Annotated in this window: 47 protein-coding genes, 11 tRNA genes, 6 rRNA genes and 2 other annotated features (2 of these 66 running past the window's edge); all 64 genes read left to right on the plus strand. The window is 47.0% G+C overall.

Annotation, left to right across the window (positions count from 1 at the left end):
• On the plus strand, window positions 1-5 hold the 3' portion of the coding sequence (gene divIC / locus NYE42_RS00375; RefSeq protein WP_004264632.1) for a cell division protein DivIC. The gene continues 373 nt to the left of window position 1, outside the view; 5 of the gene's 378 nt are visible here — the last part of the coding sequence; its start codon lies beyond the left edge, outside the window; its stop codon occupies window positions 3-5.
• 80 nt (window positions 6-85) lie between these two features.
• Entirely contained in the window at window positions 86-472 is a 387-nt protein-coding gene (locus NYE42_RS00380) for a S1 domain-containing RNA-binding protein (protein ID WP_004264630.1), read from the plus strand.
• Window positions 473-629: 157 nt separating this feature from the next.
• Window positions 630-706 (plus strand) — tRNA-Met (locus NYE42_RS00385).
• Between the two features lie 7 nt (window positions 707-713).
• A tRNA-Glu gene (locus NYE42_RS00390) sits at window positions 714-785 on the plus strand.
• Window positions 786-994: 209 nt separating this feature from the next.
• Window positions 995-3484 (plus strand): stage II sporulation protein E, encoded by a 2490-nt coding sequence (gene spoIIE / locus NYE42_RS00395; RefSeq protein ID WP_007409936.1) that lies wholly within the window; start codon window positions 995-997, stop codon window positions 3482-3484.
• A 67-nt stretch (window positions 3485-3551) separates the two neighbouring features.
• Window positions 3552-4289: a VWA domain-containing protein gene (locus NYE42_RS00400; protein ID WP_004264624.1), complete on the plus strand. Its 738-nt coding sequence runs from the start codon at window positions 3552-3554 to the stop codon at window positions 4287-4289.
• Window positions 4255-5256, plus strand: a complete 1002-nt coding sequence (locus tag NYE42_RS00405; RefSeq protein ID WP_352426692.1) for a serine/threonine-protein kinase — start codon at window positions 4255-4257, stop codon at window positions 5254-5256. The genes NYE42_RS00400 and NYE42_RS00405 overlap by 35 nt, the downstream gene beginning before the upstream one ends.
• Window positions 5257-5360: 104 nt before the next feature.
• Window positions 5361-6779, plus strand: a complete 1419-nt coding sequence (gene tilS / locus NYE42_RS00410; protein ID WP_144464958.1) for a tRNA lysidine(34) synthetase TilS — start codon at window positions 5361-5363, stop codon at window positions 6777-6779.
• Window positions 6776-7315 (plus strand): hypoxanthine phosphoribosyltransferase, encoded by a 540-nt coding sequence (hpt, locus tag NYE42_RS00415; RefSeq protein WP_004264611.1) that lies wholly within the window; start codon window positions 6776-6778, stop codon window positions 7313-7315. Before tilS ends, hpt begins: the two co-directional genes overlap by 4 nt.
• Before the next feature lie 97 nt (window positions 7316-7412).
• Window positions 7413-9332 carry an ATP-dependent zinc metalloprotease FtsH gene (gene ftsH, locus NYE42_RS00420; protein ID WP_004264608.1) on the plus strand — a complete coding sequence of 640 codons (1920 nt, stop codon included), beginning with the start codon at window positions 7413-7415 and terminating at the stop codon, window positions 9330-9332.
• A 148-nt stretch (window positions 9333-9480) separates the two neighbouring features.
• Complete coding sequence (locus NYE42_RS00425; RefSeq protein ID WP_352426693.1) at window positions 9481-10257, plus strand: type III pantothenate kinase; 777 nt, start codon at window positions 9481-9483, stop codon at window positions 10255-10257.
• Window positions 10258-10267: 10 nt separating this feature from the next.
• A complete protein-coding gene (hslO, locus tag NYE42_RS00430; protein WP_004264606.1) occupies window positions 10268-11143 on the plus strand; it encodes an Hsp33 family molecular chaperone HslO in 876 nt (291 codons plus the stop codon).
• A 45-nt stretch (window positions 11144-11188) separates the two neighbouring features.
• On the plus strand, window positions 11189-12079 hold the full coding sequence (locus NYE42_RS00435) for a peptidyl-prolyl cis-trans isomerase (protein WP_033575241.1): 891 nt from the start codon (window positions 11189-11191) through the stop codon (window positions 12077-12079).
• Window positions 12080-12154: 75 nt separating this feature from the next.
• Entirely contained in the window at window positions 12155-13081 is a 927-nt protein-coding gene (cysK, locus tag NYE42_RS00440; protein ID WP_007615206.1) for a cysteine synthase A, read from the plus strand.
• A gap of 168 nt (window positions 13082-13249) precedes the next feature.
• Window positions 13250-14671 carry an aminodeoxychorismate synthase, component I gene (gene pabB / locus NYE42_RS00445; protein ID WP_277507064.1) on the plus strand — a complete coding sequence of 474 codons (1422 nt, stop codon included), beginning with the start codon at window positions 13250-13252 and terminating at the stop codon, window positions 14669-14671.
• Between the two features lie 6 nt (window positions 14672-14677).
• A complete protein-coding gene (gene pabA, locus NYE42_RS00450) occupies window positions 14678-15265 on the plus strand; it encodes an aminodeoxychorismate/anthranilate synthase component II (protein WP_007409944.1) in 588 nt (195 codons plus the stop codon).
• A complete protein-coding gene (gene pabC / locus NYE42_RS00455) occupies window positions 15262-16146 on the plus strand; it encodes an aminodeoxychorismate lyase (RefSeq protein WP_277507063.1) in 885 nt (294 codons plus the stop codon). The genes pabA and pabC overlap by 4 nt, the downstream gene beginning before the upstream one ends.
• Complete coding sequence (gene folP, locus NYE42_RS00460) at window positions 16127-16984, plus strand: dihydropteroate synthase (RefSeq protein ID WP_007409946.1); 858 nt, start codon at window positions 16127-16129, stop codon at window positions 16982-16984. Before pabC ends, folP begins: the two co-directional genes overlap by 20 nt.
• The gene (folB, locus tag NYE42_RS00465) at window positions 16977-17339 is read left to right on the plus strand and encodes a dihydroneopterin aldolase (protein ID WP_003150671.1); all 363 of its coding nucleotides are present in this window, start codon (window positions 16977-16979) and stop codon (window positions 17337-17339) included. The genes folP and folB overlap by 8 nt, the downstream gene beginning before the upstream one ends.
• The gene (gene folK, locus NYE42_RS00470; RefSeq protein ID WP_007409947.1) at window positions 17336-17839 is read left to right on the plus strand and encodes a 2-amino-4-hydroxy-6-hydroxymethyldihydropteridine diphosphokinase; all 504 of its coding nucleotides are present in this window, start codon (window positions 17336-17338) and stop codon (window positions 17837-17839) included. Before folB ends, folK begins: the two co-directional genes overlap by 4 nt.
• Complete coding sequence (locus NYE42_RS00475; protein WP_003150668.1) at window positions 17791-18000, plus strand: helix-turn-helix transcriptional regulator; 210 nt, start codon at window positions 17791-17793, stop codon at window positions 17998-18000. The genes folK and NYE42_RS00475 overlap by 49 nt, the downstream gene beginning before the upstream one ends.
• 21 nt (window positions 18001-18021) lie before the next feature.
• Window positions 18022-19023 carry a tRNA dihydrouridine synthase DusB gene (dusB, locus tag NYE42_RS00480; protein ID WP_007409948.1) on the plus strand — a complete coding sequence of 334 codons (1002 nt, stop codon included), beginning with the start codon at window positions 18022-18024 and terminating at the stop codon, window positions 19021-19023.
• An 89-nt stretch (window positions 19024-19112) separates the two neighbouring features.
• Window positions 19113-20612 carry a lysine--tRNA ligase gene (gene lysS / locus NYE42_RS00485; protein ID WP_007615216.1) on the plus strand — a complete coding sequence of 500 codons (1500 nt, stop codon included), beginning with the start codon at window positions 19113-19115 and terminating at the stop codon, window positions 20610-20612.
• A gap of 327 nt (window positions 20613-20939) precedes the next feature.
• Window positions 20940-22489: ribosomal RNA gene (locus NYE42_RS00490) — 16S ribosomal RNA — on the plus strand.
• A gap of 175 nt (window positions 22490-22664) precedes the next feature.
• A 23S ribosomal RNA gene (locus tag NYE42_RS00495) occupies window positions 22665-25594 on the plus strand.
• A 50-nt stretch (window positions 25595-25644) separates the two neighbouring features.
• Window positions 25645-25760 (plus strand): 5S ribosomal RNA (gene rrf / locus NYE42_RS00500).
• 23 nt (window positions 25761-25783) lie between these two features.
• A tRNA-Val gene (locus tag NYE42_RS00505) sits at window positions 25784-25859 on the plus strand.
• 5 nt (window positions 25860-25864) lie between these two features.
• A tRNA-Thr gene (locus NYE42_RS00510) sits at window positions 25865-25940 on the plus strand.
• A 36-nt stretch (window positions 25941-25976) separates the two neighbouring features.
• Window positions 25977-26052 (plus strand) — tRNA-Lys (locus NYE42_RS00515).
• Window positions 26053-26058: 6 nt separating this feature from the next.
• A tRNA-Leu gene (locus NYE42_RS00520) sits at window positions 26059-26140 on the plus strand.
• A gap of 24 nt (window positions 26141-26164) precedes the next feature.
• Window positions 26165-26239 (plus strand) — tRNA-Gly (locus NYE42_RS00525).
• Between the two features lie 14 nt (window positions 26240-26253).
• Window positions 26254-26339 (plus strand) — tRNA-Leu (locus tag NYE42_RS00530).
• A gap of 10 nt (window positions 26340-26349) precedes the next feature.
• Window positions 26350-26426: transfer RNA gene (locus tag NYE42_RS00535), tRNA-Arg, on the plus strand.
• 16 nt (window positions 26427-26442) lie between these two features.
• Window positions 26443-26519 (plus strand) — tRNA-Pro (locus NYE42_RS00540).
• Window positions 26520-26523: 4 nt separating this feature from the next.
• Window positions 26524-26599: transfer RNA gene (locus NYE42_RS00545), tRNA-Ala, on the plus strand.
• 164 nt (window positions 26600-26763) lie between these two features.
• Window positions 26764-28313 (plus strand): 16S ribosomal RNA (locus NYE42_RS00550).
• Between the two features lie 175 nt (window positions 28314-28488).
• Window positions 28489-31418, plus strand: a 23S ribosomal RNA gene (locus tag NYE42_RS00555).
• A 50-nt stretch (window positions 31419-31468) separates the two neighbouring features.
• Window positions 31469-31584, plus strand: a 5S ribosomal RNA gene (rrf, locus tag NYE42_RS00560).
• The 16S, 23S and 5S rRNA genes sit together here with 9 tRNA genes alongside, the layout of an rRNA operon.
• Before the next feature lie 226 nt (window positions 31585-31810).
• Window positions 31811-32275, plus strand: a complete 465-nt coding sequence (ctsR, locus tag NYE42_RS00565; protein WP_003156396.1) for a transcriptional regulator CtsR — start codon at window positions 31811-31813, stop codon at window positions 32273-32275.
• Window positions 32276-32288: 13 nt separating this feature from the next.
• On the plus strand, window positions 32289-32846 hold the full coding sequence (locus NYE42_RS00570; RefSeq protein WP_007410387.1) for a UvrB/UvrC motif-containing protein: 558 nt from the start codon (window positions 32289-32291) through the stop codon (window positions 32844-32846).
• A complete protein-coding gene (locus NYE42_RS00575) occupies window positions 32846-33937 on the plus strand; it encodes a protein arginine kinase (protein ID WP_003156398.1) in 1092 nt (363 codons plus the stop codon). The genes NYE42_RS00570 and NYE42_RS00575 overlap by 1 nt, the downstream gene beginning before the upstream one ends.
• Window positions 33934-36366 (plus strand): ATP-dependent protease ATP-binding subunit ClpC, encoded by a 2433-nt coding sequence (gene clpC / locus NYE42_RS00580; protein ID WP_007410388.1) that lies wholly within the window; start codon window positions 33934-33936, stop codon window positions 36364-36366. The genes NYE42_RS00575 and clpC overlap by 4 nt, the downstream gene beginning before the upstream one ends.
• 93 nt (window positions 36367-36459) lie before the next feature.
• Window positions 36460-37839 carry a DNA repair protein RadA gene (gene radA, locus NYE42_RS00585; protein ID WP_095352457.1) on the plus strand — a complete coding sequence of 460 codons (1380 nt, stop codon included), beginning with the start codon at window positions 36460-36462 and terminating at the stop codon, window positions 37837-37839.
• 3 nt (window positions 37840-37842) lie between these two features.
• Window positions 37843-38925: a DNA integrity scanning diadenylate cyclase DisA gene (gene disA, locus NYE42_RS00590; protein WP_007410390.1), complete on the plus strand. Its 1083-nt coding sequence runs from the start codon at window positions 37843-37845 to the stop codon at window positions 38923-38925.
• Window positions 38926-39038: 113 nt separating this feature from the next.
• Window positions 39039-40139: a PIN/TRAM domain-containing protein gene (locus NYE42_RS00595; protein ID WP_003156403.1), complete on the plus strand. Its 1101-nt coding sequence runs from the start codon at window positions 39039-39041 to the stop codon at window positions 40137-40139.
• A 12-nt stretch (window positions 40140-40151) separates the two neighbouring features.
• Window positions 40152-40850 (plus strand): 2-C-methyl-D-erythritol 4-phosphate cytidylyltransferase, encoded by a 699-nt coding sequence (gene ispD / locus NYE42_RS00600; protein WP_342497179.1) that lies wholly within the window; start codon window positions 40152-40154, stop codon window positions 40848-40850.
• The gene (gene ispF / locus NYE42_RS00605) at window positions 40843-41319 is read left to right on the plus strand and encodes a 2-C-methyl-D-erythritol 2,4-cyclodiphosphate synthase (protein WP_003156407.1); all 477 of its coding nucleotides are present in this window, start codon (window positions 40843-40845) and stop codon (window positions 41317-41319) included. The genes ispD and ispF overlap by 8 nt, the downstream gene beginning before the upstream one ends.
• A gap of 91 nt (window positions 41320-41410) precedes the next feature.
• The gene (gene gltX, locus NYE42_RS00610) at window positions 41411-42862 is read left to right on the plus strand and encodes a glutamate--tRNA ligase (RefSeq protein WP_064115709.1); all 1452 of its coding nucleotides are present in this window, start codon (window positions 41411-41413) and stop codon (window positions 42860-42862) included.
• Window positions 42863-42864: 2 nt separating this feature from the next.
• Window positions 42865-43098: a binding site (T-box leader), on the plus strand.
• A 74-nt stretch (window positions 43099-43172) separates the two neighbouring features.
• Window positions 43173-43826, plus strand: a complete 654-nt coding sequence (cysE, locus tag NYE42_RS00615; RefSeq protein ID WP_007410393.1) for a serine O-acetyltransferase — start codon at window positions 43173-43175, stop codon at window positions 43824-43826.
• Window positions 43823-45223, plus strand: a complete 1401-nt coding sequence (gene cysS, locus NYE42_RS00620; protein WP_335390522.1) for a cysteine--tRNA ligase — start codon at window positions 43823-43825, stop codon at window positions 45221-45223. The genes cysE and cysS overlap by 4 nt, the downstream gene beginning before the upstream one ends.
• A gap of 4 nt (window positions 45224-45227) precedes the next feature.
• On the plus strand, window positions 45228-45659 hold the full coding sequence (locus NYE42_RS00625) for a Mini-ribonuclease 3 (RefSeq protein ID WP_003156412.1): 432 nt from the start codon (window positions 45228-45230) through the stop codon (window positions 45657-45659).
• Window positions 45643-46392, plus strand: coding sequence for a 23S rRNA (guanosine(2251)-2'-O)-methyltransferase RlmB (rlmB, locus tag NYE42_RS00630; protein ID WP_003156413.1), 750 nt, complete (start codon window positions 45643-45645; stop codon window positions 46390-46392). The genes NYE42_RS00625 and rlmB overlap by 17 nt, the downstream gene beginning before the upstream one ends.
• Before the next feature lie 6 nt (window positions 46393-46398).
• The gene (rae1, locus tag NYE42_RS00635) at window positions 46399-46911 is read left to right on the plus strand and encodes a ribosome-dependent mRNA decay endonuclease Rae1/YacP (protein WP_003156414.1); all 513 of its coding nucleotides are present in this window, start codon (window positions 46399-46401) and stop codon (window positions 46909-46911) included.
• 62 nt (window positions 46912-46973) lie between these two features.
• The gene (gene sigH, locus NYE42_RS00640) at window positions 46974-47630 is read left to right on the plus strand and encodes an RNA polymerase sporulation sigma factor SigH (RefSeq protein ID WP_003156415.1); all 657 of its coding nucleotides are present in this window, start codon (window positions 46974-46976) and stop codon (window positions 47628-47630) included.
• Between the two features lie 85 nt (window positions 47631-47715).
• On the plus strand, window positions 47716-47865 hold the full coding sequence (rpmG, locus tag NYE42_RS00645; RefSeq protein WP_003156421.1) for a 50S ribosomal protein L33: 150 nt from the start codon (window positions 47716-47718) through the stop codon (window positions 47863-47865).
• 32 nt (window positions 47866-47897) lie between these two features.
• On the plus strand, window positions 47898-48077 hold the full coding sequence (secE, locus tag NYE42_RS00650) for a preprotein translocase subunit SecE (protein ID WP_003156422.1): 180 nt from the start codon (window positions 47898-47900) through the stop codon (window positions 48075-48077).
• Window positions 48078-48244: 167 nt separating this feature from the next.
• Complete coding sequence (gene nusG / locus NYE42_RS00655; RefSeq protein WP_003156423.1) at window positions 48245-48778, plus strand: transcription termination/antitermination protein NusG; 534 nt, start codon at window positions 48245-48247, stop codon at window positions 48776-48778.
• 167 nt (window positions 48779-48945) lie between these two features.
• Window positions 48946-49371: a 50S ribosomal protein L11 gene (gene rplK, locus NYE42_RS00660; protein WP_003156430.1), complete on the plus strand. Its 426-nt coding sequence runs from the start codon at window positions 48946-48948 to the stop codon at window positions 49369-49371.
• A gap of 94 nt (window positions 49372-49465) precedes the next feature.
• Window positions 49466-50164 carry a 50S ribosomal protein L1 gene (gene rplA / locus NYE42_RS00665; protein WP_003156431.1) on the plus strand — a complete coding sequence of 233 codons (699 nt, stop codon included), beginning with the start codon at window positions 49466-49468 and terminating at the stop codon, window positions 50162-50164.
• Window positions 50165-50212: 48 nt separating this feature from the next.
• Window positions 50213-50355, plus strand: a sequence feature (ribosomal protein L10 leader region).
• A 63-nt stretch (window positions 50356-50418) separates the two neighbouring features.
• Window positions 50419-50919, plus strand: a complete 501-nt coding sequence (rplJ, locus tag NYE42_RS00670; protein ID WP_007410396.1) for a 50S ribosomal protein L10 — start codon at window positions 50419-50421, stop codon at window positions 50917-50919.
• Window positions 50920-50960: 41 nt separating this feature from the next.
• Window positions 50961-51332 (plus strand): 50S ribosomal protein L7/L12, encoded by a 372-nt coding sequence (gene rplL / locus NYE42_RS00675; protein ID WP_003156436.1) that lies wholly within the window; start codon window positions 50961-50963, stop codon window positions 51330-51332.
• A 91-nt stretch (window positions 51333-51423) separates the two neighbouring features.
• A complete protein-coding gene (locus NYE42_RS00680) occupies window positions 51424-52029 on the plus strand; it encodes a class I SAM-dependent methyltransferase (protein ID WP_007410397.1) in 606 nt (201 codons plus the stop codon).
• 244 nt (window positions 52030-52273) lie between these two features.
• On the plus strand, window positions 52274-55855 hold the full coding sequence (gene rpoB / locus NYE42_RS00685; RefSeq protein ID WP_003156440.1) for a DNA-directed RNA polymerase subunit beta: 3582 nt from the start codon (window positions 52274-52276) through the stop codon (window positions 55853-55855).
• A 62-nt stretch (window positions 55856-55917) separates the two neighbouring features.
• On the plus strand, window positions 55918-57671 hold the 5' end (the start) of the coding sequence (gene rpoC, locus NYE42_RS00690) for a DNA-directed RNA polymerase subunit beta' (RefSeq protein ID WP_352426694.1). 1846 nt of this gene lie beyond the right edge of the window; the window shows 1754 of its 3600 coding nt (coding positions 1-1754); its start codon is at window positions 55918-55920; its stop codon lies off the right edge, out of view.

The following is a 57671-nucleotide window of genomic DNA, read 5'->3' on the forward strand; positions in this document are numbered from 1 at the left end:
AGTAGCCTTGTTGACACTTAAATTTTTATTTAGGTATAATTAAACAAACGATCTTTTTATAAGCCTAAGGAGGAGCACTTTTTTTATGTCGATTGAAGTTGGCAGCAAGTTGCAAGGGAAAATAACAGGTATTACAAATTTCGGAGCATTTGTTGAATTGCCTGGAGGCTCAACCGGTCTCGTTCATATCAGTGAGGTAGCCGATAATTATGTTAAAGACATTAACGAGCATTTAAAAGTCGGCGATCAAGTTGAAGTGAAAGTCATCAACGTTGAAAAAGACGGGAAAATTGGTTTATCAATTAAAAAAGCTAAAGACCGTCCGCAAGCCAGACCTAGAAATGATTTCCGTCCGAAAGAATCTTTTGAACAGAAAATGAACAAGTTTCTTAAAGATAGCGAAGACCGCTTATCATCTTTAAAACGAAACACGGAATCAAAACGTGGAGGGCGCGGAGCAAGAAGAGGATAACTTGCTGCTTTCTATAAATACATGGAGCATCCGTCTATCCCAGCGGGTGCTTTTTTTGTATGCGCCATTATAGTCAGAAAATTAAAACTTCAAAGTTTCTGTTGACGGAATGAAGAAACCTTTGTATTATATAACTTGTGCTTATAAGCACCTATATGGCGGTGTAGCTCAGCTGGCTAGAGCGTACGGTTCATACCCGTGAGGTCGGGGGTTCGATCCCCTCCGCCGCTACCATATATATGGCCCGTTGGTCAAGCGGTTAAGACACCGCCCTTTCACGGCGGTAACACGGGTTCGAATCCCGTACGGGTCATCAAGCGAATCGGCTTCTGTTGCAGAAGCCGATTTTTTCATATTTAGACAACTTTTTGAGAAATGTCGGAGGAAATACGAAAGGAAAGGGGAACAAGGGAGAAAGCGTCGAAGAGTTCTTTGGAATTGTTACCTTCTTTTGACAAAATCCTATCTGGGCTTTCATTTATAATGACAAGCAACGAATAAAACAGGTGGGGGATGAGAGCAATGGAAAAAGCGGAAAGAAGAGTGAACGGGCCGATGGCGGGACAAGCTCTGGAAAAACTGCAATCGTTTTTTGAAAAGGCGGCAAAGCTTACAGTCCATCAAGCGCATTCACTTTTTTTCTATAAGGGTTTCATTTATGTCGTGATCGGTTTTTTACTTGGACGGGCTTTCATATTATCTGAGGTTCTTCCGTTTGCGCTGCCGTTTTTCGGAGCGATGCTTTTGATCAGAAGAGATAAAGCCTTCTATGCTTGTCTGTCTTTACTTGCGGGCGCTTTAACCATTTCGCCGAAACACTCTTTATTGATTCTCACAGCTTTGGCCGTCTTCACTCTATTTTCAAAAATCGGTACATATATCGTGCAGGACCGGGTGAAGATGCTGCCGATCGTGGTGTTTTTCTCTATGGCTGCGGCGAGAATCGGATTTGTTTATTTTGAGAGCGGCGCTTTTACCACCTATGATTATGTGATGGCTGTTGTCGAGGCGGGCCTGGCCTTTATTTTGACGCTGATCTTTTTGCAAAGCCTGCCGATCTTCACGATCAAAAAAGTGAAGCAATCGTTAAAAATAGAAGAAATCATCTGTTTTATGATCTTGATCGCATCCGTTTTAACCGGGCTTGCCGGTGTTTCATTTCAGGGAATGCAGGCTGAACATATCCTGGCCCGCTATGTCGTGCTGAGTTTTTCCTTTGTCGGCGGGGCAAGCATCGGCTGTACGGTCGGTGTGGTGACCGGACTGATCCTCGGGCTTGCGAATATCGGGAACCTCTATCAAATGAGTCTGCTTGCGTTTTCCGGGCTTCTTGGCGGGCTGCTGAAAGAAGGAAAGAAAGCCGGAGCCGCAGTCGGGTTAGTGATCGGCTCACTGCTGATTTCATTATATGGAGAAGGGTCTGCCGGATTAATGACCACCCTTTATGAATCTTTGATTGCCGTTGTTTTGTTTTTGATTACGCCCCAATCGATTACGAAAAAGGTGGCGCGATACATACCGGGAACTGCTGAGCACAGTCAGGAACAGCAGCAGTACGCGAGGAAAATCAGAGATGTCACCGCCCAGAAAGTAGACCAGTTCTCCAATGTGTTTCATGCCTTGTCGGAGAGCTTCGCCACCTTTCATCAGACGTCTTCTGATGAGCAGGCGGAAGAAGGGGAAGTGGATCTCTTTTTAAGCAAAATCACGGAGCATTCGTGCCAATCCTGCTATAAGAAAAGCAAATGCTGGGTTCAAAACTTTGATAAAACATATGACTTAATGAAACAAGTTATGCATGAAACAGAAGAAAAACAGTATGCTTCAAACCGCAGATTAAAAAAGGAGTTTCAACAGCACTGTTCCAAATCCAGACAGGTGGAAGAGCTGATTGAGGACGAACTTGCCCACCATCACGCCCATCTGACACTGAAGAGAAAAGTTCAGGACAGCAGAAGGCTTGTTGCCGAGCAGCTGTTGGGGGTTTCTGAGGTCATGGCGGACTTTTCTCGGGAAATAAAACGGGAGAGGGAGCAGCATTTTATTCAGGAAGAACAAATGATAGAGGCGCTTCAGCATTTCGGAATCGAGATTCAGCATGTCGAGATATACAGCTTGGAGCAGGGCAATATTGATATCGAAATGACAATCCCGTTCAGCGGAGGACACGGCGAGAGTGAGAAAATTATCGCCCCGATGCTGTCTGACATTCTTGAGGAGCAGATACTTGTCAAAAGCGAACAGCACTCGACTCATCCGAATGGCTACAGCCATGTCGCGTTCGGTTCGACCAAGTCGTACCGGGTATCGACAGGCGCGGCTCATGCGGCAAAAGGCGGCGGCCTTGTCTCCGGCGACAGCTACAGCATGATGGAACTGGGGGCGAGAAAGTATGCGGCCGCGATCAGTGACGGCATGGGCAATGGGGCGAGGGCCCATTATGAGAGCAACGAAACGATTAAGCTGCTCGAAAAAATTCTCGAATCAGGTATTGATGAAAAAATAGCGATCAAAACGATCAACAGTATTCTGTCTTTACGGACGACAGACGAAATTTACTCAACTCTCGATCTTTCTATCATTGATCTTCAGGATGCAAGCTGCAAATTCTTGAAGGTCGGTTCAACGCCGAGTTTTATCAAGCGGGGAGATCAAGTCATGAAAGTGCAGGCCAGTAATCTGCCGATCGGCATCATCAATGAATTTGATGTGGAGGTTGTAAGCGAACAGTTAAAAGCGGGAGATCTGCTCGTCATGATGAGTGACGGTATTTTTGAAGGACCGAAGCACGTTGAAAACCACGACCTGTGGATGAAACGGAAAATGAAAGGGCTGAAAACCGAAGATCCGCAGGAAATCGCTGATATATTAATGGAAGAGGTCATCAGAACGCGTTCCGGCCAAATCGAAGACGATATGACGGTGGTTGTTGTCCGGATTGACCACAACACGCCGAAATGGGCTTCCATACCTGTGCCGGCGGTTTTCCAAAATAAAAAGGAGATTTCTTAATCATTTCGTATAAATCACTTTCCTTCTGGCGAAGATGGGACTAATCGTATCACCGGGAGGAATGTATGTGAATAAGGGACATTTAAATCAAGTTCTGCTGATTACAGATGGCTGCTCCAATCATGGTGAAGACCCGATCGCAATGGCGGCTTTCGCCAAGGAGCAGGGGATTACGGTGAATGTTATAGGAATTATGGAAGAAAACGCGATTGACCAAGAGGCAATGAAGGAAGTTGAAGGCATCGCCATGGCCGGAGGCGGCGTCCATCAAGTTGTGTATGCGTCACAATTGTCTCAGACGGTTCAAATGGTGACGAAAAAAGCAATGACCCAGACGCTGCAAGGTGTCGTCAATCAAGAGCTTAAACAAATCTTAGGGAAAAACGTTGAAATGGAAGAGCTTTCTCCTGAAAAACGCGGCGAAGTGATGGAAGTGGTTGATGAACTCGGCGAAACGGTTCATCTGCAAGTGCTTGTGCTGGTTGATACGAGTGCGAGTATGGCGCCGAAACTGCCGACGGTGAAAGAAGCGCTGATCGATCTTTCCATCAGTTTAAATTCCCGGGCCGGGCAAAATGAATTTGCAATGTGTATATTTCCCGGGAAAAGCCAGGAAGTTGAGCTTGTGCTGAATTGGACGCCGAAGCTTGAATCCCTTTCTGCACTCTTTGCGAAGCTGTCGACCGGCGGTATCACCCCTACGGGCCCCGCTATCCGGGAAGCGACGCAGCAGTTTGAGAGAATCCGCTCAAGAAGGAGCATGTTGGCTGATGATGAACGACGCTTTAACGAGTTTGGCATGTAGTCTGGCACCGGGGACGGCAATTCAGGGCAAATGGAACGGCAAATCCTACAGATTGCTCAAACAGCTTGGAAAAGGGGCTAACGGTATTGTATATCTGGCAGAAGCATCAGGCGGACAGGTCGCTTTGAAAATAAGCAGCGACAGCATGTCTGTTACCTCTGAAGTGAATGTCTTAAAATCCTTTTCAAAGGCCCGGTCGCAAACGATGGGGCCTTCTTTTTTTGATGCGGACGACGCGTTTATTCCGCAGCTGAATAAAAATGTCTCTTTTTACGTGATGGAGTACATAGAAGGGCCGCTTCTTCCGCAATATATCAGCAGTAAGGGAGCGGAGTGGATTCCGGTGCTGATGGTGCAGCTTCTTTCCAGCCTGTCAGTCCTTCATCAGCAAGGGTGGGTTTTTGGCGACCTCAAACCGGACAATCTCATTGTAACCGGACCACCGGCTGCCATTCGCTGCATTGATGTAGGGGGAACGACAAAACAGGGCCGCGCGATTAAAGAGTATACGGAGTTTTACGACAGGGGCTATTGGGGGTATGGAACAAGAAAAGCAGAACCATCCTATGACCTGTTTGCTGTCGCAATGATCATGATCCACTGTGTCCAGAAGAAAGAGTGCAAAAAGTCAGGACAGCCGAAAGAACAGCTTCGTTCTATCATTGAAGGCCACCCGTTTCTGAATAAGTATAAGAAGGTTCTGTTTTCTGCTTTAAACGGCCAATATCCGTCTGCGGAAGCCATGAAGCATGACATCCTGACGGCGGGGCAGAGCGCCGGGAGCAAAAGGAAAGCCGTCGTCAAGCCTAAGCCGCCGCAATCAAAACCGCGGCAGGGCACTGTATCTCAAACGCGGTATAAACCTAAACAAAAACCCGCAAAGCACAATGGTTTGTTTGAAACAACACTTATTTTAATCAGCGTTCTCGCCCTTTATTTCGCTTACATCGTCTTTTTTCTCATCTAAAGCCGGCCGGACGCCTGCGCTCATGCTTCTTCTTTGCTTGGAGGGAATGAAAGTGATAGGATATGTATATCTTTAAAAAACCTGCTCATTGTGAGGGGGACATTGTGAAAAGCGTGGAAGATTTTTTCAAAACATATCATCTTCAGGCGGAGGGAGAAACGATTATTGCCGGGGTCTCCGGAGGCCCTGATTCAATGGCGCTTCTCAGTATGCTGAATAAGCACTTCGGGCATTCCTCCGTTATCATAGCGGCGCATGTCGACCATCAGTTCAGGGGTCCTGAATCTGAAGAAGATATGAAGTTTGTGCAGTCATATTGCGAAGCGGAACATATCCTCTGCGAAACGGTACAGATTGATGTTTCTGCATACGCAAAGAAGAATAAGCTGAACAAGCAGGCTGCCGCGCGTGATTGCAGATATCAGTTTTTCGAAGATCTGATGACAAAACACCAAGCGAAGTTTTTGGCGCTGGCTCATCACGGCGATGACCAGGTTGAGACAATGCTCATGAGGCTTGCGAAAGGTACGCTCGGGGCAGGGCTTGCGGGAATGCAGCCCGTCCGCGAATTTGCATCCGGCTGGCTGATCAGGCCTTTCCTCTATGCGGCAAAGGATGAAATCCTTGAATACTGCCGTCAAGAAGGGCTCAGCTACAGAACGGATGAGAGCAATGCAAAAGACGATTATACAAGAAACAGATTCAGAAAGACCGTGCTTCCTTTTTTAAAACATGAATCACCTGACGTTCATAAAATGTTTCAAAAGGTGAGTGAAGCACTGACAGAAGACGAACAATACCTGCAGTCATTAACGAAAGAACGAATGAATAAGGTTATTACAAGCAAGTCTGACACATCGGTTGAAGTCAATTTCTCTCAATTGCTTGCCCTTCCGATACCTTTACAAAGAAGAGGAGTTCAACTAATATTAAACTATCTTTATGAAAACGTTCCATCGTCGTTTTCCGCCCGCCACATACAGCAGTTTCTCGAATGGGCGGAAAATGGAAGCGCCTCGGGAGTGCTTGATTTTCCGAAAGGGCTGAAGGTGGTCAAATCATATCAGACATGTTTGTTTACATTTGAACAATGGCAATGTGAAAAAGTTCCTTTTGAGCTGCAGCTGCAAGGAGCGGAAGGCGAGACTGCTGTTCTCCCCAACGGCTTTATGATAGAGGTGGCCGATCAGGCTGACCCTCATATCAAAAATGGGAATGCTGTTTTTATGACAAGCAGAAACAAGGTGCAATTTCCTTTAACAATCCGGACGAGAAAAATCGGCGACCGGATCAAACTTAAAGGGATGAATGGCTCGAAAAAGGTGAAAGATATATTTATTGATCATAAACTGCCTCTGCGGGATCGGGACGAATGGCCGATTGTAACGGATGCGAGCGGTGAAATTATCTGGCTGCCTGGCTTGAAAAAATCCATCTTTGACGATCTTGTGATTTCAAACAGTGACCGCATTGTATTACAATATAGACAGCATGAAAAGTGTAGGGGGCAAGCATTAACATGAAACAGGATATCGAAAAAGTGCTGATCTCAGAAGATGAGATCCAGCAGAAAGTAAAACAGCTTGGAGAACAATTAACAAGCGAGTACAGCGACACGTTTCCGTTGGCAATCGGTGTGTTAAAGGGAGCGCTTCCTTTTATGGCTGATCTTATAAAGCATATTGATACATATTTGGAAATGGACTTCATGGATGTATCAAGCTACGGAAATTCCACGGTTTCTTCCGGAGAAGTCAAAATCATCAAAGATTTGGATACATCTGTAGAAGGCCGGGACATCTTAATCATTGAAGATATTATCGACAGTGGGTTAACCTTGAGCTATCTCGTAGAACTCTTCCGATATCGTAAAGCGAAATCAATTAAGATTGTTACCCTGTTGGATAAACCAAGCGGAAGAAAAGCGGACATTAAAGCAGACTTCGTAGGCTTTGAAGTTCCTGACGCGTTTGTTGTGGGTTACGGACTTGATTATGCCGAACGCTATCGCAATCTGCCTTACATCGGAGTATTAAAACCGGCGATTTATGAAAGCTGATCGGCTGCCTGCTTCCGAGATGGTTATCGGTTGTATTGGAATGATTTTCTATGGTACTATTGAACATAGTTGTGCTTACTGTGGGAGGAGGTAAGGAATGAATCGGGTCTTCCGTAATACCATTTTTTATTTACTTATTTTATTAGTAGTAATCGGGGTTGTGAGTTACTTCCAGACTTCAAACCCGAAGACAGAAAATATGTCGTACAGTACGTTTATCAAGAACCTCGATGAAGGGAAAGTTGATAGCGTATCGGTTCAGCCTGTCAGAGGTGTTTATGAGGTAAAAGGACAGCTGAAAAAATACGACAAAGACCAGTACTTTTTAACACATGTTCCTGAAGGAAAAGGAGCAGACCAGATATTTGATGCAATTAAAAAGACGGACGTAAAAGTTGATCCCGCACAGGAAACAAGCGGGTGGGTGACGTTCTTAACGACGATCATTCCGTTTGTCATCATCTTTATTCTGTTTTTCTTCCTGCTCAATCAGGCTCAGGGCGGCGGCAGCCGTGTCATGAACTTCGGAAAGAGCAAAGCGAAGCTGTATACGGAAGAAAAGAAACGCGTGAAGTTTAAAGATGTAGCCGGCGCGGATGAGGAGAAGCAGGAGCTTGTTGAGGTTGTTGAGTTTCTGAAAGATCCTCGCAAATTCGCCGAGCTTGGCGCCAGAATCCCTAAAGGCGTGCTGTTGGTCGGACCTCCGGGAACCGGTAAGACGCTGCTTGCGAGAGCCTCAGCCGGTGAAGCGGGCGTTCCTTTCTTCAGCATCAGCGGATCTGACTTCGTTGAAATGTTTGTCGGTGTCGGTGCTTCCCGTGTGCGTGATTTATTCGAAAATGCGAAAAAGAATGCGCCTTGTCTGATCTTCATTGATGAGATCGACGCGGTGGGACGTCAGCGCGGCGCAGGTCTTGGCGGCGGGCATGATGAACGCGAACAGACGCTGAACCAGCTGCTTGTTGAGATGGACGGTTTCAGTGCGAATGAAGGAATCATTATTATCGCTGCGACAAACCGCGCGGACATTCTTGACCCTGCATTGCTCCGTCCGGGACGTTTTGACCGTCAGATTACGGTAGACCGTCCGGATGTCATCGGCCGTGAAGCCGTATTACAGGTGCATGCGAGAAACAAACCGCTTGATGAAACGGTGAACTTAAAAGCAATCGCTTCAAGAACACCCGGTTTCTCAGGCGCAGATTTAGAAAACCTTCTTAACGAAGCGGCACTCGTTGCTGCCCGTCAAAACAAGAAGAAAATTGATATGCGCGACATTGATGAAGCAACGGACCGTGTCATTGCGGGTCCTGCGAAGAAGAGCCGCGTCATCTCGAAAAAAGAACGCAATATCGTGGCGTACCACGAGGGCGGTCACACCGTTATCGGACTTGTGCTGGATGAAGCCGATATGGTTCATAAAGTAACGATCGTTCCGAGGGGGCAGGCTGGCGGATACGCGGTCATGCTTCCGAGAGAAGACCGTTACTTCCAGACAAAACCTGAACTTCTCGATAAAATTGTCGGTCTTCTGGGCGGACGCGTTGCCGAGGAAATTATCTTCGGCGAAGTCAGCACGGGCGCTCACAATGACTTCCAGCGGGCAACGAACATTGCCAGAAGAATGGTGACAGAGTTCGGTATGTCTGAAAAACTCGGACCGCTTCAGTTCGGTCAATCTCAAGGCGGTCAAGTATTCCTGGGCCGGGATTTCAACAACGAGCAAAACTACAGTGATCAAATCGCTTACGAAATCGATCAGGAAATTCAGCGCATCATTAAAGAATGTTATGAGCGTGCGAAAACCATCCTGACTGAAAATCGTGATAAGCTTGAATTGATTGCTCAGACATTGCTTGATGTGGAAACATTAGATGCGGAACAAATCAAGCATCTCGTGGATCACGGAAAACTCCCTGAGCGCAATTTCTCAGATGACCATCTTCAAAAAGACGATGTGAAAGTAAACATCCTGTCTAAAACAGAAGACGAAAAGAAAGACGAGCCGAAAGAATAGTTCGCTTTCTGATATGAAAACCGCCGGCATATACCGGCGGTTTTTTTGCTGGTTCCGTTTTGTTTACAAAAGAGCCGCAGATCGTGTATGGTATTGTAGAATGTTGAAAATGTTATGATTAGAAACTATTCAAAAGTGGTGATAGAGGTTGTTACTGGTTATAGATGTGGGGAACACCAACACCGTGATTGGTGTATATCATGATGGGGAATTAGAATATCATTGGCGCATAGAAACGAGCAGGCACAAAACAGAAGACGAATTCGGCATGCTGCTCCGCTCCTTATTTAAACATTCCGGACTCATGTTTGAACAGATTGAAGGGATTATCATCTCATCCGTGGTGCCGCCGATTATGTTTTCTTTAGAAAGAATGTGCACAAAATACTTTCACATCGAGCCGCAAGTTGTCGGCCCGGGAATGAAAACAGGTTTAAATATAAAGTATGACAATCCGAAAGAAGTGGGAGCTGACAGGATCGTCAATGCCGTTGCGGCGATCCAGCAGTATGGCGGCCCCTTAATTGTTGTTGATTTCGGAACGGCGACGACGTATTGCTACATTGATGAAAACAAACAATACATGGGCGGCGCGATTGCTCCCGGCATTACGATTTCAACGGAAGCGCTGTACTCACGTGCGGCGAAGCTTCCAAGAATTGAAATTGCCCGTCCGGACAATATCATCGGCAAAAACACGGTAAGCGCCATGCAGTCCGGCATTCTTTTCGGCTATGTCGGACAAGTTGAAGGTATAGTGAAGCGGATGAAATGGCAGGCAACACAGGAACCGAAAGTCATTGCGACAGGCGGGCTTGCGTCATTAATCGCAAACGAATCAGACTGTATTGATATTGTTGACCCGTTTCTCACTCTGAAAGGGCTGGAAATCATTTATGAGCGAAATCGCGTGGGTCACGTATAGGAGGTAAACGATGGATTATTTAATTAAAGCAATTGCATATGACGGTAAAGTGCGGGCTTATGCAGCCAGAACGACAGATATGGTTAATGAAGCGCAAAGAAGGCATGACACGTGGCCGACGGCATCAGCCGCAATCGGCCGGACGATGACAGCTTCTCTGATGCTCGGAGCGATGCTTAAGGGTGAAGATAAGCTGACAGTCAAAATAGAAGGCGGCGGCCCGATCGGAGCCATTGTCGCAGATGCGAACGCAAAGGGTGAGGTAAGAGCGTACGTATCAAACCCGCACGTTCATTTTGATCTCAATGAACAAGGGAAACTGGATGTCAGACGGGCGGTCGGAACTGACGGAACACTCAGTGTCGTAAAAGATTTGGGCTTGCGTGATTATTTTACGGGACAAGTAGAGATTGTCTCGGGTGAACTCGGTGACGACTTCACATATTATCTTGTTTCTTCTGAACAAGTCCCTTCATCTGTCGGCGTAGGTGTTCTAGTAAATCCTGATAACACGATTCTCGCTGCGGGCGGGTTCATCATTCAGCTTCTTCCGGGGACTGATGAAGAAACCATTTCAACAATTGAAAAGCAATTATCTCAAATCGAACCGATTTCAAAATTGATTCAAAAAGGCCTGACACCGGAAGAAATCTTAGAAGAAGTTCTGGGTCAAAAACCGGACGTTCTCGAAACAATGCCGGTCAAATTTCACTGTTCTTGTTCAAAAGATCGATTCGAAACGGCCATTTTAGGACTAGGCAAAAAAGAAATACAAGATATGATAGAAGAAGACGGAAAAGCCGAAGCGGTTTGCCATTTTTGTAATGAGAAATATTTATTTACAAAAGAAGAACTGGAAGAGCTTCGTGACGAAACAACCCGCTAGCTCTTTAGCGGGTTGTTCTATTTTATAAAAGGGATGGGGTAGATTTTGAAATCGAGAACACTTTTGACGATTATTGTAGCGGCGCTGTTAGTATGCAGTGTGACAGTGGCGTATAAGTTAACAAAATCCCAAGCCGCGGGGTCATCTGAAGAATCCATCGCGACAATCGGTGATAAACATATCACACGGCAAGACTGGATGAAAAAGATGGAAGACCAGTACGGAAAATCAACTCTGGAAGACATGATTAATGCAGAAGTAGTGGAAGAGCTTGCGAAAAAGAATAAACTTACAGTTTCAAACAGCGAATTGGAGCGGGAATTTCTTTTAATCAAAGCGGTAGATAATTCATTTTATGAAGACAGCCATATTACCGAAAAAGAATGGAGAGACCAGATCCGCTACAACATTCTTCTTGAAGAACTGCTGACGAAGGACATCGATATATCGGATAAGGAAATGCAATCATTTTATAATAAAAATAAAGAATTGTACCATTTCGATGATTCCTACAGAATCCGGCACATTGTCGTCAAAAACAAAGATGAGGCGGACAGGGTGCTTGCTGATTTGAAAGGCGGTTCCAGCTTTGAAGCCGTCGCCGCTGAACGTTCTACGGACAGATATACGTCTCAGTATGGCGGAGACCTCGGCTTTGTGACAGAAAACCAGGAAAATATCCCGCAGGCATATATCACAGAAGCTAAAAGTCTTAAAGAAGATGAATGGTCCGCTGAACCGATTAAAGTTTCTTCAGGATACGCCGTCATTCAGCTGAAAGAAAAGCTTAAATCGAGAACTTTCTCATACAATGAAGTGAAGAGCCAAATCAGACGCCAGATCGCGATGGATCAATTAGGTGACAAGGCGACAGTCAAAACGCTGTGGAAAGAGGCGGGGGTCTCTTGGTTCTACGGGGAAAAAAGAACTAAATGATTGACAAAAAATTTTGAAATTGATAACTTATATTTATAATACCAATAAATTTAGTCGGAAATTGAGGTGTCCAACATGGTGCGTATTGCAAATTCTATTACTGAACTAATCGGAAATACTCCTATTGTGAAATTGAATCGCCTGACGGATGAAAACAGTGCAGATGTATATCTGAAGCTTGAATACATGAATCCGGGCAGCAGCGTAAAAGACCGGATCGGAGTGGCGATGATTGAAGCGGCTGAAAAAGAAGGAAAATTAAAAGCCGGCGACACAATCATTGAACCGACAAGCGGAAATACAGGAATCGGTCTTGCGATGGTGGCAGCGGCTAAAGGTCTCAGAGCCATTCTCGTTATGCCTGATACAATGAGTATGGAGCGACGCAATCTGCTGCGCGCATACGGAGCGGAGCTTGTGCTGACTCCCGGCGCAGAAGGAATGAAGGGCGCCATTAAAAAGGCGGAAGAACTTGCCGAGGAACACGGATACTTTGTGCCTCAGCAATTCAACAATGCGGCAAACCCGGAAATTCACCGCCAAACGACAGGGAAAGAAATCGTAGAACAGTTTGGTGACGACCAGCTTGATGCGTTCGTGGCCGGAATCGGTACCGGCGGAACCATCACGGGAGCGGGCGAAGTGCTGAAAGAAGCATATCCATCCATCAAAATCTATGCGGTAGAGCCGGCGGATTCTCCAGTTCTTTCCGGCGGAAAACCGGGCCCGCATAAAATTCAGGGTATCGGAGCGGGATTTGTCCCTGAAACATTGAATACGGACATCTATGATCAGATCATTCCCGTCAAAAACGAGGATGCATTTGAATATGCCCGTAAAACGGCAAAAGAAGAAGGGATTCTTGGCGGCATTTCTTCCGGAGCGGCCATTTACGCGGCACTGGAAATCGCGAAAAAATTGGGGAAAGGCAAGAAAGTGCTTGCGATCATCCCTAGTAACGGAGAACGTTACTTAAGCACACCGCTTTATCAGTTTGAATAGAGACATACACACGGCTCCCGGCTGTATCCGGGAGTTTTTTTTGTGCCTGAAGCATCGGAAATCCAAAAAACGTTTCGAATTTTATGGTTGGAAGTGAAATTCACTTTTTTCACCAGTGTGATTGCTTTAAAATAAAACTACAGTAAAACGAAGCAGAGGATTGATATGATGGCACAACGCAGACCGGCAGGAAGAAAAATACCTTTTACGAAACAAGCATTTTTACAGCGATATGAAAACCTTTCGAAATCGAGAAAACGGCATGTTCTGCTCGAAAGCGCGAGAGGGGGAAGATTCAGTATAGCCGGTCTAGATCCGATTGCGTCCGTCAGAGGAAAAGACGGAATTACAACGATCAAGCATGAGGGGGAAACACTGTTTAAAGAAGGAGACCCGCTGCGGGCCTTTCATGAATGGTTTGGAACGCTCGGAACGGAAACAAACGTTGAGTTTCCGGACTTTCAGGGCGGTGCGATTGGTTTTATCAGTTACGACTACGCCCGATATATTGAGAATTTTAAGATGCTGTCGTTAGATGATCTGGAAACACCTGATATTTACTTTCTGGTTTTTGATGATGTGGCTGTTTATGACCATGAGGAAGAGGCGTTATGGCTCATTACCCATACTGAAGCGGAAGAAGCGGATCTTGCGGAAGAAAAGCTGTCCGGCTTAGAGGACATGTGGTGTTCCCTCCAAACGGCGGACGAGCCTTTTTCACCGCTGAATCGGAATGGGGACGGATCGTACGCCGCTCCGTTCACCGAGGAAGGATTTTCACAGGCTGTAGAACAAATTAAACAATATATCGCGAGCGGCGATGTGTTCCAGGTTAATTTGTCCATCAGGCAGTCTCAGTCCTTATTCGTTCATCCGTATGAGGTGTATAAACACTTGAGAAACGTCAATCCGTCTCCTTACATGGCCTATCTCGAGACACCGGGGTTTCAAGTGATATGCGGGTCGCCGGAGCTATTGGTGACAAAGAAGGGGAAGAAGCTTGAAACGAGACCGATCGCGGGTACGCGTTCAAGAGGAAAAGACGATGCTGAAGACAAGGCTTTGGCTGATGAATTAATTCACAACGAAAAAGAACGTGCGGAACATGTCATGCTTGTTGATCTTGAGCGCAATGACCTCGGGCGCGTATCGCGCTACGGCTCCGTGCGGGTTAACGAATTTATGGCAATCGAAAAGTATTCCCACGTCATGCATATCGTGTCAAACGTACAGGGGGAACTGCAGGACGGATATGACGCGACAGACATTATTCATGCGGTTTTCCCGGGGGGCACCATCACGGGAGCGCCCAAAGTGAGAACGATGGAAATTATAGAAGAGCTTGAGCCGACAAGACGGGGGCTTTATACTGGATCTATAGGCTGGTTCGGATTCAACGGAGATTTGCAGTTTAACATTGTGATCCGGACGATCTATGCAGCCGGCGGACATGCTTTCATGCAGTCCGGAGCAGGAGTGGTCATTGATTCGGTTCCGAAGCATGAATACAAGGAATCGTTCAAAAAAGCTTTTGCGATGAAAAAGGCGTTAGAGCTGAGCGAAGAAGAGACAAAAAATCAGACGAGGTGAGCAGAGATGATTTTAATGATTGACAATTATGATTCATTTACGTACAACTTGGTTCAATATTTGGGTGAGCTCGGGGAGGAACTGATCGTCAGACGGAATGACGAGATTACGATTGAGCAGATTGAAGAGCTGGGTCCGGACTTCTTAATGATTTCACCCGGGCCGTGCAGTCCTGATGAAGCGGGGATCAGCCTCGAAGCCATCAAACATTTTGCCGGCAGTATTCCTATTTTCGGCGTATGTCTCGGACATCAGTCGATTGCGCAAGTATTCGGCGGCGACGTCGTCAGAGCGGAGCGGCTCATGCACGGCAAAACGTCAGAAGTTATGCATGACGGACAGACGATTTTTAAAGGCCTGCAAAATCCGCTTGTCGCCACCCGGTACCATTCACTTATTGTCAAAGCGGACACGCTGCCGGATTGTTTTACGGTATCCGCTCAAACCAAAGAAGGAGAAATTATGGCAATCCGCCATAATGAGCTGCCTGTTGAAGGTGTTCAGTTCCATCCGGAATCCATCATGACCTCCTTCGGCAAAGAGATGCTCAGAAACTTTATAGAGACACACCGCAAAAAGGAAGTGACGGTGTGATTATATATTTGAATGGTCAATATATAGAGGAGAAAGAAGCGGCGCTTTCTCCTTTTGACCATGGTTATCTGTACGGGATCGGCGCGTTCGAGACGTTCAGGCTTTACAGCGGTCGGCCGTTTCTGCCGGATGCGCATGTCGCCAGGCTCAACAGGGCGCTTCGGGATCTGCAGATTGCATATGAGGTGAACAAACAGGAGCTGCTTGATATGCTTCGGAGACTGTTGCTCCTCAATGAGATCAAGGACGGCAGCGCGCGTGTCCGGCTTAACATCTCGGCAGGCGTCAGCGATAAAGGGTTTGCCGCGCAGACTTATGAAAAGCCGACCGTCCTTTGTTTCGTCAACCGGCTCAATCCGGAAACTCTGCCTGTTCAAAAAGAAGGCAGGCTTCTCTCTATCAGGAGAAATACGCCTGAAGGATATTTCCGGTTAAAATCCCATCACTATTTAAACAACATGTATGCTAAACGGGAGATCGGGAATGATCCCAATCTTGAAGGCATTTTCCTGACCGGAGAAGGAGATGTCGCGGAAGGCATCGTCTCCAACGTGTTTTGGAAAAAAGGAGACAAGGTCTTTACACCATCCTTGGATACGGGAATTCTCGACGGCGTAACGAGACAGTTTGTTATTGATGAATTGAAACGGCAGGGGACAGAAGTCACCGAAGGCCGATTCCGTTTTCAATCAATGCTTGAAGCGGATGAAGCATGGTTGACAAACTCCGTGCTTGAAATCATCCCGTTTTCTAAAATAGAGGAAGTGCCGCTGCCCGGAGTGAGCGGAAAAACGGTGCAATTGCTCCGTAATCAGTATCAGCAGGAAATAAACAAAATGAATGTACAGGAGGAGGAACAAAATGGCGCAGCAAACAATTGAACAGCCTAAACTGATTCATACAAAAAAAGGCGCTCTGTCCTATAAAGAGAAGACGCTCGTTATGGGGATATTAAATGTAACGCCAGACTCCTTCTCTGACGGCGGTAAATACGACAGTACGGAAAGGGCGCTTCTGCATGCGGCGAAGATGGCTGAAGAAGGGGCGCATATCATAGATATCGGCGGCGAATCGACAAGACCCGGCGCATCACTCGTGTCGGCTGATGAGGAAATGTCACGAGTCATCCCCGTCATAGAGCGGATCACAAGCGAGCTGGACATTCCGCTTTCAATCGATACGTACAAAGCGTCCGTGGCAGACGAAGCGGTCAAAGCGGGAGCCTCTATCCTTAATGACATCTGGGGGGCGAAAGGTGATCCTGACATGGCGTCAGTAGCCGCCGCACACGGGGTTCCGATTATCTTAATGCATAATCGCATGGAAAGAAACTACAACGATCTTATTCCTGATATGCTTGCAGACTTGATGGAAAGCGTAAAAATTGCCGCAGAAGCCGGCGTCACAGATGAAAACATGATTCTGGATCCGGGGATCGGCTTTGCGAAAAACTATGAGGACAATCTGGCTGTCATGAACAAGCTGGAGGTGTTCAGCGGGTTAGGTTATCCGCTGCTCCTGGCGACATCGAGAAAAAGGTTCATCGGCCGTGTGCTTGACCTTCCCCCTGAAGAACGTGCCGAGGGAACGGGAGCGACAGTATGCCTTGGCGTCCAAAAAGGCTGCGACATTGTGAGGGTGCACGATGTCAAAGAGATCGCAAGAATGACGAAGATGATGGATGCTATGTTGAACAAAGGAGGCGTACATTATGGATAAAGTATATGTGGAAGGTATGGAGTTTTACGGATATCACGGCGTGTTCGAAGAAGAAAACAAACTCGGCCAGCGCTTCAAAGTAGACCTGACTGCCGAACTGGATTTGAGCAAAGCGGGAAAAACGGATGACCTCTCTTATACCATTAACTATGCGGAATTGTACAGTGTCTGCCGCGGCATCGTTGAGGGCGAGCCCGTTAATTTGGTCGAGACCCTTGCGGAACGGATCGCAGACACCGTCCTTGAGAAATTTGAACCGGTGCAGCAATGTACGGTAAAGGTTGTTAAGCCTGACCCGCCGATTCCCGGCCATTATAAATCAGTGGCCATAGAAATGACGAGAAAGAAATCATGAACAATACGGCATATATCGGCCTCGGCTCCAATATGGGCGACCGTGAACATTATTTGCGTCAGGCAGTGGCCATGCTCAGCCGGCATCATGGCGTGACGGTGTCAAAGGTGTCCTCCATATATGAAACAGATCCCGTCGGCTATGAGGATCAAGATCAGTTTCTCAATATGGCGGTTGAAGTGAAAACGTCGTTATCTCCTTTTGAACTTCTTGATGTAACGCAGAGCATTGAAGCTGAATTAGGCAGAACGAGAGAGATTCGCTGGGGACCGCGGACGGCAGACCTTGACATTTTGCTGTATAATCGTGAAAATATTGAAACAGAGCGGCTGATTGTTCCGCATCCGAGAATGTATGAGCGCTTATTTGTCCTTGCGCCGTTAAAAGAAATATGCCCGCAGGCGGATCATATCACGATAAGCGCTGAAACAAACCAAGAAGGTGTAAGAGTATGGAAGCAGAAATCTGGGGTAGGCGAATTCGTGCATTCAGAAAGCTGAAAGGTTATACTCAAGAAGGATTTGCAAAAGCATTAGGTATATCAGTTTCTATTGTCGGTGAAATTGAACGCGGAAACCGATTGCCGTCAGATGCCATCATTCAAGATGCGGCAGATGTTTTAAATATAAGTGCGGACGAATTGGCCCCGCCTGAAAAATAGACAAATGAAAGGAGGGGAAAAATGTTTAAAATCGGTGATATTCAATTGAAAAACCGGGTTGTGCTTGCCCCTATGGCCGGTGTCTGCAACTCAGCGTTCAGATTGACTGTAAAGGAATTCGGAGCCGGATTGGTATGCGCTGAAATGGTCAGTGACAAAGCGATTCTTTACAACAACGCAAGAACAATGGGGATGCTTTACATTGATGAACGTGAAAAACCGCTCAGCCTTCAGATTTTTGGAGGGAAAAAGGAAACCCTTGTGGAAGCGGCGAAGTTTGTAGATCAAAACACGACTGCTGATATTATTGATATTAACATGGGATGTCCCGTACCCAAGATTACAAAATGTGACGCGGGCGCCAAATGGCTTCTCGATCCCGATAAGATTTATGAAATGGTATCCGCAGTAGTAGATGCTGTTGATAAGCCGGTTACAGTGAAGATGAGAATGGGCTGGGATGAAGAGCACATTTATGCGGTGAAAAACGCCCAAGCCGTTGAACGTGCCGGCGGAAAAGCCGTTGCCCTTCACGGCCGCACAAGAGTGCAAATGTATGAAGGCACTGCGAACTGGGATATCATTAAAGAAGTGAAGCAATCCGTCTCCATTCCCGTCATCGGAAACGGTGATGTCAAAACGCCTCAGGACGCGAAACGCATGCTTGAGGAAACAGGAGTTGACGGGGTCATGATCGGCCGGGCCGCACTCGGCAACCCGTGGATGATTTACCGTACGGTGCACTACCTTGAAACCGGCGAGTTAAAAGACGAACCGAAAGTCCGTGAAAAAATGTCGGTATGCAAACTGCACTTAGACCGCCTGATTAAGTTAAAAGGCGAAAATGTGGCAGTCAGAGAAATGAGAAAACACGCTGCCTGGTATCTGAAAGGTGTCAGAGGCAATGCGAATGTACGCAACGAAATTAACCAATGTGAGACGCGTGAAGAAGTTGTGCAGCTTTTAGATGCATTTACCGCCGAAGCAGAGGCAAAAGAGCTTCAAGATGCAAAAGTAGGTTAATATACACCCTCTATTGCTGCTCACTGCCAGCTTACCGCTGGCAGTTTTTCTGCTTTTTCGTGAAATCAAAATGTAACGGAGTGATACCAATGAGTCAAGAAGAGCAAAATCATGAGGAATTGAACGACCAGCTGCAAGTCAGACGAGATAAAATGAACCAGCTGAGAGAAAACGGCATTGACCCTTTCGGTGAACGTTTCGAGAGAACGCATCAATCTCAACAGATCATTGACGCCTACCAGGAGCTTTCTAAAGAAGAACTGGAAGAAAAAGCGATCGAAGTGACCATTGCAGGCCGTATGATGACAAAGCGCGGAAAAGGGAAAGCCGGCTTTGCGCATCTGCAGGACTTAGAAGGTCAAATTCAAATTTACGTAAGAAAAGACAGTGTCGGCGAAGAACAATATGAAATCTTTAAATCTTCAGACCTCGGAGACGTTATCGGCATCACGGGGAAAGTTTTCAAAACAAACGTAGGCGAGCTTTCTGTCAAAGCGACATCTTTTGAACTGCTGACAAAAGCACTGCGTCCTCTTCCTGATAAATATCATGGGTTAAAAGACGTTGAACAGCGTTACCGCCAGCGCTATCTCGATCTCATCGTAAACCCTGACAGCAAACAAACGTTTATCACACGCAGCAAAATCATCCAAGCGATGAGAAGATACTTAGATGACCATGGATACTTAGAAGTTGAAACACCTACGATGCACAGCATACCGGGAGGAGCGTCTGCACGCCCGTTCATCACGCACCATAACGCACTCGACATGCCTCTTTATATGCGTATTGCGATTGAACTGCACCTGAAACGCCTGATTGTCGGCGGATTGGAAAAAGTCTACGAAATCGGCCGCGTGTTCCGTAACGAAGGTGTTTCTACACGCCACAACCCTGAATTCACGATGATCGAGCTGTATGAAGCGTACGCCGATTATAAAGATATTATGAGTCTTACGGAAAACCTCGTAGCACATATTGCGCAGGAAGTGCTTGGAAGCACCACAATCCAGTACGGCGAAGAGCAGATTGATTTGAAACCTGAGTGGAAACGACTCCACATGGTAGATGCGGTCAAAGAAGCGACAGGTGTAGATTTCTGGAATGAGATGACTGTTGAAGAAGCGCGCGGTCATGCAAAAGAGCATGGTGTCGAGATCACAAACTCAATGACGGTGGGTCATATCATCAATGAATTCTTCGAACAAAAAATTGAAGAAACACTCATTCAGCCTACATTTATTTACGGCCACCCTGTAGAGATTTCTCCTCTTGCTAAGAAAAATCCGGAGGACCCTCGCTTTACAGACCGTTTTGAACTGTTTATCGTCGGCCGTGAGCACGCTAATGCGTTTACGGAGCTGAATGACCCTATTGACCAGAGGGAACGCTTTGAAGCGCAGTTAAAAGAAAGAGAAGAAGGAAACGATGAAGCGCATATGATGGATGAAGACTTCGTTGAAGCTCTTGAATACGGCATGCCGCCGACCGGGGGATTGGGTATCGGTATCGACCGCCTTGTCATGCTGTTAACAAATGCTCCGTCTATCAGAGACGTTTTATTATTCCCTCAAATGAGACAACGCTAATAAAAGGGAAGGCGCCGTTTCTGCTTATCGCAGTACGGCGCTTTTTTAGAAACAAGCCGCTCGTAAAACTTTTTTGATTTTCTTTTAAAAAACTATTGCACTATTATTTGTGAGGTGGTATATTATTATTCGTTGCCGCTAAACAAGGCGCTGACGAAAAAAGAAATTTAAAAAAGTTGTTGACTTCAAGAGATTGATAAGATATAATAATAAAGTCGCTTGAACGAAAGACAAAATGATCTTTGAAAACTAAACAAGACAAAACGTACCTGTTAATTCAAAGTTTTAAATAAATCGCACAGCGATGTGCGTAGTCAGTCAAACACTTTATCGGAGAGTTTGATCCTGGCTCAGGACGAACGCTGGCGGCGTGCCTAATACATGCAAGTCGAGCGGACAGATGGGAGCTTGCTCCCTGATGTTAGCGGCGGACGGGTGAGTAACACGTGGGTAACCTGCCTGTAAGACTGGGATAACTCCGGGAAACCGGGGCTAATACCGGATGGTTGTTTGAACCGCATGGTTCAGACATAAAAGGTGGCTTCGGCTACCACTTACAGATGGACCCGCGGCGCATTAGCTAGTTGGTGAGGTAACGGCTCACCAAGGCGACGATGCGTAGCCGACCTGAGAGGGTGATCGGCCACACTGGGACTGAGACACGGCCCAGACTCCTACGGGAGGCAGCAGTAGGGAATCTTCCGCAATGGACGAAAGTCTGACGGAGCAACGCCGCGTGAGTGATGAAGGTTTTCGGATCGTAAAGCTCTGTTGTTAGGGAAGAACAAGTGCCGTTCAAATAGGGCGGCACCTTGACGGTACCTAACCAGAAAGCCACGGCTAACTACGTGCCAGCAGCCGCGGTAATACGTAGGTGGCAAGCGTTGTCCGGAATTATTGGGCGTAAAGGGCTCGCAGGCGGTTTCTTAAGTCTGATGTGAAAGCCCCCGGCTCAACCGGGGAGGGTCATTGGAAACTGGGGAACTTGAGTGCAGAAGAGGAGAGTGGAATTCCACGTGTAGCGGTGAAATGCGTAGAGATGTGGAGGAACACCAGTGGCGAAGGCGACTCTCTGGTCTGTAACTGACGCTGAGGAGCGAAAGCGTGGGGAGCGAACAGGATTAGATACCCTGGTAGTCCACGCCGTAAACGATGAGTGCTAAGTGTTAGGGGGTTTCCGCCCCTTAGTGCTGCAGCTAACGCATTAAGCACTCCGCCTGGGGAGTACGGTCGCAAGACTGAAACTCAAAGGAATTGACGGGGGCCCGCACAAGCGGTGGAGCATGTGGTTTAATTCGAAGCAACGCGAAGAACCTTACCAGGTCTTGACATCCTCTGACAATCCTAGAGATAGGACGTCCCCTTCGGGGGCAGAGTGACAGGTGGTGCATGGTTGTCGTCAGCTCGTGTCGTGAGATGTTGGGTTAAGTCCCGCAACGAGCGCAACCCTTGATCTTAGTTGCCAGCATTCAGTTGGGCACTCTAAGGTGACTGCCGGTGACAAACCGGAGGAAGGTGGGGATGACGTCAAATCATCATGCCCCTTATGACCTGGGCTACACACGTGCTACAATGGACAGAACAAAGGGCAGCGAAACCGCGAGGTTAAGCCAATCCCACAAATCTGTTCTCAGTTCGGATCGCAGTCTGCAACTCGACTGCGTGAAGCTGGAATCGCTAGTAATCGCGGATCAGCATGCCGCGGTGAATACGTTCCCGGGCCTTGTACACACCGCCCGTCACACCACGAGAGTTTGTAACACCCGAAGTCGGTGAGGTAACCTTTATGGAGCCAGCCGCCGAAGGTGGGACAGATGATTGGGGTGAAGTCGTAACAAGGTAGCCGTATCGGAAGGTGCGGCTGGATCACCTCCTTTCTAAGGATTTTAACGGAATATAAGACCTTGGGTCTTATAAACAGAACGTTCCCTGTCTTGTTTAGTTTTGAAGGATCATTCGATTCTTCGAGATGTTGTTCTTTGAAAACTAGATAACAGAAGTAATTCACATTCAATTAGTAATGCAAGATATCACGTAGTGATTCTTTTTAACGGTTAAGTTAGAAAGGGCGCACGGTGGATGCCTTGGCACTAGGAGCCGATGAAGGACGGGACGAACACCGATATGCTTCGGGGAGCTGTAAGCAAGCTTTGATCCGGAGATTTCCGAATGGGGAAACCCACCACTCGTAATGGAGTGGTATCCATATCTGAATACATAGGATATGAGAAGGCAGACCCGGGGAACTGAAACATCTAAGTACCCGGAGGAAGAGAAAGCAAATGCGATTCCCTGAGTAGCGGCGAGCGAAACGGGATCAGCCCAAACCAAGAGGCTTGCCTCTTGGGGTTGTAGGACACTCTGTACGGAGTTACAAAGGAACGAGGTAGATGAAGAGGTCTGGAAAGGCCCGCCATAGGAGGTAACAGCCCTGTAGTCAAAACTTCGTTCTCTCCTGAGTGGATCCTGAGTACGGCGGAACACGTGAAATTCCGTCGGAATCCGGGAGGACCATCTCCCAAGGCTAAATACTCCCTAGTGACCGATAGTGAACCAGTACCGTGAGGGAAAGGTGAAAAGCACCCCGGAAGGGGAGTGAAAGAGATCCTGAAACCGTGTGCCTACAAGTAGTCAGAGCCCGTTAACGGGTGATGGCGTGCCTTTTGTAGAATGAACCGGCGAGTTACGATCCCGTGCAAGGTTAAGCAGAAGATGCGGAGCCGCAGCGAAAGCGAGTCTGAATAGGGCGAATTGAGTACGTGGTCGTAGACCCGAAACCAGGTGATCTACCCATGTCCAGGGTGAAGTTCAGGTAACACTGAATGGAGGCCCGAACCCACGCACGTTGAAAAGTGCGGGGATGAGGTGTGGGTAGGGGTGAAATGCCAATCGAACCTGGAGATAGCTGGTTCTCTCCGAAATAGCTTTAGGGCTAGCCTCAAGGTAAGAGTCTCGGAGGTAGAGCACTGATTGGACTAGGGGCCCCTACCGGGTTACCGAATTCAGTCAAACTCCGAATGCCGATGACTTATCCTTGGGAGTCAGACTGCGAGTGATAAGATCCGTAGTCGAAAGGGAAACAGCCCAGACCGCCAGCTAAGGTCCCAAAGTATACGTTAAGTGGAAAAGGATGTGGAGTTGCTTAGACAACCAGGATGTTGGCTTAGAAGCAGCCACCATTTAAAGAGTGCGTAATAGCTCACTGGTCGAGTGACTCTGCGCCGAAAATGTACCGGGGCTAAACGTATCACCGAAGCTGCGGACTGTTCTTCGAACAGTGGTAGGAGAGCGTTCTAAGGGCTGTGAAGCAAGACCGGAAGGACTTGTGGAGCGCTTAGAAGTGAGAATGCCGGTATGAGTAGCGAAAGAGGGGTGAGAATCCCCTCCACCGAATGCCTAAGGTTTCCTGAGGAAGGCTCGTCCGCTCAGGGTTAGTCGGGACCTAAGCCGAGGCCGAAAGGCGTAGGCGATGGATAACAGGTTGATATTCCTGTACCACCTCCTCACCATTTGAGCAATGGGGGGACGCAGGAGGATAGGGTAAGCGCGGTATTGGATATCCGCGTCCAAGCAGTTAGGCTGGGAAATAGGCAAATCCGTTTCCCGTGAAGGCTGAGCTGTGATGGCGAGCGAATTATAGTAGCGAAGTTCCTGATTCCACACTGCCAAGAAAAGCCTCTAGCGAGGTGAGAGGTGCCCGTACCGCAAACCGACACAGGTAGGCGAGGAGAGAATCCTAAGGTGATCGAGAGAACTCTCGTTAAGGAACTCGGCAAAATGACCCCGTAACTTCGGGAGAAGGGGTGCTCTGTTAGGGTGCAAGCCCGAGAGAGCCGCAGTGAATAGGCCCAGGCGACTGTTTAGCAAAAACACAGGTCTCTGCGAAGCCGTAAGGCGAAGTATAGGGGCTGACGCCTGCCCGGTGCTGGAAGGTTAAGAGGAGCGCTTAGCGTAAGCGAAGGTGCGAATTGAAGCCCCAGTAAACGGCGGCCGTAACTATAACGGTCCTAAGGTAGCGAAATTCCTTGTCGGGTAAGTTCCGACCCGCACGAAAGGCGCAACGATCTGGGCACTGTCTCAACGAGAGACTCGGTGAAATTATAGTACCTGTGAAGATGCAGGTTACCCGCGACAGGACGGAAAGACCCCGTGGAGCTTTACTGCAGCCTGATATTGAATGTTGGTACAGCTTGTACAGGATAGGTAGGAGCCTTGGAAACCGGAGCGCCAGCTTCGGTGGAGGCATCGGTGGGATACTACCCTGGCTGTATTGACCTTCTAACCCGCCGCCCTTATCGGGCGGGGAGACAGTGTCAGGTGGGCAGTTTGACTGGGGCGGTCGCCTCCTAAAAGGTAACGGAGGCGCCCAAAGGTTCCCTCAGAATGGTTGGAAATCATTCGCAGAGTGTAAAGGCACAAGGGAGCTTGACTGCGAGACCTACAAGTCGAGCAGGGACGAAAGTCGGGCTTAGTGATCCGGTGGTTCCGCATGGAAGGGCCATCGCTCAACGGATAAAAGCTACCCCGGGGATAACAGGCTTATCTCCCCCAAGAGTCCACATCGACGGGGAGGTTTGGCACCTCGATGTCGGCTCATCGCATCCTGGGGCTGTAGTCGGTCCCAAGGGTTGGGCTGTTCGCCCATTAAAGCGGTACGCGAGCTGGGTTCAGAACGTCGTGAGACAGTTCGGTCCCTATCCGTCGCGGGCGCAGGAAATTTGAGAGGAGCTGTCCTTAGTACGAGAGGACCGGGATGGACGCACCGCTGGTGTACCAGTTGTTCTGCCAAGGGCATCGCTGGGTAGCTATGTGCGGACGGGATAAGTGCTGAAAGCATCTAAGCATGAAGCCCCCCTCAAGATGAGATTTCCCATTCCGCAAGGAAGTAAGATCCCTGAAAGATGATCAGGTTGATAGGTCTGAGGTGGAAGTGTGGCGACACATGGAGCTGACAGATACTAATCGATCGAGGACTTAACCAATTTGAATGTATGCTTACTGTTATCTAGTTTTGAGAGAACACTCTCAATGGTTTGGTGGCGATAGCGAAGAGGTCACACCCGTTCCCATGCCGAACACGGAAGTTAAGCTCTTCAGCGCCGATGGTAGTCGGGGGTTTCCCCCTGTGAGAGTAGGACGCCGCCAAGCTATTACACGTAAGTGTAATATATGGAGGATTAGCTCAGCTGGGAGAGCATCTGCCTTACAAGCAGAGGGTCGGCGGTTCGAGCCCGTCATCCTCCACCATATTTGCCGGCCTAGCTCAATTGGTAGAGCAACTGACTTGTAATCAGTAGGTTGGGGGTTCAAGTCCTCTGGCCGGCACCATTTTTGGACAAGATAATAACATAAGTCTTTTAAAAAGAGCCATTAGCTCAGTTGGTAGAGCATCTGACTTTTAATCAGAGGGTCGAAGGTTCGAGTCCTTCATGGCTCACCATGTTACGCGGGTGTGGCGGAATTGGCAGACGCGCTAGACTTAGGATCTAGTGTCTTATGACGTGGGGGTTCAAGTCCCTTCACCCGCATTATACAGGATAGTTATCCTGTATGCGGAAGTAGTTCAGTGGTAGAACACCACCTTGCCAAGGTGGGGGTCGCGGGTTCGAATCCCGTCTTCCGCTCCAACTATACCATCCACGCCGGGGTGGTGGAATTGGCAGACACACAGGACTTAAAATCCTGCGGTAGGTGACTACCGTGCCGGTTCAAGTCCGGCCCTCGGCATTATTGTTATGCGCCCGTAGCTCAATTGGATAGAGCGTTTGACTACGGATCAAAAGGTTAGGGGTTCGACTCCTCTCGGGCGCGCCATAATATTTTTAAAAATCGGGAAGTAGCTCAGCTTGGTAGAGCACATGGTTTGGGACCATGGGGTCGCAGGTTCGAATCCTGTCTTCCCGACCACTTCGGGGCCTTAGCTCAGCTGGGAGAGCGCCTGCTTTGCACGCAGGAGGTCAGCGGTTCGATCCCGCTAGGCTCCACCATTTATAAAAAATATGTTGACTTTAAAAGAAACTTATTATATACTTAAAAAGTTGCTTGAGAAAGTGAACAAAATGATCTTTGAAAACTAAACAAGACAAAACGTACCTGTTAATTCAAAGTTTTAAATAAATCGCACAGCGATGTGCGTAGTCAGTCAAACACTTTATCGGAGAGTTTGATCCTGGCTCAGGACGAACGCTGGCGGCGTGCCTAATACATGCAAGTCGAGCGGACAGATGGGAGCTTGCTCCCTGATGTTAGCGGCGGACGGGTGAGTAACACGTGGGTAACCTGCCTGTAAGACTGGGATAACTCCGGGAAACCGGGGCTAATACCGGATGGTTGTTTGAACCGCATGGTTCAGACATAAAAGGTGGCTTCGGCTACCACTTACAGATGGACCCGCGGCGCATTAGCTAGTTGGTGAGGTAACGGCTCACCAAGGCGACGATGCGTAGCCGACCTGAGAGGGTGATCGGCCACACTGGGACTGAGACACGGCCCAGACTCCTACGGGAGGCAGCAGTAGGGAATCTTCCGCAATGGACGAAAGTCTGACGGAGCAACGCCGCGTGAGTGATGAAGGTTTTCGGATCGTAAAGCTCTGTTGTTAGGGAAGAACAAGTGCCGTTCAAATAGGGCGGCACCTTGACGGTACCTAACCAGAAAGCCACGGCTAACTACGTGCCAGCAGCCGCGGTAATACGTAGGTGGCAAGCGTTGTCCGGAATTATTGGGCGTAAAGGGCTCGCAGGCGGTTTCTTAAGTCTGATGTGAAAGCCCCCGGCTCAACCGGGGAGGGTCATTGGAAACTGGGGAACTTGAGTGCAGAAGAGGAGAGTGGAATTCCACGTGTAGCGGTGAAATGCGTAGAGATGTGGAGGAACACCAGTGGCGAAGGCGACTCTCTGGTCTGTAACTGACGCTGAGGAGCGAAAGCGTGGGGAGCGAACAGGATTAGATACCCTGGTAGTCCACGCCGTAAACGATGAGTGCTAAGTGTTAGGGGGTTTCCGCCCCTTAGTGCTGCAGCTAACGCATTAAGCACTCCGCCTGGGGAGTACGGTCGCAAGACTGAAACTCAAAGGAATTGACGGGGGCCCGCACAAGCGGTGGAGCATGTGGTTTAATTCGAAGCAACGCGAAGAACCTTACCAGGTCTTGACATCCTCTGACAATCCTAGAGATAGGACGTCCCCTTCGGGGGCAGAGTGACAGGTGGTGCATGGTTGTCGTCAGCTCGTGTCGTGAGATGTTGGGTTAAGTCCCGCAACGAGCGCAACCCTTGATCTTAGTTGCCAGCATTCAGTTGGGCACTCTAAGGTGACTGCCGGTGACAAACCGGAGGAAGGTGGGGATGACGTCAAATCATCATGCCCCTTATGACCTGGGCTACACACGTGCTACAATGGACAGAACAAAGGGCAGCGAAACCGCGAGGTTAAGCCAATCCCACAAATCTGTTCTCAGTTCGGATCGCAGTCTGCAACTCGACTGCGTGAAGCTGGAATCGCTAGTAATCGCGGATCAGCATGCCGCGGTGAATACGTTCCCGGGCCTTGTACACACCGCCCGTCACACCACGAGAGTTTGTAACACCCGAAGTCGGTGAGGTAACCTTTATGGAGCCAGCCGCCGAAGGTGGGACAGATGATTGGGGTGAAGTCGTAACAAGGTAGCCGTATCGGAAGGTGCGGCTGGATCACCTCCTTTCTAAGGATTTTAACGGAATATAAGACCTTGGGTCTTATAAACAGAACGTTCCCTGTCTTGTTTAGTTTTGAAGGATCATTCGATTCTTCGAGATGTTGTTCTTTGAAAACTAGATAACAGAAGTAATTCACATTCAATTAGTAATGCAAGATATCACGTAGTGATTCTTTTTAACGGTTAAGTTAGAAAGGGCGCACGGTGGATGCCTTGGCACTAGGAGCCGATGAAGGACGGGACGAACACCGATATGCTTCGGGGAGCTGTAAGCAAGCTTTGATCCGGAGATTTCCGAATGGGGAAACCCACCACTCGTAATGGAGTGGTATCCATATCTGAATACATAGGATATGAGAAGGCAGACCCGGGGAACTGAAACATCTAAGTACCCGGAGGAAGAGAAAGCAAATGCGATTCCCTGAGTAGCGGCGAGCGAAACGGGACCAGCCCAAACCAAGAGGCTTGCCTCTTGGGGTTGTAGGACACTCTGTACGGAGTTACAAAGGAACGAGGTAGATGAAGAGGTCTGGAAAGGCCCGCCATAGGAGGTAACAGCCCTGTAGTCAAAACTTCGTTCTCTCCTGAGTGGATCCTGAGTACGGCGGAACACGTGAAATTCCGTCGGAATCCGGGAGGACCATCTCCCAAGGCTAAATACTCCCTAGTGACCGATAGTGAACCAGTACCGTGAGGGAAAGGTGAAAAGCACCCCGGAAGGGGAGTGAAAGAGATCCTGAAACCGTGTGCCTACAAGTAGTCAGAGCCCGTTAACGGGTGATGGCGTGCCTTTTGTAGAATGAACCGGCGAGTTACGATCCCGTGCAAGGTTAAGCAGAAGATGCGGAGCCGCAGCGAAAGCGAGTCTGAATAGGGCGAATTGAGTACGTGGTCGTAGACCCGAAACCAGGTGATCTACCCATGTCCAGGGTGAAGTTCAGGTAACACTGAATGGAGGCCCGAACCCACGCACGTTGAAAAGTGCGGGGATGAGGTGTGGGTAGGGGTGAAATGCCAATCGAACCTGGAGATAGCTGGTTCTCTCCGAAATAGCTTTAGGGCTAGCCTCAAGGTAAGAGTCTCGGAGGTAGAGCACTGATTGGACTAGGGGCCCCTACCGGGTTACCGAATTCAGTCAAACTCCGAATGCCGATGACTTATCCTTGGGAGTCAGACTGCGAGTGATAAGATCCGTAGTCGAAAGGGAAACAGCCCAGACCGCCAGCTAAGGTCCCAAAGTATACGTTAAGTGGAAAAGGATGTGGAGTTGCTTAGACAACCAGGATGTTGGCTTAGAAGCAGCCACCATTTAAAGAGTGCGTAATAGCTCACTGGTCGAGTGACTCTGCGCCGAAAATGTACCGGGGCTAAACGTATCACCGAAGCTGCGGACTGTTCTTCGAACAGTGGTAGGAGAGCGTTCTAAGGGCTGTGAAGCAAGACCGGAAGGACTTGTGGAGCGCTTAGAAGTGAGAATGCCGGTATGAGTAGCGAAAGAGGGGTGAGAATCCCCTCCACCGAATGCCTAAGGTTTCCTGAGGAAGGCTCGTCCGCTCAGGGTTAGTCGGGACCTAAGCCGAGGCCGAAAGGCGTAGGCGATGGATAACAGGTTGATATTCCTGTACCACCTCCTCACCATTTGAGCAATGGGGGGACGCAGGAGGATAGGGTAAGCGCGGTATTGGATATCCGCGTCCAAGCAGTTAGGCTGGGAAATAGGCAAATCCGTTTCCCGTGAAGGCTGAGCTGTGATGGCGAGCGAATTATAGTAGCGAAGTTCCTGATTCCACACTGCCAAGAAAAGCCTCTAGCGAGGTGAGAGGTGCCCGTACCGCAAACCGACACAGGTAGGCGAGGAGAGAATCCTAAGGTGATCGAGAGAACTCTCGTTAAGGAACTCGGCAAAATGACCCCGTAACTTCGGGAGAAGGGGTGCTCTGTTAGGGTGCAAGCCCGAGAGAGCCGCAGTGAATAGGCCCAGGCGACTGTTTAGCAAAAACACAGGTCTCTGCGAAGCCGTAAGGCGAAGTATAGGGGCTGACGCCTGCCCGGTGCTGGAAGGTTAAGAGGAGCGCTTAGCGTAAGCGAAGGTGCGAATTGAAGCCCCAGTAAACGGCGGCCGTAACTATAACGGTCCTAAGGTAGCGAAATTCCTTGTCGGGTAAGTTCCGACCCGCACGAAAGGCGCAACGATCTGGGCACTGTCTCAACGAGAGACTCGGTGAAATTATAGTACCTGTGAAGATGCAGGTTACCCGCGACAGGACGGAAAGACCCCGTGGAGCTTTACTGCAGCCTGATATTGAATGTTGGTACAGCTTGTACAGGATAGGTAGGAGCCTTGGAAACCGGAGCGCCAGCTTCGGTGGAGGCATCGGTGGGATACTACCCTGGCTGTATTGACCTTCTAACCCGCCGCCCTTATCGGGCGGGGAGACAGTGTCAGGTGGGCAGTTTGACTGGGGCGGTCGCCTCCTAAAAGGTAACGGAGGCGCCCAAAGGTTCCCTCAGAATGGTTGGAAATCATTCGCAGAGTGTAAAGGCACAAGGGAGCTTGACTGCGAGACCTACAAGTCGAGCAGGGACGAAAGTCGGGCTTAGTGATCCGGTGGTTCCGCATGGAAGGGCCATCGCTCAACGGATAAAAGCTACCCCGGGGATAACAGGCTTATCTCCCCCAAGAGTCCACATCGACGGGGAGGTTTGGCACCTCGATGTCGGCTCATCGCATCCTGGGGCTGTAGTCGGTCCCAAGGGTTGGGCTGTTCGCCCATTAAAGCGGTACGCGAGCTGGGTTCAGAACGTCGTGAGACAGTTCGGTCCCTATCCGTCGCGGGCGCAGGAAATTTGAGAGGAGCTGTCCTTAGTACGAGAGGACCGGGATGGACGCACCGCTGGTGTACCAGTTGTTCTGCCAAGGGCATCGCTGGGTAGCTATGTGCGGACGGGATAAGTGCTGAAAGCATCTAAGCATGAAGCCCCCCTCAAGATGAGATTTCCCATTCCGCAAGGAAGTAAGATCCCTGAAAGATGATCAGGTTGATAGGTCTGAGGTGGAAGTGTGGCGACACATGGAGCTGACAGATACTAATCGATCGAGGACTTAACCAATTTGAATGTATGCTTACTGTTATCTAGTTTTGAGAGAACACTCTCAATGGTTTGGTGGCGATAGCGAAGAGGTCACACCCGTTCCCATGCCGAACACGGAAGTTAAGCTCTTCAGCGCCGATGGTAGTCGGGGGTTTCCCCCTGTGAGAGTAGGACGCCGCCAAGCTATATTATGGTAAAGGCAGCTCATTATGAGCTGCCTTTTTTGTATTTTTCTGCATACGTTATATAATATGAGAAACGTAACGATATGCCTTTTTGCAAAAGCAGGTTTTATGCTTGTACAAAGTGGAAATAATAGAGATAGAGCGATACAGTTGAAAAATTTTGCGAAACACCTTATAGTAAGATTAAAGTCAAATATAGTCAAAGTCAATAAAGGAGGGGGTTGAGTGGGACATAATATTTCTGACATCATTGAACAGTACTTGAAACAAGTATTAGATCAAAATGGCAAAGAAATTTTAGAGATCAAACGCAGTGAAATCGCTGATAAATTTCAATGTGTTCCTTCCCAAATAAATTATGTCATCAACACCAGATTTACAAGTGAAAGAGGATATATTGTTGAAAGTAAACGGGGAGGCGGCGGTTATATTCGTATTATCAAAATTAAAATGAATAACGAAGTCGTCCTCATCAATAATATTATTTCGCAGATTCATACCCACTTGTCCCAGGCAGCCTCTGATGACATTATTCTCAGACTGTTAGAGGACGGAGTTATTTCGGAAAGAGAAGCTAAAATGATGGTGAGTGTAATGGATCGTTCAGTTCTATATATTGATTTGCCCGAACGGGATGAACTAAGAGCCAGAATGATGAAAGCAATGCTCACATCTTTAAAACTAAAGTAAGCGGGTGAAAAGATTGATTTGTCAAGAATGCAATGAGAGACCGGCCACTTTTCACTTTACGAAAGTTGTTAATGGAGAAAAACAAGAAGTTCATATTTGTGAACAATGTGCAAAAGAAAATAGCGATTCATACAGTATAAGTGGAAACCAAGGGTTCTCGATCCATAATTTATTATCAGGGCTGCTGAATATGGAGTCTTCATTTCAAAACACCGGTTCTCAAATGTTCGGCTACTCAGAGCAAGGCACAGCTTGTAAGAAATGCGGTATGACGTTTCAGCAGCTGAGAAAAACAGGGCGTTTCGGCTGTGCGGAATGTTACGATACGTTCTACAGCCAAATTACGCCGATCTTGCGAAAAGTTCACAGCGGGAATACGGTGCATGCTGGGAAAATTCCAAAACGAATAGGCGGAAACCTGCATGTAAGACGGCAAATGGAAATGTTAAAAAAAGAACTTGAATCTTTAATACACCACGAAGAGTTTGAAAGAGCAGCGGAGGTCAGGGATCAGATCCGATCGTTAGAGCAGAAGTTAAAAAGTAAAGACAGTGAGGGGGAACAAGGGTAATGTCGCTCAAGCATTTTATTCAGGACGCACTAAGCAATTGGATGAAGCAAAAGGGACCTGAAAGTGACATTGTACTCAGCAGCCGTATACGGTTGGCCCGAAACTTTGAAAATATAAAGTTTCCCGCCCGGTATACGAATGAAGAAGCCTCATCCATCATTCAGCAATTCGAAGATCACTTTTCAGGAAAAGAACTGCCTGATATCGGTCAATTTCATTTAATCAGAATGAGTGAAGCTCAGCCTTTGGAAAAACGGGTGCTGATGGAGAAACATCTGATCAGCCCGAATTTAACGGAATCCCCTTTTGGCGGCTGTCTGCTTTCTGAAAATGAAGAAGTCAGCATTATGTTAAATGAAGAAGATCATATCAGAATTCAATGCCTCTTCCCCGGCTTCCAGCTTCTCAATGCCATAAAAGCGGCAAACCAGGTTGATGACTGGATTGAGGAGAAAGTGGATTACGCCTTTGGAGAGAAGAGAGGGTACTTAACAAGCTGTCCTACAAATGTAGGGACGGGACTAAGGGCTTCAGTCATGATGCATTTGCCGGGCCTTGTATTAACTAGGCAAATGAATCGAATTATACCGGCAATTAACCAATTAGGTTTAGTTGTTAGAGGAATTTACGGTGAAGGCAGCGAAGCATTAGGAAATATCTTTCAAATTTCAAATCAAATCACACTCGGAAAATCAGAACAGGACATTGTAGATGATTTAAACAGTGTGGCTGCCCAGCTGATTGAGCAGGAACGTTCAGCCCGAGAAGCGCTTTACCAAACCTCGAAAATTGAATTGGAGGACCGGGTATTCAGGTCTTACGGTGTTTTATCCAACTGCCGTATGATTGAATCAAAGGAAACGGCGAAATGCCTTTCTGACGTTCGGCTGGGGATAGACCTGGGGATCATTAAAGGGCTATCAAGCAATATACTTAATGAACTGATGATTTTGACACAGCCGGGTTTTCTCCAGCAATATTCGGGCGGTGCATTACGGCCGAACGAAAGAGACGCGAGAAGAGCGGCTCTTATCAGGGAAAGGCTGCATTTAGAAATGAGTGCAAATAGACAGGAGGATGATTCGATATGATGTTTGGAAGGTTTACAGAGCGAGCTCAAAAGGTATTGGCACTGGCACAGGAAGAAGCACTGCGCTTAGGCCATAACAATATTGGAACTGAACATATCTTATTAGGTCTGGTTCGTGAAGGAGAAGGGATTGCGGCTAAAGCACTCCAAGCACTCGGACTCGGTTCGGATAAAATTCAGAAAGAAGTGGAGAGCTTAATCGGACGGGGACAGGAAATGTCTCAAACGATTCATTATACGCCAAGAGCAAAAAAAGTCATTGAGCTCAGCATGGATGAAGCCAGAAAGCTAGGACATTCTTATGTGGGAACAGAACACATACTTCTCGGACTGATTCGTGAAGGAGAAGGCGTAGCGGCGAGAGTTCTGAATAATCTCGGTGTCAGCTTGAATAAGGCGAGACAGCAAGTGCTGCAGCTTCTGGGAAGCAATGAGACGGGATCTTCTGCATCCGGTACGAACAGCAATGCAAACACGCCGACGCTGGACAGTCTGGCGCGTGATTTAACTGCGATTGCGAAGGAAGACAGTCTTGATCCGGTTATCGGCCGAAGCAAAGAAATTCAGCGTGTTATTGAGGTATTAAGCCGCAGAACGAAGAATAACCCCGTTCTTATCGGAGAACCGGGTGTAGGTAAAACTGCGATTGCTGAAGGCCTCGCACAGCAGATCATCAATAATGAAGTGCCGGAAATTTTACGTGATAAACGCGTAATGACATTAGACATGGGTACGGTTGTAGCCGGTACGAAATACCGCGGAGAATTTGAAGACCGCTTGAAAAAAGTAATGGATGAAATACGTCAGGCCGGCAATATTATTTTATTCATTGACGAACTGCATACACTGATTGGAGCGGGGGGAGCAGAAGGTGCGATTGACGCATCGAATATCTTAAAACCTTCACTGGCCCGCGGAGAGCTCCAATGCATCGGTGCGACAACGCTTGATGAATACCGTAAATATATCGAAAAAGACGCCGCTCTCGAGCGCCGTTTCCAGCCGATTCAGGTGGATCAGCCCTCAGCCGATGAAAGCATTCAAATTTTAAAAGGACTCCGTGACCGCTATGAAGCGCATCACCGCGTATCCATTACCGATGAAGCGATTGAAGCGGCGGTAAAATTGTCCGACCGTTATATTTCTGACCGCTTCCTTCCGGATAAAGCGATCGATTTAATTGATGAAGCCGGTTCAAAAGTGCGTCTCCGTTCGTTCACAACGCCTCCGAACTTAAAAGAGCTTGAGCAGAAACTCGATGAAGTTCGCAAGGAAAAAGACGCTGCCGTTCAGAGCCAGGAGTTTGAAAAAGCGGCTTCCCTTCGTGATACGGAGCAGCGCCTGAGAGAACAGGTGGAAGACACGAAAAAAACGTGGAAAGAAAAACAAGGACAGGAGAACTCCGAAGTTTCTGTAGAGGATATCGCGATGGTTGTATCCAGCTGGACCGGGGTGCCTGTATCTAAAATTGCCCAAACGGAAACAGATAAGCTTCTCAATATGGAAAGCATTCTGCACTCCCGCGTCATCGGCCAGGATGAAGCTGTTGTAGCCGTTGCAAAGGCTGTCAGACGTGCAAGAGCCGGTCTGAAGGACCCGAAACGCCCGATTGGTTCATTCATCTTCCTAGGCCCTACAGGCGTTGGGAAGACAGAGCTGGCACGAGCGCTGGCGGAATCCATTTTCGGTGATGAGGAAGCGATGATCAGAGTGGATATGTCCGAATACATGGAGAAACACTCGACTTCACGTCTTGTCGGTTCTCCTCCGGGATATGTCGGCTATGATGAAGGCGGCCAGCTGACAGAAAAAGTGAGAAGAAAACCTTACTCTGTCGTACTGCTTGATGAAATTGAAAAAGCGCACCCTGATGTGTTTAACATACTCCTGCAAGTGCTTGAAGACGGACGCTTGACTGATTCAAAAGGACGCACTGTGGATTTTCGCAACACGATCCTGATTATGACGTCAAACGTCGGAGCGAGCGAGCTGAAACGCAACAAATATGTGGGCTTCAATGTGCAGGATGAATCACAAAACCATAAAGACATGAAAGACAAAGTCATGGGAGAGCTGAAGCGTGCCTTCAGACCTGAGTTTATCAACCGGATTGACGAAATTATCGTCTTCCACTCCCTTGAGAAAAAACATCTTACAGACATCGTGTCGCTTATGTCTGATCAGTTAACAAAACGTCTGAAAGAACAAGATCTCTCTATCGAGCTGACGGATGCTGCAAAAGCAAAAGTGGCAGAAGAGGGCGTCGATTTGGAATACGGCGCACGTCCGTTAAGAAGAGCGATTCAAAAGCATGTGGAGGACCGGTTATCAGAAGAACTCCTCAGAGGCAATATTGATAAAGGCCAGCACATTGTTCTTGATGTTGAGGACGGCGAATTTGTCGTAAAAACAACTGCTAAAACGAACTAATATAGTGACAAACATGAGGCATACGTAAGCGAGTGTATGCCTCACTTTGTTATATAGAGAAATATTCGATAAGGAAGAGGTCTTACAACATATATGGCTAAATCAAAAACAAAATTCATCTGCCACTCATGCGGTTATGAATCCGCAAAATGGATGGGAAAGTGCCCGGGCTGCGGGGCTTGGAATACAATGGTGGAAGAAACCATAAAAAAAGCGCCGGCGAATCGGCGGGCGGCTTTCTCCCACTCCGTTCAAACCGTCCAGAAACCATCACCCATTACATCAATTGAAACATCGGAAGAACCCCGCGTCCAAACAAAGCTCGAAGAATTCAACAGAGTGCTTGGCGGCGGCGTTGTGAAAGGCTCGTTAGTATTAATCGGCGGCGATCCCGGGATCGGAAAATCAACGCTCCTTCTCCAAGTATCCGCACAATTAGCAGATACGGCCGGCAGCGTGCTTTACATTTCAGGGGAAGAATCCGTGAAGCAAACGAAGCTGCGCGCCGACAGACTTGGAATCCACAGCCAAATGTTACATGTTTTATCTGAAACCGATATGGAGTATATTTCGTCTGCTATACAAGAGATGAAACCCGCATTTGTTGTCGTAGACTCCATTCAGACCGTTTACCAAAGTGATATCACCTCGGCTCCCGGCAGTGTATCACAAGTAAGAGAGTGTACGGCCGAATTGATGAAAATCGCGAAAACAAACGGCATACCTATTTTTATCGTCGGGCACGTCACAAAAGAAGGATCGATCGCGGGGCCGAGATTGCTTGAGCACATGGTCGATACCGTTCTATACTTTGAAGGAGAGCGGCACCATACATTCCGTATTTTGCGGGCCGTAAAAAACCGTTTCGGCTCCACAAATGAAATGGGCATCTTTGAAATGCGGGAAGAGGGGCTTACGGAAGTGCTGAACCCTTCTGAAATTTTCTTGGAAGAGCGTTCTGCCGGGGCATCGGGTTCGAGTATCGTTGCGTCAATGGAAGGAACGAGACCGATTCTGGTTGAAATCCAGGCGCTCATTTCACCGACCAGTTTTGGAAACCCGCGCCGCATGGCTACAGGCATAGACCACAACAGGGTATCGTTAATTATGGCTGTGCTTGAGAAGCGGGTGGGTCTTTTGCTTCAAAATCAAGATGCGTATTTAAAGGTCGCCGGCGGGGTCAAACTGGATGAACCGGCGATTGATTTGGCAGTAGCCGTCAGCATTGCCTCAAGCTTCAGAGATACACCGCCGAATCCCGCAGATTGCTTTATCGGTGAAGTGGGTCTGACAGGAGAAGTCCGCAGGGTGTCAAGAATCGAACAGCGCGTAAAGGAAGCGGCGAAACTCGGCTTCAAGCGCATGATCATACCTGAGGCGAATGCAGACGGGTGGACAATACCAAAAGGGATTGAGGTTGTCGGAGTAGCAAATGTTGCAGAAGCGCTTCGTACTTCATTAGGAGGATCATAATAGATGGAAAAAGAGAAAAAAGGGGCGAAACAAGAGCTTGACCTGTCTGCAATTCTGCAGTTCGTTGCACCGGGCACCCCGCTCAGAGCCGGGATAGAGAATGTACTTCGGGCAAATACAGGCGGCCTGATTGTTGTCGGATACAATGATAAGGTAAAGCAAGTCGTGGATGGCGGTTTTCATATTAATACATCATTTGCGCCCGCTCACTTATACGAGCTGGCCAAAATGGACGGTGCCATTATTTTAAGTGATTCCGGCCAGAAAATTCTTTATGCGAATACGCAGCTTATGCCGGAGGCGACCATTTCTTCTTCAGAAACGGGAATGAGACACCGTACGGCGGAACGGGTGGCGAAGCAGACCGGCTGTCTCGTCATCGCCATTTCTGAGCGCAGAAATGTCATTACGTTATATCAGGACAGCATGAAGTACACACTAAAGGACATAGGATTTATTTTAACAAAGGCAAATCAGGCCATTCAAACGCTTGAGAAGTATAAAACCATTTTAGACAAAACGATTACGGCTTTAAACGCATTAGAGTTTGAGGAGCTTGTGACATTCAGTGACGTGCTGTCCGTCATGCATCGATATGAAATGGTGCTCCGAATAAAAAATGAAATCAATATGTATATTAAAGAACTCGGAACGGAAGGCCACTTAATCCGTCTGCAGGTGATTGAACTGATTACGGACATGGAAGAAGAGGCAGCACTTTTCATCAAAGACTATGTCAAAGAAAAAATCAAAGATCCGTTCGTGCTGTTAAAAGAGCTTCAGGATATGTCCAGCTATGATCTGCTTGATGATTCCATTCTGTTTAAGCTGCTTGGATATCCGGCTTCTACCAATCTTGATGATTATGTGCTCCCGAGAGGATACAGGCTGCTGAACAAAATTCCGCGTCTGCCGATGCCGATTGTTGAAAATGTGGTTGAGGCGTTCGGATTTTTGCCAAGCATAACGGAAGCCACTGTAGAAGAGCTTGATGATGTTGAGGGTATCGGCGAAGTGCGCGCCAAAAAAATCAAAAAAGGCTTAAAACGCCTTCAGGAAAAACACTATATAGATAGACAGCTTTAAGAATCGCTTAAACCTGTCGGAATCCGGGTATATTATTGTTAGTTTTTGTTTATTCTGAATTTGTAGGCTCTGACAGTCTGCTGAAAAAATGTTACTTAAAAGGAGGTGGAGGTATGTTAAAACGAATAGTTCAGGCGTTCTTCATTATTGTGGGCGGCGTTGTCGGTATCTTTTTAATACCTGAATTGTTTGTGCTGTCAAATATACAGGACATACCTTTAATAACAAACGCATATACGTCTGCTGCAATTGGTGCTATTATCTTTTTTCTCATCAGTATATGGACGACAGAATATGTGATTAATTGGGTAAAATGGATTGAAGATTCTTTGCTGAGAGCTCCGGTGCCGGATCTGTTATTCGGGAGTCTCGGATTGGTTTTTGGACTTATCATCGCATATCTCATTGTAAACGTGATTCCGCTGGACAATATTCCGTACCGTATATTCAGCACCATCATTCCGGTCTTTCTGGCTTTCTTTCTCGGTTATCTGGGCTTCCAAGTCGGATTTAAGAAAAAGGATGAACTGATCAGTCTTTTCTCCATTTCTGCAAGAATGCAGAAGAAAAAGGGAAGTGCTGATGAGGAGCAGGAGGAACAGGATAAAAGGCTGAAAATCTTGGATACAAGTGTTATTATTGATGGGAGAATTGCAGATATTTGTCAGACGGGCTTTTTAGAAGGCGTCATTGTCATTCCTCAATTTGTGCTGGAGGAATTACAGCATATCGCTGATTCTTCAGATGTTTTAAAACGTAACAGAGGACGCCGCGGACTGGATATCTTGAATCGCATTCAAAAGGAACTGGATATTACGGTTGAAATTTATGAAGGCGACTTCGAGGACATTCAGGAGGTTGACAGCAAGCTTGTCAAACTTGCGAAGCTGACATCCGGCGTCGTTGTGACGAATGATTTTAATTTAAATAAAGTATGCGAGCTTCAGAAGGTTGCGGTACTGAATATTAATGACCTTGCAAACGCGGTGAAGCCGGTTGTGCTTCCGGGCGAAGAGATGAATGTGCAGGTGATTAAGGACGGGAAAGAGCATAATCAAGGTGTGGCTTACTTGGATGACGGGACGATGATTGTTGTGGAAGAAGGCCGCAATTATATAGGGAAACATATTGATGTGCTCGTAACCAGCGTACTGCAGACAGCGGCGGGACGAATGATTTTTGCCAAGCCCAAGCTGCTTGAGAAAGCTCTTTAAGAGGGAGTTCATATGGAATATGTTGTCGTTATTCCGGCTGCCGGACAAGGAAAACGGATGAAGGCCGGGAAAAATAAGCTGTTCATCAGCTTAAAAGGTGCGCCTGTTATTATACACACACTGCGGGTTTTTGAAAGCCACGCACCCTGTCAGAAAATAATCCTGGTGATAAACGAGAGTGAACGGGAAGATTTTCGCCAGCTGCTGGCCCAATTTCCGATTCAGACGGAAATTGAGCTTGTTACCGGAGGTGCGGAGCGTCAGCACAGTGTATACGAAGGACTGAAAGTGATTGATAAGGAAGCGGTCGTCCTTGTTCATGACGGAGCGCGACCGTTTGTCACACATCAGCATATCGATAAGCTCGTTGAAACAGCAGAGGAGGCGGGAGCGGCTGTCCTGGCTGTTCCTGTGAAAGACACGATAAAACGGGCGGAAGGCTCCCGGGTTGCGGAGACCTTTGATCGTTCAAGCTTGTGGGCCGTTCAAACGCCGCAGGCTTTTCGTCTTTCTTTATTGAAAAAGGCGCATATGGAAGCGGAAAACAAAGGCTTCTTAGGGACGGATGACGCCAGCCTCGTCGAGCGTCTTGATGGATATCAGGTGAGTATCGTTGAAGGCAGCTATACCAATATTAAGCTGACAACGCCGGATGACCTGATATTTGCGAAAGCAATCATGAAAGCGGAAAGTGGGAATCATAATGTTTAGAATCGGACAAGGATTTGATGTGCATCAATTAACGGAAGGCCGTCCTCTCATCATCGGCGGAATTGAAATTCCTTATGAAAAGGGGCTGCTCGGACATTCAGATGCGGATGTATTGCTGCATACAGTCGCAGACGCGTGTCTCGGAGCGGCAGGTGAAGGAGATATCGGCAAGCATTTCCCGGATACTGATCCGGAATTCAAGGATGCGGATTCTTTTAAGCTGCTTCAGCATGTCTGGAACATTGTAAAAGAAAAAGGATACGTACTCGGAAATATAGACTGCACGATTATTGCGCAAAAGCCGAAAATGGCGCCGCATATTGATGCTATGAGAAAACGGATAGCGGAAGGCCTTGAGGCGGACGTCTCTCAAGTAAACGTAAAAGCGACGACGACAGAAAAGCTCGGGTTTACCGGAAGAGCCGAAGGAATTGCCGCTCAGGCGACCGTTCTGATCCAAAAAGCCTGATCATTGTTTTGATGCCCGGTCTATTTGGTGGTAGAATAGATACATATATTCGGCTAGAGGCTACAGACGAGATGAAAGGAAGTATTTGAACATGGGAAATGAAGTACGCGTTCGTTATGCACCGAGTCCGACCGGACATTTGCATATCGGTAACGCCAGAACGGCGCTTTTTAACTATTTATTTGCCCGCAGCCAAGGCGGAAAGTTTATTATCCGGATTGAGGATACGGACAAAAAGCGAAATATTGAAGGCGGAGAGCAAAGCCAGCTCAACTATTTGAAATGGCTCGGCATGGACTGGGATGAAAGTGTGGATATCGGCGGAGAATACGGCCCGTACCGCCAGTCTGAGCGTAACGACATTTACAAAAAGTACTATGAAGAGCTTCTTGAAAAAGGGCTTGCTTATAAATGTTTCTGTACGGAAGAAGAACTTGAGAAAGAACGTGAAGAGCAAATCGCCCGCGGGGAAATGCCGCGCTATTCCGGCAAACACAGAAACCTGACTCAGGAAGAGCAGGAGCAGTTTTTAGCCGAAGGCAGACAGCCGAGCATCCGTTTTCGCGTGCCGGAAGGGAAAATCATCGCATTTAACGATATCGTAAAAGGTGAGATTTCTTTTGAATCAGACGGCATCGGCGACTTTGTCATCGTCAAAAAAGACGGAACACCGACGTATAACTTTGCCGTCGCGATTGACGATTACTTAATGAAAATGACGCACGTGCTCCGCGGTGAGGATCACATTTCAAATACACCGAAACAGATCATGATTTTCCAGGCATTCGGCTGGGATGTTCCTGTCTTCGGACATATGACGCTTATCGTAAACGAAAGCCGCAAAAAATTAAGTAAACGTGATGAATCAATTATCCAGTTTATTGAGCAGTATGATGAGCTGGGTTACCTGCCTGAAGCGCTGTTTAACTTTATCGGACTTCTCGGCTGGTCTCCCGTCGGTGAAGAAGAGCTTTTCACAAGAGAACAATTCATTGAAATTTTTGATGTGAATCGTTTGTCTAAGTCACCGGCTCTGTTTGATATGCATAAACTGAAATGGGTCAACAACCAATACGTCAAAGCGCTGGATCTTGATCAAGTGGTTGAGCTGACCCTGCCGCACCTGCAAAAAGCAGGAAAAGTCGGCACTGAGCTTTCTGCCGAGGAGCAGGAATGGGTTCGTAAATTAATTTCTCTTTACCATGAGCAATTGAGCTACGGCGCTGAAATTGTCGAGCTGACTGATTTGTTCTTTAAAGATGAGATCGAGTATAATCAAGAGGCAAAAGCCGTTCTGGAAGAGGAACAGGTGCCTGAAGTGCTCAGCGTATTTGCTGCGAAGCTTGAAGAGCTTGAAGAATTTACGCCTGAGCTGATCAAAGCCTCAATCAAAGCTGTTCAGAAAGAAACAGGCCATAAAGGCAAAAAGCTGTTCATGCCGATTCGCGTAGCGGTTACCGGTCAGACACACGGTCCTGAGCTTCCGCAGGCCATTGAGCTGATCGGCAGTGAAACAGCCGTCAGACGCCTGAAAAGCATTTAAATATACGATTGTTGACAGGGAAGAGTATAAAACAATGACCATTACAGAAAGAATCTTCATCGGCTGAGAGAGATTCATGCGTCATGTTTTAGAAGTGCGCCCTTAAGACCTTTGAAGAACATTTCTGCGGAAATCAGTATTTAAAGGCGGCCGCCGCCGTTACCGGCTTTTAAGTTGGGAAAACAGTGACTTGTTTTTCAAACAGAGTGGAACCGCGCGGTAAAAGCGTCTCTGTCATGTTTACATGCAGAGGCGCTTTTTTTATAGGCGGAAAAACAGACTGGAGCGGGGAGAGAATGGGGGGAAGCATGTGTTTTTTAAAATGCTAAAAGAAGACATAGATACAGTGTTCGATCAAGATCCGGCAGCAAGAAGCTATTTCGAAGTTGTTTTAACTTATTCTGGTTTACATGCTATATGGGCGCATCGGATTGCACATGCTTTATATAAACGGAGATTTTTCTTCCTGGCGCGCCTGATATCACAGATTGCCCGTTTCTTTACCGGAATTGAAATCCATCCCGGCGCGACCATCGGGAGAAGGTTTTTCATTGACCACGGTATGGGGGTCGTCATAGGGGAAACATGTGAAATCGGCAATAACGTGACGGTATTCCAAGGTGTCACTCTCGGGGGAACGGGAAAAGAAAAGGGGAAGCGGCATCCGACCATAAAAGATGATGCTTTAATTGCAACCGGAGCGAAGGTGCTCGGCTCTATTACGGTCGGGCAGGGTTCTAAAGTAGGGGCCGGCTCCGTTGTGCTTCGTGATGTTCCCGACTTTTCAACCGTTGTCGGCATACCGGGGAAAGTCGTCATTCAGAACGGAAGAAAAATCAAACGCGATCTCAATCACCAAGACTTGCCCGATCCGGTTGCTGACAGGTTAAGAGCATTGGAGCAGCAGATTTTTGAACTGCAGGCTGAACTGGAAGATAAAAAAGAAAGGATCAACCAAAAATGACCATTACACTTTATAATACATTGACACGGAAAAAGGAAACATTCGTTCCTCTCGAGGAAGGCAAAGTAAAAATGTACGTGTGCGGACCGACTGTATACAACTATATTCATATCGGAAACGCCCGTCCGGCGATTGTGTATGATACCGTACGCAACTATTTAGAGTATAAAGGATACGATGTCCAATACGTATCGAATTTCACCGATGTTGACGACAAACTGATTAAGGCGGCCAACGAGCTCGGCGAGGACGTCCCGACCATTTCTGAACGGTTCATTAAAGCGTATTTTGAAGATGTGGGCGCCCTCGGATGCCGGAAAGCGGATCTTCACCCCCGAGTCATGGAAAACATGGACGCCATTATTGAATTTGTCAGCGAGCTGATTAAAAAAGGCTACGCTTATGAATCAGAAGGCGACGTCTATTTCAAAACAAGAGCCTTCGAAGGCTACGGAAAGCTATCTCAGCAATCAATTGATGAACTCAGATCAGGCGCGCGTATCCGTGTCGGCGAGAAGAAAGAGGATGCGCTGGACTTTGCTCTTTGGAAAGCTGCTAAGGACGGAGAAATTTCATGGGATAGCCCTTGGGGAAAAGGCCGCCCGGGCTGGCATATTGAATGCTCCGCAATGGTGAAAAAGTATTTGGGTGACGAAATCGATATTCATGCCGGCGGTCAGGACCTGACATTCCCGCACCATGAAAACGAAATCGCCCAATCTGAAGCATTAACAGGCAAGACATTCGCAAAATACTGGCTTCACAACGGATATATCAATATCGATAATGAGAAAATGTCAAAATCGCTCGGCAACTTTGTTTTGGTGCACGATATCATTAAGCAATATGACCCGCAGCTTTTGAGATTTTTCATGCTGTCCGTTCATTACCGCCACCCGATCAACTATTCGGAAGAGCTGCTTGAGAAAACAAAAAACGCGTTTAACCGCCTGAAGACGGCCTACAGTAATTTAAACCATCGTTTGATTAGCAGCACGAATCTGACTGACAATGATGAGGAATGGCTCGCTAAAATCGAAGAGCACCGCACTGCGTTTGAAGAAGCAATGGATGATGATTTTAATACGGCGAATGCGATTTCCGTTTGGTTTGATCTGGCGAAGCTCGCCAATTACTACATGCAGGAAGACAATACGGCGGATCACGTCATTAAAGCCTTTATCAGCATGTTTGACAGAATCGGATCTGTTCTCGGACTTACGCTCGGCGAAGAAGAGCTTGTCGACGAAGAGATTGAAGAGTTGATTGAGAAGAGAAATGAAGCCCGCCGCAATCGCGATTTTGCTTTGTCAGACCAGATTCGCGATCAGCTGAAAAGCATGAATATCATTCTTGAAGATACGGCCCAGGGAACTCGCTGGAAGCGGGGAGAGTAAGCGGATGCTTCAATTTGAACAAATCAAAGATTCAAAGCAGTTAAACGGTCTTGCGCTCGCTTATATGGGTGATGCCATTTTTGAAATATACGTCCGGCATCACCTGCTTAAGCAGGGCTTTACGAAACCGAATGACCTTCATAAGAAGGCGAGCCGGATTGTATCGGCAAAATCACAGGCAGACATATTGTTCCGCCTTCAGGACGAATCCTTTTTCACGGAGGAAGAGGAAGCCGTGCTGAGAAGAGGCAGAAACGCGAAATCAGGGACGACGCCTAAAAACACAGATGTACAGACGTACCGCCATAGTACAGCTTTTGAGGCTTTACTCGGATACCTTTTTCTTGAGAAAAGAGAAGAAAGACTGAATCAGCTGATTGCTGAGGCTATACAAGTCGGGACGTCAGGGAGGAAAACAAATGAGTCAGCAACATGATTACGTCATAGGAAAAAACGCTGTGATTGAGACGTTAAAGTCAGATCGCAAGCTGTATAAGTTATGGATGGCGGAAAACACAGTAAAAGGACAGGCGCAGCAAGTTATGGAGCTTGCTAAAAAGCGCGGCGTCACCATTCAATTTGTACCGAGGAAAAAACTCGATCAGATGGTGGAGGGGCAGCATCAGGGTGTTGTCGCCCAGGTGGCGGCATATGAATATGCACAATTAGACGAATTATATAAAAGAGCGGAAGAGAGAAACGAACAGCCTTTCTTTCTCATATTGGACGAGCTGGAAGACCCTCATAATCTCGGTTCCATCATGAGAACGGCTGACGCTGTCGGTGCACACGGCATCGTGATTCCGAAACGCAGAGCGGTCGGACTGACTTCGACGGTCGCAAAAGCTTCGACCGGTGCGATTGAACACATTCCCGTCGTGAAGGTGACCAACCTTGCCCGGACACTTGATGAAATGAAGGAGCGGGGGATTTGGGTCGTCGGAACGGATGCATCCGCCCGGGAAGACTACCGCTCTATGGACGGCAAGATGCCTTTGGCGCTCGTTATCGGAAGCGAAGGCAGAGGAATGGGCCGGCTTGTGAAAGAGAAATGTGATTTTCTCATTAAGCTTCCGATGGCCGGAAAAGTCACGTCTCTGAATGCGTCGGTAGCGGCCGGCCTTCTCATGTATGAAGTCTACCGGAAGCGCAATCCTTTAGGGGAATGAAGACAGATGGACATCCTGTTAGTAGACGGATACAACATGATTGGAGCTTGGCCGCAGCTAAAGGATTTAAAAGCGAACAGTTTTGAAGAAGCGAGAGATGTACTGATCCAGAAGATGGCGGAATATCAGTCCTACACGGGAATCAGAGTCATTGTGGTGTTTGACGCACACCTGGTAAAAGGCATAGAGAAAAAACAAACGAATCACAGAGTCGAAGTGATTTTCACACGGGAGAATGAAACGGCGGATGAGCGGATCGAGAAGCTTGCCCAGGCACTGAATAATATTGCGACACAGATTCATGTCGCAACCTCCGATTATACGGAGCAGTGGGCGATTTTCGGACAAGGGGCTCTCCGTAAATCCGCCCGGGAGCTCCTGAGGGAAGTGGATACGATAGAACGCCGGATTCAAAGGCGGGTTTCAAAGATCACTTCTGAAAAACCACCGGGTAAAATAGAGCTGTCCGAAGAGGTTTTGAAAACGTTTGAAAAGTGGCGCCGAGGCGGTCTGGATTAGGTTGACGCTTTTTCGCCCATTAATGTATAATATTTCTATCTACGTGCGCCGGGGGGATCGCAGTGAATCTACAGAACAGCAAGGGAAAGTTCAACAAAGTGCAATTTTGCCAGTTGGAGGACGAGCAGGTCATTGAAAAGGTTCATGTTGGGGATAGTGATGCGTTAGATTACTTGATTACGAAGTACCGTAATTTTGTACGGGCGAAAGCAAGGTCTTATTTTTTAATAGGGGCCGACAGAGAAGATATTGTACAGGAAGGGATGATAGGCTTATATAAGTCTATCCGAGACTTTAGAGAGGACAAGCTTACTTCATTTAAAGCTTTTGCAGAATTATGCATTACCCGCCAGATTATTACCGCAATAAAGACAGCTACCCGTCAGAAACACATTCCTTTAAATTCCTATGTTTCTTTAGACAAACCTATTTTTGATGAAGAATCTGACAGAACACTGCTTGATGTCATTTCAGGCGCTAAAACGTTAAATCCTGAAGAGATGATTATTAATCAGGAAGAATTTGATGATATCGAAATGAAAATGGGAGAACTGCTGAGCGATCTGGAGAGAAAGGTGCTTGTTTTGTACTTGGACGGAAGAAGTTACCAAGAGATTTCAGATGACTTAAACCGACACGTAAAATCAATCGATAATGCCCTGCAGCGCGTGAAGCGCAAGCTTGAAAAATATTTAGAAATAAGAGAGATCAGCCTGTAGCAGGTTTCTGTGTCATATTGACAGAATTTTTCTGACTGTGCTATTTTATTAAGATAAATGAATGTTTAGGAAAAGGTGTAACGACATGAGAAAAAAGATTACGCTGGCATGCAAAACTTGCGGAAATCGTAATTATACGACAATGAAAAGCTCTGCATCAGCGGCTGAGCGGTTAGAAGTTAAGAAGTACTGCAGCACTTGCAATTCACATACAGCTCATTTAGAAACAAAATAGTGTTCGCTTTTTAAATTGTGGAGGTCTTTTACATGCGCATGATGAGTTTCTTTAAAGATGTTGGGAAAGAAATGAAAAAGGTTAGCTGGCCTAAAGGCAAAGAGTTAACGCGCTATACGATCACGGTGATTTCAACGGTTATCTTTTTTGTTATCTTTTTTGCCCTCCTTGATACAGGAATTTCTCAATTAATTCGTTTAATAGTTGAATAATGATCAGCAATACGTGCTATAATAGATCATAATATCGTTTGCCAAAACCCGTTCAGCGGGTTTTTTATTGTGTTGTTGAAAAAAGGATTCATAGGCCCTGAGCCTATTTTTTGTTTTACACTTCATTTTTAAATGCGGGGAGGGAAGGACTGCAGAGTCCTGATAGAATGGAAAAGAATTGGTATGTTGTTCATACGTATTCCGGTTATGAAAACAAAGTAAAAGCGAACCTTGAAAAACGTGTGGAATCAATGGGAATGCAGGATAAAATTTTCCGCGTTGTCGTCCCTGAAGAAGAAGAGACTGATATTAAGAACGGCAAGAAAAAAGTAGTCAAAAAGAAAGTGTTCCCGGGTTATGTGCTTGTTGAAATCGTCATGACTGATGATTCCTGGTATGTGGTCCGCAACACGCCGGGCGTTACCGGATTCGTCGGATCAGCCGGTTCAGGCTCAAAGCCTACTCCGCTTCTTCCTGGCGAAGCGGAAACCATCTTAAAACGCATGGGCATGGATGAGCGGAAAACCGACATTGATTTTGAATTGAATGAGACAGTCAAAGTCATAGACGGACCTTTCGCCAACTTTACAGGATCAATTGAAGAGATTGATTATGATAAGAGCAAAGTGAAAGTATTCGTTAACATGTTCGGCCGTGAAACGCCGGTTGAACTGGAATTTACCCAGATCGACAAATTGTAATGTGAAAAAACTTGAAATTGCTATATATTAATGATAATATAGCAAAGGTACGTCTTGGACTAATCCAAGGCAGCTAGCTTGATATTTCGTCATTCATATAAAGAATGAAACCTTGAGTGGGAGGGTTTACCCTATTACCACATCACGGACTTAAGGAGGTGTGTCTCGTGGCTAAAAAAGTAGTAAAAGTTGTAAAATTGCAAATTCCTGCTGGAAAAGCTAACCCAGCGCCGCCAGTTGGACCTGCACTAGGTCAAGCCGGTGTAAATATCATGGGATTCTGTAAGGAGTTTAACGCTCGTACAGCTGACCAAGCTGGTTTAATCATTCCTGTTGAAATTTCGGTTTACGAAGACCGTTCATTTACATTTATTACAAAAACTCCGCCTGCTGCAGTATTGCTTAAAAAAGCAGCTGGAATTGAGTCTGGTTCTGGTGAACCAAACCGTAATAAAGTGGCAACCGTTAAGCGCGATAAGGTTCGCGAAATCGCTGAAACGAAAATGCCTGACTTAAACGCAGCAGACGTTGAAGCGGCAATGCGCATGGTTGAAGGTACTGCCCGCAGTATGGGTATCGTTATCGAGGATTAATTTGTTTCTTGTCGGGTTGCGAGTTTTCACAAGTTCGCAACCCTTATTCGTGGGAGGTTATTCCGCTATAACCACATAAGGAGGAAATTTTAAAATGGCTAAAAAAGGTAAAAAGTACGTTGAAGCTGCGAAGCTTGTAGACCGTGCGAAAGCTTACGACGTCGCTGAAGCAGTGGCGCTTACTAAAAAAACAAACACAGCTAAATTCGACGCTACAGTTGAAGTTGCTTTTCGTTTAGGGGTTGACCCTCGTAAAAACGATCAGCAAATCCGCGGTGCAGTTGTACTTCCTAACGGAACTGGTAAAACTCAGCGCGTGCTAGTATTCGCTAAAGGCGAAAAAGCAAAAGAAGCTGAAGCTGCCGGTGCAGACTACGTTGGCGATTCTGATTACATCGCGAAAATCCAGCAAGGCTGGTTCGAATTCGATGTAATCGTTGCGACTCCTGACATGATGGGTGAAGTCGGTAAAATCGGCCGTGTGCTTGGACCAAAAGGTCTTATGCCAAACCCTAAAACAGGAACTGTTACATTCGAAGTAGAAAAAGCAATCGGCGAAATCAAAGCTGGTAAAGTAGAATACCGCGTTGACAAAGCTGGTAACATCCATGTTCCGATCGGAAAAGTTTCTTTCGAGGATGAAAAACTTGTTGAGAACTTCACAACAATGTATGATACAATCCTGAAAGCAAAACCGGCTGCGGCTAAAGGTGTTTACGTGAAAAACGTTGCCGTTACTTCTACTATGGGCCCTGGTGTCAAAGTAGACGCTTCTACTTTCAACGTAAAATAATATTTGACTTTAGATCAGCATTCTGATATGATTCAAAATGTTGTAAAATATAATATGTCATTTATACCGTAGACAGCAGGGGCCGCTGAGGCTTAATATCCTGCCGAGGTGTATATATATCACAGCTATTACGTTACGTATGCTTGTATATACAGCCTCCATGTCCACATGGAGGCTTTTTATATGAAATCGTCGTCACAGTCGTGATCACCTAGCGGTATAAGTGTTACACAAAATCTACAGGAGGTGTAACCATGAGCAGCGCAATTGATACAAAAAAAGTTGTTGTTGAAGAGATTGCTTCTAAACTGAAAGAAAGCAAATCAACGATCATCGTTGACTACCGCGGACTTAACGTTTCTGAAGTAACTGAACTCCGTAAACAGCTTCGCGAAGCTAACGTAGAGTTCAAAGTGTACAAAAACACAATGACTCGCCGTGCGGTTGAACAAGCTGAACTTGATGGTTTGAATGATGTCTTAACTGGACCGAATGCGATCGCATTCAGTACTGAAGATGTTATCGCTCCGGCAAAAGTTCTTAACGAGTTCGCGAAAAATCACGAAGCTCTGGAAATCAAAGCGGGCGTTATCGAAGGAAAAGTATCTTCTGTTGAAGAAGTGAAAGCTCTTGCTGAACTTCCTTCACGCGATGGCTTACTTTCTATGTTGCTTAGCGTACTTCAAGCTCCAGTTCGCAACCTTGCACTTGCAGCTAAAGCAGTTGCAGACCAAAAGGAAGAACAAGGCGCTTAATCTGATTTTACCCTAAAATAAAACAAATGGAGGAATTTCAAATGGCTTTAAATATCGAAGAAATCATTGCTTCCGTTAAAGAAGCAACTGTACTTGAATTGAACGACCTAGTAAAAGCAATCGAAGAAGAATTTGGCGTAACTGCTGCTGCTCCTGTAGCTGTAGCTGGCGGAGCTGCTGCTGGCGGCGCTGCTGAAGAGCAAAGCGAATTCGACCTTATCCTTGCTGGTGCAGGTTCTCAGAAAATCAAAGTTATCAAAGTTGTTCGTGAAATCACTGGTCTTGGCTTGAAAGAAGCTAAAGAACTTGTTGACAACACTCCAAAACCACTTAAAGAAGGTATTGCGAAAGAAGAAGCTGAAGAGCTTAAAGCTAAACTTGAAGAAGTTGGCGCTTCTGTAGAAGTTAAGTAATCTTCACTTGCCTGTAGGGGAAGCTCGCTTTTATGAGGCGGGCTTTTTCTTTGCTTTTCTTTAAGTGCCATTATAAAAGGAGGTTCTAATAATGAGTGATCACTATTATTCAGAAAAACCTTCAGTTAAAAGCGATAAACAGACATGGTCATTTACACTGCGGAACAGATCTTATACATTCACAAGTGACAGCGGCGTTTTCTCGAAAAAGGAAGTTGATTTCGGTTCGCGTGTCTTAATTGAAGCGTTTGAAGAGCCGGAGATCGATGGCGACTTCCTGGATGCAGGCTGCGGTTACGGCCCGATTGGTCTGTCACTCGCCGGTGAATTTACAGACCGGACCGTGCACATGATTGACGTGAATGAAAGAGCCGTAGAGCTGTCAAATGAAAATGCAGAAAAAAACGGAATAAAAAACGTTCGAATTTATCAGAGTGATTTATTTTCAAATATTGATTCTGCTCAAACATTTGCTTCTATTATTACAAACCCCCCAATCCGCGCCGGAAAAAAAGTTGTCCATGCCATTTTTGAAAAAAGCGCTGAGCATTTAAGGGCTTCAGGTGAATTGTGGATCGTTATACAGAAAAAACAGGGCGGGCCTTCTGCCATTGAAAAACTGAAGGAGCTTTTTGACGAAGTTTCTGTGGTTCAAAAAAAGAAAGGCTATTATATCATAAAAGCAAAAAAAGTTTGACTTGAATTTTCAGCTATGTTAATATTGTAAAATGCCAATGTATATATTTTGCATGATATGCTGAAATAATCATAGTGCATGTATAAATTATACAAACATGGAAATGCTAATAAAATCGGTATTTGTTTTTGGATGTGGTTTTCTTAATTAGAAACCCTTTTTTCTTTTGTCTTGTAAAAGTATTTCTTTATCGTAAGAGATGCTTATTACACATATAATACGCATGATTTGAGGGGTGAATCAGTTGACAGGTCAACTAGTTCAGTATGGACGACACCGCCAGCGCAGAAGCTATGCTCGCATTAGCGAAGTGTTAGAATTACCAAATCTCATTGAAATTCAAACCTCTTCTTATCAGTGGTTTCTTGATGAGGGTCTTAGAGAGATGTTTCAAGACATATCACCAATTGAGGATTTCACTGGTAACCTCTCTCTAGAGTTCATTGACTACAGTTTAGGAGATCCTAAGTATCCCGTTGAAGAGTCAAAAGAACGTGATGTGACTTACTCAGCTCCGCTGAGAGTGAAGGTTCGTTTAATTAACAAAGAAACTGGAGAGGTAAAAGACCAGGATGTCTTCATGGGTGATTTCCCTATTATGACAGATACCGGTACTTTTATCATCAACGGTGCAGAACGTGTTATCGTATCTCAGCTTGTTCGGTCTCCAAGTGTATATTTCAGTGGTAAAGTAGACAAAAACGGTAAAAAAGGTTTTACCGCGACTGTCATTCCAAACCGTGGCGCATGGTTAGAATACGAAACTGATGCGAAAGATGTTGTGTATGTCCGCATTGATCGCACACGTAAGTTGCCGGTTACGGTTCTTTTGCGTGCTCTCGGCTTCGGTTCCGACCAAGAGATTCTCGATCTCATTGGTGAGAACGAATATCTCCGCAATACACTGGATAAGGACAACACTGAAAACAGTGACAAAGCGCTTCTTGAAATCTATGAGCGCCTTCGTCCCGGAGAGCCGCCTACAGTAGAAAACGCAAAAAGCTTGCTGGATTCCCGTTTCTTCGATCCGAAGCGATACGACCTTGCGAATGTAGGACGCTATAAAATTAATAAAAAGCTTCATATCAAGAACCGCCTGTTTAACCAGCGCCTTGCAGAAACACTGGTGGATCCGGAAACCGGTGAAATTCTCGCTGAAAAAGGGCAGATTCTTGACAGAAGAACACTTGATAAAGTACTGCCATACTTAGAAAATGGAATCGGCTTCAGAAAGCTTTATCCTAACGGCGGCGTTGTCGAGGATGAAGTGATGCTTCAATCCATTAAAATCTATGCTCCTACCGATGCAGAAGGAGAGCAGACGATCAATGTGATCGGCAATGCTTACATCGAAGAGGCGATTAAAAACATTACGCCTGCTGATATTATTTCTTCTATCAGCTACTTCTTCAACCTCCTGCACGGAGTGGGCGACACTGATGATATCGACCATCTCGGAAACCGCCGTCTGCGTTCTGTAGGTGAGCTCCTGCAAAACCAATTCCGTATCGGTTTAAGCCGGATGGAACGTGTCGTACGTGAAAGAATGTCTATTCAAGACACGAATACAATTACGCCGCAGCAGCTGATTAACATCAGACCTGTTATTGCGTCTATTAAAGAGTTCTTCGGAAGCTCACAGCTTTCTCAATTCATGGATCAGACGAACCCGCTTGCTGAATTGACGCACAAACGCCGTCTGTCAGCTCTCGGACCGGGCGGTTTGACACGTGAGCGCGCAGGTATGGAAGTACGTGACGTTCACTACTCTCACTATGGCCGTATGTGTCCGATTGAAACGCCTGAGGGCCCGAACATCGGTTTGATCAACTCATTGTCATCATTTGCGAAAGTAAACCGCTTTGGTTTCATTGAGACGCCATACCGCCGCGTTGATCCTGAAACAGGAAAAGTAACGCCTAGAATCGACTACCTGACTGCTGATGAAGAGGATAACTATGTCGTAGCCCAAGCGAATGCTAAGCTGAGCGATGACGGTTCTTTCTTGGATGACAGCATCGTAGCGCGTTTCAGAGGGGAAAACACCGTTGTAGCCCGCAACCGCGTGGATTACATGGACGTATCTCCTAAACAGGTTGTATCTGCTGCGACAGCATGTATTCCGTTCTTGGAAAACGATGACTCGAACCGCGCCCTCATGGGAGCGAACATGCAGCGTCAGGCTGTGCCTTTGATGCAGCCGGAAGCTCCGATCGTCGGAACGGGTATGGAATACGTATCCGGTAAAGACTCCGGTGCAGCCGTTATTTGTAAACACCCTGGTATCGTTGAACGGGTGGAAGCGAAAAACGTATGGGTGCGCCGCTATGAAGAAATTGACGGCCAAAAAGTAAAAGGCAACCTGGATAAGTACAGCTTGCTGAAATTTGTCCGCTCCAACCAAGGTACGTGCTACAACCAGCGTCCGATCGTCAGTGTCGGCGATGAAGTAGTCAAAGGAGAAATCCTTGCTGACGGACCTTCAATGGAGCTTGGTGAACTTGCTCTCGGCCGCAACGTAATGGTCGGCTTCATGACATGGGATGGTTACAACTATGAGGATGCCATCATCATGAGTGAACGCCTTGTGAAAGATGATGTATACACATCTATTCACATTGAAGAATATGAATCAGAAGCACGTGATACAAAGCTTGGGCCGGAAGAGATCACCCGCGATATTCCAAACGTAGGGGAAGACGCGCTTCGCAATCTTGATGACCGCGGAATTATCCGTATCGGTGCGGAAGTCAACGACGGAGACCTTCTCGTAGGTAAAGTAACGCCTAAAGGTGTAACTGAGCTTACGGCTGAAGAACGCCTTCTGCATGCGATCTTTGGAGAAAAAGCGCGTGAAGTCCGTGATACTTCTCTCCGTGTGCCTCACGGCGGCGGCGGAATTATCCACGACGTAAAAGTCTTCAACCGTGAAGACGGCGACGAACTTCCTCCGGGAGTGAACCAGCTTGTACGCGTATATATCGTTCAGAAACGTAAGATTTCTGAAGGTGATAAAATGGCCGGACGTCACGGAAACAAAGGGGTTATCTCGAAGATTCTTCCTGAAGAAGATATGCCTTACCTTCCTGACGGCACGCCGATCGATATCATGCTTAACCCGCTGGGTGTACCATCACGTATGAATATCGGTCAGGTATTAGAACTTCACATGGGTATGGCTGCCCGCTACCTCGGCATTCACATCGCGTCACCTGTATTTGACGGCGCGCGTGAAGAAGATGTGTGGGAAACACTTGAAGAAGCAGGCATGTCAAGAGACGCTAAAACAGTTCTTTATGACGGCCGTACGGGAGAACCGTTTGACAACCGTGTATCTGTCGGAATCATGTACATGATCAAACTGGCACACATGGTTGATGATAAACTTCATGCCCGTTCTACAGGTCCTTACTCACTTGTTACGCAGCAGCCTCTCGGCGGTAAAGCCCAATTCGGCGGACAGCGTTTCGGTGAGATGGAGGTTTGGGCGCTTGAAGCTTACGGCGCAGCTTACACGCTTCAAGAAATCCTGACTGTGAAGTCCGATGACGTGGTCGGACGTGTGAAAACATATGAAGCCATCGTCAAAGGCGACAATGTTCCAGAGCCTGGTGTTCCGGAATCATTCAAAGTATTGATCAAAGAGCTTCAAAGCTTAGGTATGGACGTAAAAATCCTTTCAGGCGATGAAGAAGAAATAGAAATGAGAGATCTAGAAGACGAGGAAGATGCGAAACAAGCTGACGGCCTTGCATTATCAGGTGATGAAGCGCCGGAAGAAACAGCATCTCCAGACGTTGAACGTGACGCAGTAACGAAAGAGTAGTCTCTGATTGATAAAGGCAAGTGACATCGGTTAATCCGAAGATAAAAAGGGAGGTAGGCCCCTTGCTAGATGTGAACAATTTTGAGTATATGAACATCGGTCTTGCTTCACCGGATAAAATCCGTTCATGGTCTTTTGGTGAAGTGAAAAAGCCTGAAACGATAAACTATCGTACATTGAAACCTGAAAAGGACGGCCTGTTCTGCGAACGCATTTTCGGACCGACTAAGGACTGGGAATGTCATTGCGGCAAGTACAAGCGGGTTCGTTATAAAGGCGTAGTTTGTGACCGTTGCGGAGTTGAAGTAACGCGGGCTAAGGTCCGTCGTGAGAGAATGGGGCATATTGAACTGGCTGCCCCGGTTTCTCACATTTGGTATTTCAAAGGTATTCCGAGCCGTATGGGTCTTGTATTGGATATGTCACCGCGTGCGCTGGAAGAAGTTATTTACTTTGCTTCTTACGTCGTAACTGACCCGGCCAATACACCGCTCGAAAAGAAACAGCTTTTATCTGAAAAGGAATACCGTGCGTATCTGGATAAGTACGGAAACAAATTCCAAGCCTCTATGGGTGCGGAAGCCATTAATAAACTTCTGCAGGACATCGACCTTGTCAAAGAAGTTGATATGTTAAAAGAAGAGCTGAAGACTTCTCAAGGACAGCGCCGTACACGTGCGATCAAACGCCTTGAAGTGCTTGAAGCCTTCCGTAATTCAGGAAACAAGCCGTCTTGGATGATCCTCGACGTGCTTCCGGTTATTCCGCCTGAATTAAGACCGATGGTTCAGCTTGACGGCGGACGTTTCGCAACGTCTGACCTGAACGACCTTTACCGTCGTGTCATCAACCGTAATAACCGTTTAAAACGTCTGTTAGACCTCGGCGCGCCAAGCATCATCGTTCAGAACGAAAAACGTATGCTTCAGGAAGCAGTCGATGCTCTGATTGACAACGGACGCCGCGGCCGTCCGGTTACCGGACCGGGTAACCGTCCGCTTAAATCTCTTTCTCACATGCTGAAAGGGAAACAAGGGCGTTTCCGTCAGAACCTTCTCGGTAAACGTGTAGACTACTCAGGACGTTCCGTTATCGTCGTAGGTCCGCATCTGAAAATGTATCAGTGCGGTTTGCCGAAGGAAATGGCGCTTGAGCTCTTCAAGCCTTTCGTCATGAAAGAGCTTGTTGAAAAAGGCCTTGCTCACAATATCAAGAGCGCAAAACGCAAAATCGAACGCGTGCAGCCTGAAGTATGGGATGTACTTGAATCTGTCATTAAGGAGCATCCGGTCTTACTGAACCGTGCCCCTACTCTTCACAGATTAGGTATCCAGGCTTTCGAACCGACGCTTGTTGAAGGACGCGCCATCCGTCTTCACCCGTTAGTATGTACAGCTTATAACGCTGACTTTGACGGTGACCAAATGGCGGTTCACGTACCTTTATCAGCTGAGGCTCAAGCTGAGGCGCGCATTCTGATGCTTGCGGCCCAAAACATCTTGAACCCTAAAGATGGTAAACCGGTTGTTACGCCGTCTCAGGATATGGTATTAGGAAACTACTACCTGACGCTTGAGCGCGCCGGAGCAGTCGGCGAGGGTATGGTTTTCAAAAATACGGACGAAGCGCTTCTTGCTTATCAAAACGGTTATGTTCACCTTCATACGAGAGTTGCTGTTGCAGCGAACTCCCTTAAGAATGTGACATTTACTGAAGAACAGCGTTCAAAATTGTTAATTACAACTGTCGGTAAGCTCGTCTTCAATGAAATTCTTCCGGAATCATTCCCTTACATGAATGAACCAACGAAGAGCAA

Origin of the sequence: Bacillus sp. FSL K6-2865 (assembly GCF_040311405.1) — a bacterium.
Lineage (GTDB): Bacteria > Bacillota > Bacilli > Bacillales > Bacillaceae > Bacillus > Bacillus velezensis.

Bases quoted from the DNA above. Each gene is read 5' to 3' on its own strand.
- cysK (WP_007615206.1), top strand. From the start codon at position 12,155: ATGGTGCGTATTGCAAATTCTATTACTGAACTAATCGGAAATACTCCT.
- pabA (WP_007409944.1), top strand. From the start codon at position 14,678: ATGATTTTAATGATTGACAATTATGATTCATTTACGTACAACTTGGTT.
- ftsH (WP_004264608.1), top strand. From the start codon at position 7,413: ATGAATCGGGTCTTCCGTAATACCATTTTTTATTTACTTATTTTATTA.
- NYE42_RS00405 (WP_352426692.1), top strand. From the start codon at position 4,255: ATGATGAACGACGCTTTAACGAGTTTGGCATGTAGTCTGGCACCGGGG.
- gltX (WP_064115709.1), top strand. From the start codon at position 41,411: ATGGGAAATGAAGTACGCGTTCGTTATGCACCGAGTCCGACCGGACAT.
- disA (WP_007410390.1), top strand. From the start codon at position 37,843: ATGGAAAAAGAGAAAAAAGGGGCGAAACAAGAGCTTGACCTGTCTGCA.
- pabB (WP_277507064.1), top strand. From the start codon at position 13,250: ATGGCACAACGCAGACCGGCAGGAAGAAAAATACCTTTTACGAAACAA.
- rpmG (WP_003156421.1), top strand. From the start codon at position 47,716: ATGAGAAAAAAGATTACGCTGGCATGCAAAACTTGCGGAAATCGTAAT.
- clpC (WP_007410388.1), top strand. From the start codon at position 33,934: ATGATGTTTGGAAGGTTTACAGAGCGAGCTCAAAAGGTATTGGCACTG.
- rlmB (WP_003156413.1), top strand. From the start codon at position 45,643: ATGAGTCAGCAACATGATTACGTCATAGGAAAAAACGCTGTGATTGAG.
- secE (WP_003156422.1), top strand. From the start codon at position 47,898: ATGCGCATGATGAGTTTCTTTAAAGATGTTGGGAAAGAAATGAAAAAG.
- folB (WP_003150671.1), top strand. From the start codon at position 16,977: ATGGATAAAGTATATGTGGAAGGTATGGAGTTTTACGGATATCACGGC.
- NYE42_RS00680 (WP_007410397.1), top strand. From the start codon at position 51,424: ATGAGTGATCACTATTATTCAGAAAAACCTTCAGTTAAAAGCGATAAA.
- NYE42_RS00475 (WP_003150668.1), top strand. From the start codon at position 17,791: ATGGAAGCAGAAATCTGGGGTAGGCGAATTCGTGCATTCAGAAAGCTG.
- hslO (WP_004264606.1), top strand. From the start codon at position 10,268: ATGGATTATTTAATTAAAGCAATTGCATATGACGGTAAAGTGCGGGCT.
- lysS (WP_007615216.1), top strand. From the start codon at position 19,113: ATGAGTCAAGAAGAGCAAAATCATGAGGAATTGAACGACCAGCTGCAA.
- folK (WP_007409947.1), top strand. From the start codon at position 17,336: ATGAACAATACGGCATATATCGGCCTCGGCTCCAATATGGGCGACCGT.
- NYE42_RS00380 (WP_004264630.1), top strand. From the start codon at position 86: ATGTCGATTGAAGTTGGCAGCAAGTTGCAAGGGAAAATAACAGGTATT.
- NYE42_RS00595 (WP_003156403.1), top strand. From the start codon at position 39,039: ATGTTAAAACGAATAGTTCAGGCGTTCTTCATTATTGTGGGCGGCGTT.
- ispF (WP_003156407.1), top strand. From the start codon at position 40,843: ATGTTTAGAATCGGACAAGGATTTGATGTGCATCAATTAACGGAAGGC.
- folP (WP_007409946.1), top strand. From the start codon at position 16,127: ATGGCGCAGCAAACAATTGAACAGCCTAAACTGATTCATACAAAAAAA.
- spoIIE (WP_007409936.1), top strand. From the start codon at position 995: ATGGAAAAAGCGGAAAGAAGAGTGAACGGGCCGATGGCGGGACAAGCT.
- ispD (WP_342497179.1), top strand. From the start codon at position 40,152: ATGGAATATGTTGTCGTTATTCCGGCTGCCGGACAAGGAAAACGGATG.
- nusG (WP_003156423.1), top strand. From the start codon at position 48,245: ATGGAAAAGAATTGGTATGTTGTTCATACGTATTCCGGTTATGAAAAC.
- cysS (WP_335390522.1), top strand. From the start codon at position 43,823: ATGACCATTACACTTTATAATACATTGACACGGAAAAAGGAAACATTC.
- rplL (WP_003156436.1), top strand. From the start codon at position 50,961: ATGGCTTTAAATATCGAAGAAATCATTGCTTCCGTTAAAGAAGCAACT.
- rplA (WP_003156431.1), top strand. From the start codon at position 49,466: ATGGCTAAAAAAGGTAAAAAGTACGTTGAAGCTGCGAAGCTTGTAGAC.
- rae1 (WP_003156414.1), top strand. From the start codon at position 46,399: ATGGACATCCTGTTAGTAGACGGATACAACATGATTGGAGCTTGGCCG.
- NYE42_RS00625 (WP_003156412.1), top strand. From the start codon at position 45,228: ATGCTTCAATTTGAACAAATCAAAGATTCAAAGCAGTTAAACGGTCTT.
- hpt (WP_004264611.1), top strand. From the start codon at position 6,776: ATGAAACAGGATATCGAAAAAGTGCTGATCTCAGAAGATGAGATCCAG.
- dusB (WP_007409948.1), top strand. From the start codon at position 18,022: ATGTTTAAAATCGGTGATATTCAATTGAAAAACCGGGTTGTGCTTGCC.
- radA (WP_095352457.1), top strand. From the start codon at position 36,460: ATGGCTAAATCAAAAACAAAATTCATCTGCCACTCATGCGGTTATGAA.
- rplJ (WP_007410396.1), top strand. From the start codon at position 50,419: ATGAGCAGCGCAATTGATACAAAAAAAGTTGTTGTTGAAGAGATTGCT.
- NYE42_RS00575 (WP_003156398.1), top strand. From the start codon at position 32,846: ATGTCGCTCAAGCATTTTATTCAGGACGCACTAAGCAATTGGATGAAG.